Raw genomic sequence first — 57,671 nt, forward strand, 5'->3', positions numbered from 1 at the left:
TAGACGCCCCTGCGCGGCTCGACGAACCGGACCACCTCGTCGTCGGGGTGCTCCGCGTCCTTGAGGCCCATCGCGGCGACGGCCACGCCGGCGACCTTGAGCTTCGTGGCGGTCTTCGAGCCGTGGTAGGCGGCGTCCAGGTCCGAGCCGGTGATGTGCTCGGCGAGGACCGTCGCCTGCTCCCACAGCGGCGCGACCAGACCGTAGACCTGGCCACGGTGCTGCGCGCACTCGCCGACCACGTAGATGTCGGGATCGTCGACCGAGCGCATCTGGTCGTCGGTGACGATGCCGCGCTCGACGGTCAGCCCGCCGCGCAGCCCGATGTCGACGTTGGGCCGGATCCCGGCCGCCACCACGATCATGTCGACGTCGAGCCGTGACCCGTCGGCGAACTCCAGCCCGACCGCCCTGCCGAGGCCGGCACTCTCGCCCGTGCCCCCGCCGGCGTCACCACCGGTCTGATCGTCGGTTTCGTGGCCGGTCTCATCGTCGGCGAGCAGGATCTGCGCGGTGCGCGCTCCCGGATGCACGGTGATCCCGAGCTCCTCGACGCCGCGCCGCAGGATGCCACCGGCCTCGGCGCACAGCTGCTGGTTCATCAGCGTCGGCGCGGCGTCGATGACGTGCACCTCGAGCCCGTAGGTCTGCAGGCCGCGGGCGGCCTCCAGACCGAGCAGACCGCCGCCGATGACGGCCGCGGTCCGCCGCCCCTCGGCAAATCCGATCATGGCGCGGCAGTCGTCGATCGTGCGAAACGCGAAGACACCGCCAGGAAGCCGGCCATCGGGTCCGGCGAGACCCTTGATGGGCGGGATGAACGAGCGGCTGCCGGTGGCGATGATCAGTTTGTCATAGGGAGCGACGGCGCCGTCCTCGATGGTGACGACGCGGGCGTACCGGTCGAGCCCTGTGACCCGGGCGCCAGCACGCAGCCGGATGCCGTTTTCCGCGTACCACTCCGGCGTGTTGAGGAAGATCTCGTCCTCGGTGTCGGCGCCGGCCAGCACGTTGGACAGCAGGATCCGGTTGTAGTTGCCGTACGGCTCGTCGCCGAACACGGTGATGTCGAACAGGTCGCCGCCATGCCGGGCGAGGATCTCCTCGACGGCCCGCATGCCGGCCATGCCGTTGCCGACGACGACGAGGCGCTCGCGCCCGCCGGCGGGCGTTCGGCCGTGGGCCCGCTGCGCCGGAACGACGCCGGCAGAGGCGGGCACGGTCGAGGCGGCAGACGCGGCGGTGGACGTACCCGGGACGTTCTCGGTGATGGTCATAGTCGCGCTCGCTCAGAACTCGATCAGGCCGAGGTCGATGACCACGGTGCCCTCGACGCCCTCCGGGGCGGCGAGATGCAGCTCGACGCGGGTGTCGCCGAGCAGGTCCTCGACCACGCGCAGCGGGACGTGCACATCGGCGCGGGCGCCGATCGGGAAGTAGCGCATCGGCGCGCCATCCCGGACGAGCAGCACGTAGATCAGCTCGTCGGACGCGTTGCCGCCGCGGAAGTACACCGGCTGGGTGGTCGCTCCGGGCGGGACCGTGTAGGTCAGCGACGGGTCGAGGAATGCCGGCTTGGTCAGCCCATGCCCCTCGAACGAGAAGACGCCCTGCAAGAAGCGGGGAGTGCTGTGCATACGACGGTCCTTCCGGTGTGACGCGGGCGCGGTGTCCTCCGCGCTGTCGGAGCCAGTCCGGGCGGAGCCGGCGCCTGGGAACGTGCGGGCGGTGGCCGTCGCCGCCGGCCCGGCGAGGCCGGCTGAGGGGGTGCGATCGCCACCGCTGGTGCTGGTGTCGATGCCGGCGACGTTGGTGGTGGATGGCGACGTGGCGCGTGGGCGGGACCACTCGGTGGCGACCGGGACGGTTGCCTCCGTCGGCAGGGTGGCGCCCCCGTCGGGAAGGTGATCGATCCGGCGCAGCGCCACCGCGCACGCCTTGAACTCGGGCATCCGTGAGATTGGGTCGAGCGCTGGGTTGGTCAGCAGGTTGACGGTCGAGTACCCGCCCCAGTGGAAAGGCGCGAACAACGTGTCCTGGCGGATGGTGTCGGTCACGCGAGCCCGGAACACCGCCCGTCCGCGGCGGGAGCTCAGCTCCACCAGATCCCCAGCGGTGACCTCATGCTTGGCAGCCAGCACCGGGTGCAACTCGACAACCGGGTCGGGATCGTCGGCGACGAGCGTCCGGACCCGCCGGGTCTGCGTTCCTGACTGGTACTGGCGCATCGTGCGGCCGGTGGTCAGGTAGTAGGGGTAGTCGCGGTCCGGCGTCTCCGCCGCGCCCCGGTGGCGGACCGCGACGAACCGCGCCCGCCCGTCCGGTGTGGCGAAGCGCTCGGCGAACAGCCGCGGCGTGCCCGGGTGAACCTCGTTGCCCGCCTCGCCAACGACGCTTTCGCCGTCGCCCGCGTCACCGCCGCCGCGACCGCCGCCGCCCGCGCTGTCCTCGCCCGTGGCGGGTGCCGGGCAGGGCCAGAAGACGCCTTTCTCGGCCTCGATCCGCTCGTAGCTGATGCCGGAGTAGTCGGCGAGCCCGCCGGCACTCGCCCGCCGCAGTTCTTCGAACACCGCCCGCGGCTCGACGGGGAACGCCTCGGCGGAGCACCCGAGGCGGGTGGCGAGCTCGGAGATGACATCCAGGTCGGTACGCACCCCGGGCGGCGGGGCGAGCGCTCGCCTGCGGCGCAGCACCCGGCCTTCGAGGTTCGTCATCGTGCCCTCCTCCTCCGCCCACTGCGCGACCGGCAGCACGACGTCGGCGAGAGCCGCCGTCTCGGAAAGGAAGAAGTCGGAGACGACCAACAGGTCCAGGGCCGCGAGCCGGTCGGCGATCCGGTTCGCGTCCGGGCCGGACACGATCGGGTTGGAGCCGAGCACCCACATGGCCCGCACGCCGCCTTCGGTGCCGAGCGCGTCGAGCATCTCGAAGGCGGACACACCGGGTGGCGGCAGCTCGTCCGGCGATACACCCCAGATCGCGGCGATGTGCGCGCGGTCGGCCGGGTCGGCGAGCTTGCGGTACCCAGGAAGCTGGTCGGCCTTCTGCCCGTGCTCCCGGCCACCCTGGCCGTTGCCCTGGCCGGTGATCGTGCCGTAGCCGGAGAACGAGCGCCCGGGGAGGCCGAGCGCGAGCGCAAGGTTGATGAACGCCTGCGTGGTGTCGGTACCGGAGGCGTGCTGTTCGGCCCCGCGGGCGGTCAGCACCATGGCGCGTTCCGCCTCGGCGAGCAGTCGGACGGCCGCGCGCAGGTTCGCCTCGGGCACCCCGGTGATCCGCTCGACCCGGCCGGGCCAGTAGGCCGTGACCGCCCGGCGGACCGCGTCGAACCCGGTCGTGCGACTGGCGACGAAGCCGGTGTCCACCAGCCCGTCCCGGATCGCGATGTGCAGCAGACCGGCGGCGAGCGCGAGGTCGGTGCCCGGGGTGGGCTGCAGGTGCAGGTGCGCTCCGCGCGCGGTCGGGGTCGCGCGCGGGTCGATGACGACGTGCCGGGCGCCCTTCGCCCTGCCCGCGTCGAACCACTGCATGATCGGCGGCATCGTGTCGGCCGGGTTGCTTCCGACCAGCAGGATGACGTCGGCTTCGGCGATGTCGCTCACCGGGAACGGCAGCCCGCGGTCGATTCCGAACGCGCGGTTGCCGGCCGCGGCGGCCGACGACATGCAGAAGCGGCCGTTGTAGTCGATGGAACGGCTGCGCAGCGCGACCCGGACGAACTTGCCGAGCGCGTACACCTTCTCGTTGGTCAGTCCGCCGCCGCCGAACACGCCGACGCTGTCCAGACCATACCGGCGCTGGCAGTCACGCCAGCCGGTGACGATCCGCTCCAGCGCCTCGCCCCAGGTCGCCGGCCGAAGCTCGCCGCGGATGCCCCCGGCACGCCGCTCGCGCAGCAGCGGAGTGGTCAGCCTGTCGGTGTGGTCGAGGAGCCCGGCGGCCGTCCAGCCCTTGGAGCACAGGCCCCCGCGGTTCGTCGGGAAGTCGTCCTGTGGGGTGAGGTCGACCATGCCCGGTCGTGAGCCGCGCGACCATGGCGAAGCCTCGCGCGGATCACGGCTCTCCAGCCGATATGGCCGTGGTCGCAGCTCGATACCGCACTGCAGCGCGCAGTACGGGCAGTGTGACGGCGTGACGGCGCGGCTCGCCGTCGCGCCTGTGCCGCCTGTGTCGCCTGTGTCGCCTGTGTCGCCTGGGCCGGAGGTGGCAGCCAGGGCGGTGGCGTCAGCCGTGGCCTGGGTTTGGTCGGGGGACACAAGCTCATGCTGGGATCTTCGTGTTTCGCCAGGCGCCTCTCGACGCATTCAGTCGGTTACTAGGTACTCACCCCGAGAGACGCCACGCTGTGAGGTTTGGGCGTGGGCGACGCGCGGAGCGTCTCGTGTCGTTCGGGTCGCGAAGGCAGTCGGGCAGACAGCCGGGTACGGACGGGCTGGGCGGGCCGGGCCAACCGGGAGAAGCCGCCTCGTGGTCGGGGCTAGGGTGAGACCGTGACGACCGAGAGCCAGAGCGCTCCCGCCACCGACGCCTCCCCTGCCGCGGCCGGACAGGCCGACGCCATCGTGCCCGATGACAAGGACTGGACCTGGGTCCTGGCGCGCGCCTGCCCGGAATGTGGTTTTGACGGGGCGACCTTCCCGGCCACCGAGGTCTCCGGCCTGGTGCTGCGCGTCGCCTCGGCCTGGCTGGCCGTGCTCGCCGACAGGCCGGACGATGAGGTGCGCCGCCGGCCGTCGCCCGGCCGTTGGTCGACGCTGGAGTACGCCTGCCACGTGCGCGACGTCCTTCGCCTCTACGACGAGCGGCTCCAGTTGATGCTCACGCGGGACAACCCCCTGTACCCGAACTGGGACCAGGACGAGACCGCCGTGGCGGACCGCTACGGCGAGCAGGACCCGGGCCGGGTCGCCGGCGACCTCGCGGGCGCGGCCGCGAGGATCGCCGCCCGGTTCGCGACCGTCTCCGGTGCCCAGTGGCAGCGGACCGGTGAGCGGTCCGACGGCGCCCGCTTCACGATCAGCACCTTCGCCCGCTACTTTGCGCATGATCCAGTGCATCACCTGCACGACGTGAACGGGCTGCCCGTGGGCGGGGTCGTTCCAGTCGGAAGCTGAGACGTCACCCGCCTCGCGCTCCTGCTCGCGCAGGCGGGCACCCGTCTGTCGCGCATGTCGGCGCCCGGACGGCTCGTGGGGGTGGCCGGCACACGCGCCGGCCACCCCCACAGCACCTGTCAGGTCGCTGGTTGCGCCGTGCGGGCCGGCGCGGCCGAGCCGAGGTCCGTGGCGGACAGGCGGCGGTAGAGGGGGCAGGTCTCCCGCAGCTCCTCATGGGTGCCGGTCGCCAGCACCCGGCCCTCGTCGAGCACGATGATCCGGTCCGCGGCCCGCACGGTGGACATCCGGTGGGCGATGACCAGCAGCGCACGCTCGGTGGCGATGTCGCGCAGGACCTGCGCCAGGGCGCGCTCGTTGACGCTGTCCATCTGCGACGTCGGCTCGTCGAGCAGCAGCACCGCCGGCCGCGCGAGCAGCGCCCGCGCGATCGCCACCCGTTGGCGCTCCCCACCGGACAGCAGCACGCCATGGTCGCCGACGTCGGTCCATACGCCGTGCGACATCCGCGCGACGAGCTCGCTGAGGCGCGCCGTCTGGACGGCCTCGTCGATCTCGGCCTCGGTGGCGTCCGGGGCGGCGTAGGTGATGTTGTCGCGCAGCGAGCCCTGCAGCACCGGCGCGTTCTGCTCGACGAGGTTCACCCAGCCGCGCGCCGCCTCCCGCGACATCGCGCGCACGTCCACGCCCCGCAGCAGGATCTCGCCGCGGTCGGGGTCGTAGAACCGTTCCAGCAGCTCGAACGTCGTCGACTTGCCTGCGCCGGACGGCCCGACCAGCGCGACGTGCCCGCGCGGCGGGATCGCGAACGAGACGTCGCGCAGCACCGGCCGGTCCGGCGTGTAGCCGAACCACACGTCGCGGAACTCGACGGCCGGCGCATCGGGCCGGGCCACCACCCGCTCGGGGCCAGGCGTGCTCGCGGCCGTCTTCGGATCCGGTGCCCGCGTTGCCGCGTGGGTCCCGCCCGCGATGCCACCGCCGGCCGCGACAACGCGATCGGCTGACGTCTCGCCCGTGGCGGCGGCGCCGTTCCCCTCGTGCACGCTGGCTGGAGCCGCGGGGATGACGCGGACCAGTTGCCTGGTCGCCTGGTCGGTGTCGGTGTCGGTGTCGGTGTCGTCCGCCCCAGCCCGCTCGACCGACGGCCGGTCGTCCGCGTCCAGGCCAGGGGCGAGGTCGGCCTCGCGCGGAAGGTCGAAGACGGCGTCGACGCGGTCGAGCGCGCCCATCCCGCGCTGCATGATCCCGGTGGCCTCGATCAGCTGCGAGAGCGGCATGACCAGGTATGTCGCATAGAGCAGGAACGCGACCAGCGAGCCGAGCGACGTGACCCCGTGCGCGACGAGCACGCCGCCGACGAGCAGGACGACGAGCACCGAGCCCTGCACGGCCAGCTCCATCGCCGGCGCGATCACGGAGTTCAGCCGCGCCATCCGCACGCCGAGCCGGTAGGCGTCGCGCGTGTGCACGGCGATCCGCTCGTCCTCGCGTGTCTCGGCGCGGCTCGCCCGGACGGTACGGATCGCGGACAGCGAGCGTTCCAGGTCGGAGGTCATCCGCCCGACGCTCGCCTGGCCCTCCTCGGAGGTGGACCGGATCCGGCGGAGGGCCGACAGCACGCCGACGCTCGCGATCAGCACGGCGACGACGACCAGCAGGAAGAGGCGCACGTCGATGTAGATCATCAAGGCGATCGCGCCGAGGGCGCCGATGATGCTGGTCAGGAACGCGGCGAAGCTGTAGGCGACGGCCTCGCGGACGACCACCGTGTCGGTGTTCGCCCGGGAGATCAGATCACCCATCCGGCGCTCGTCGTAGACGCTGATCCGCAGCCGCAGCAGATGGCCGACCAGCCGGGTTCGCAGGCCGAAGATGATGCCCTGGCCGGTGCGCTCCAACAGGTAGTGGCCAAATGTCTCGACGAATGCCTGGCCGATGAACAGCCCCAGCAGGCTGACGAGCAGCCAGCCGGGGATCCCGCCGTGCTGGGCGCCGTCGATCACCCGCTTGACCAGGAGCGGCTGGACGACCCCGAACAGCGTGCCGAGGGCGGTGAGCGTGATGCCGGCCATCACCGGCCGGCTGTGCCCGTGCATCAGGCGCCACAGCCGCCCGAGTGGCCAGCCACCGGCGCGGTGCGTGAACGGCCCGCCGGCCGGCGGCGGCCCGCCTCCAGGCATCGGTCCGGGGCCCGGGCCGCGTCCAGGCGCCGGCCAGCGCCGCCCGGGTGGCGGACCCGGCGGCGGACCGGGCGGGGGACCGGGGCGCGGGCCGACCGGGCCACCGGGCGGGCCGGCCCACGGTGGTTCCTGGACGTCCGCCGGTAGGTCCGCGGACGCGCTGAACACGGTCGTCGCCGGCGGTGCCGGCGGTGCAAGCGGTGCCGGTGGTGCAAGCGGTTCGGGCGTGTCGCCTGGTCGCGGTCGTCCCCACCCCATGCCGGTCACCTCGCCGCCGCCGGGAGGCCGCCCGTGGGCGGCCCCGCCGGTCCAGCTGGTGTCGTCGGCCCCGCTGGTGTCGTCGTGGCAGGCCCCGCCGGTCCGGCCGGGGTAGCGGTCGACGGCCTGGCCGTGCCCGCCATGGGAACCGCGGCCGGCGAGGCGGGGCTATTGGCCACCGTCGTCACCCTGGCCGCTGACCGCGCCGGCCGGCGCGGCTCCACGGTCAGCAGCGGCCGGAAGGAGCCCGCCGGCGCGTCCTCGCCGACCATCAGCTCCTCCGCCTCGACCCAGGCATGCGCGGCGAACGGGGCGACGGTTCGCACCCCCACGCACCACGTCGGCCACATTCCCGACATCCGGCACAGCAGTGCCGTCGCCACCGACCGGGGGACGCAGCCGTGAGACCCGCGGCAGACCAGGCTGACCGCGGTCACGTCGTCCCTGGCCGTCTGAGCCCGTTGCCGGCTGGCCGCCTCGGCGCCGCGGCTGGCCGTGGCGAGTACGGCGCGGATCCTGGCCGGCGGCTGGGTCGCGAGCACCCGGGCGGCCGCCACCGCGAGATGCGCGCGCAACCGGCGGGGCAGCGGCGGCGCCGGTGGTCGTCGGCGCGGCGACATCGGCGTCGTCACTGTCATCGACCTCCCTCGTATCGGTCGTCGCGCTGGTCGATCGGTAGCTGGTCGTCTCGATGCTGGCCGACCCGCGGGCCGGCGTTTCGCCTGCTGTGCCGGCCGCGCGGCGCTTCGGCCGGACGCTGACGGAAGGGCAGGCGGACCCCGCGCGGTGTGCTGGCCCGCCGGCCGGGCCGCGGGGCTGTCCCCTGGCTGGTGGCCGGCTCGGCGCCTGGCACGGAGCCGGTCACCAGGCCCGCCGAGCGCAGCTGGTCGACGAGCAGGTCGACGTCGGCGCGCGCCGTCTCCGGCGCCACGTCGAACCGGTCGAGCAGGACACGCGCGGCGCGTGGCGGATCTCCGCCGTCCAGCAGCACGCGCAGGATGAGGGTGGCCGTCGGGTTCAACGTCCAGTACCGGCCAGAACGCTGGTCCAACAGCGCCGTTCCGTAGTCGGTGTCCGTCGAGACGACCGACCCACTCAACGTCAGCATCTCCACTTCAGCGCTCCTTCCCCCCATGGGCTGGTTCGAGGGCTCGGTATGCGTCCGCGGGTGCGGCCTGGTTTCGTGTCCTCACGGCTCGAATTCCTCGCCGTCTTCGTCTTCGTGCCAACTCTTTCATTCCCTCTAATCCGGGGGAGAGCTCGCGCGGTCCGGTAGAATCTTTCGCGTCATGGGGAGGGAAGGGTAATCAGGACCTGAAGACGGTTTCCCGGTTCCGGTGAAAGCGGCGCGAAAAAGACTGGCGGGCCGGCCCCGATGGCCGGCCCGCCAGCTGGTGGCAGGTTCCGTGGTGTCAGGCGTCGACCGCTTCGGCGGGGCCGGTCACCAGCCGCCTCCTCCGCCACCGATAATGATCACGCCCCCACCGCCGTGCCCGGTGGTACGGCCGCGGTGGGCGACCCGACATTGGTCCGTGTTGGGCCGATATGTTTGTGAGCCGCCTGGCGGTTCTCCGGAGCGGTGGGCCTCTGCCCTTTGGCCTGGAAGGAGCGCTCGCCCGGGCCGTTCGCCAGAACGCCGGTTACCTGAACTGGCGGCGACGGTCCGGCTCGGCGTGAGCGTCAGTGCTCGCCGCGTCCGCCGCGCCCTGGCCCCGACATCGGCGAGGGGTTTCGTTCCTCGCCTCTCCGGCAGCCCCGGGGCATTGGCGGCGCTCGCCGTGCCCTTCCTGTGCCCTTCCTCCAGAATCACTCGTGAGTTCCGCATCCAGATCGCCACGTCGGCGGCTCAAGACAGGTACTTCCCAGGATCGGTTCAGCCACGGTTCATTACTCACGGTGGCGACTCGCGGCGGTGCCGCCTGGCCGGTGGCAGGCCGGTGTGGGCCGACCGCGGACCGGCCAGCTCCGTGGCGGCCTGCCCGCCGGTGCCGCGCAGGATCCGCTGGTGCAGGGCGCGCAGGTCCTCGCCCGGCTCGATGCCAAGCCGCTCGGTGAGCGTTCGGTACACCGCCTGGTAGGCGTGCAACGCCTCCGCCCGCCGCCCGTCCTGGTCGAGCGCGATCAGAAGCTGAGCCCACAGCCGTTCCCTGGTCGGGTGCTCGATGGTGAGCGCGCGTAGCGCCGGCAGCACCAGGCTGTGCTGGCCGAGCCGCAGGCGAGCGTCGACGAGGTTCTCGCAGATGTTCCAGCGCAGTTCCTCGAGCCGGGTGGTCTCGGCGACGGCGACGTCGGCCGGCAGGTCGTCGTACGGCCGGCCACGCCAGAGCTCCAACGCCTGCTCGAGCAGCCGGACCGCCTCGGCCGGCCGCTCGTCGGCCAGGGCTTCGCCGCCGCCGCGGGCCCGGGTGTCGAACAGGTCGACGTCGAGCTCGCCGGGCGCCAGCCGGATGGCGTACTCGCCGTCCCGGCTGGCTATGCGGCTGGGTCTGTGGCCCGCGGTCGGCGGATCGTGACCCGGCGGCGTGCTCGCCATCGGTGGCAGCGGCGGCAGGGCATGACGCAGCTCGGAGACGTATGTCTTGATGTTGCCGAGCGCTGAGCGCGGCGGGTCGTCCTCCCAGAGCGCCACGCCGATCTGCTCGGTGCTCACCCAGCTGCCCGCGTGCAACAGGAGCAGGGACAACAGTCGCCGTTTCTTGCGCTGGCCGATGAACACGGACGTTCCGTCGGCCGCTGCGACCTCCAACGGCCCCAGGGTGCCGAACCGGGCCACGTCCAGACCCACCTCCGCGCTGGCGTCATCGCCGACGACGACGGTGGTTGCGGTCGCGGCAGTACGCATCGGCGCTGTCCCCCAACCCGCGTCGAAAGCGGCGCGAATGCAGTTGGTCACGCATTGTGGTCACGCTGCGCTGTCTACCCGCTCCTGCTCCCGCCAGACGGCCTCCTCGGCTCGAAACGACCATCCCCCGCGGAGGGTGGCCAAGTGGTCCCGGTAACAAAACGGATGACGCCAGACAGGTCTGGGCACACCGACTGCCAGGCGCCCGAGCTATCGGAGGCCGCATGCTGGTGGGAGCGGCGGCCCTCCAGACGTGGGCGCCGCGCGGGGCGGGTCCGCCGGAGGCGAGCCCGCGCCGCGACCGCCCCCGGCGGACCCGCCCCGAGCCGTCAGGCGCGGGGCGGGCGGCGGTGGGCGGCCGGAAGGCCATGGGTGGTGATAACGGTCGGTGGAGGCGAGATGTGCCACATGTTTGCGCTGACCAGTGGAGCGCAGCCGGTCGAGGCTACGTTCTGGTTGCTCGATGCGCCAGACAGCGAGCGGGCGCGGACTGCCCGGTCCCCTGACGGCGCGGGCATCGCGACGTTCGCGCCGGACGGCACGCCTCGCGTCATCAAACAACCGATCACTGTGCGCGCCGGCGCCGACTTCGCCCATCAGCCGCGAACGCTCGTCTCGTCGACTTTCGTCGCCCATGTGCGGCATGCCTCGACGGGACGCGCCAACCTGGCGAACACGCACCCTTTCCAGCACGAGAACCGGGTGTTCGCCCACAACGGGGTGATCGAGGGCCTGGACCGCCTGGACGCCCATCTCGGCGATGACCGCGCCCTGGTCCAGGGCGACACAGACTCGGAGCGCTACTTCGCGCTGATCAACCGGGAGATCGCGGCCCTGGGCGGCGACGTCGGATCGGGCATCGTGGCGGCCGCCCGGTGGATCGCCGCCAACCTGCCGCTCTACTCGATCAACATGGTGATGGCCACGGCGGACGAGCTGTGGGCGTTGCGTTACCCGGACACGAACCGGCTCTACGCGCTGAGCCGTGAGCCGGGCGGCCGCCACCACCGCCACCTCGACCACGCGAGCCCCTTCAGCGAGATCAGGGCCCGGTCGTTCGACCTCGCCGAGCGGCCGGCGGTCGCGGTGGAAAGCGAGCGGATGGATGAGGACCCGTCCTGGCGTCTGATGGCTTCCGGCGAGCTGCTCCACGTCGCCCCCGACCTGACGGTCACCTCCCGGGTGGTCCTGTCCGTCCCGCCGGCCCACCAGCTTTCCCTCGACGACCTGCGCCCCGAGGCCGCTTTCTCCCAGATCGTCAACGTCCCGTCGACGGAGGCCGAGCCGGCGGCGACGGTGACGGCGTAGGCAGCGCCTATCGCGATGCCGCCGCCGTCAAGGCCGAGGCGGCGCTGGCGGCGGCTCGCGTTCAGGAGATTCCTCCCGTCTCGTATCAATGTTCCCCGACCGAGGGCGCGTTGATACGGGTGCGGCAATCGTGCCGCGGAGGAGGACGCAATGACGATGTCCGACCGGCCAGGGCAGCACCCGACCGACGGCCGCGCCACCCGGACCCGCTGGAGAAGGCGCCTGACCGGGCTGACGCTTCTGGTCGCCGGCGCGACGGCCCTGATTCCGGCGCAGGGGGCGCTGGCCGGGGACGGATTCCAGCCGCCCCTGGCGCGGGCTGAGACCGCAATCAAGGCCGCCTATGCACAGGCGTTCACCGGCGGTCAGGACCCGGCGCACAGCCTTGCCGCGGTGGAGGACGGCCCGGCGTTGGCCGGCACCCTCGCGCAGGCGATGCAGAACTTCCCCGAGGCCACCCACACGGCGCAGGTCGCTGTCAGCGGCATCACCTTCAAGGGCCTGCTCAACGCGAAACTGCGTTTCCACATCACCTACCAGGGGGGTGCCGACTTCGGCGAGCAGGACGGCACCGCCGTGGTTGTCAACCGCCAGTGGAAGGTCAGCCGGGAAACATTCTGCACCGTGATGGGCTGGGCGGGTGCCGTCTGCCCGCCCAAGGCGGGACACCAGCCGCAGAATCCTGCCGCGGCCCAGCGCGCCATTCAGCAGGCGTATGCGCAGGCGTTCACCGGCGGTCAGGACCCGGCGCACAGCCTTGCCGCGGTGCAGGACGGCCCGGCGTTGGCTGACACCCTCGCGCAGGCGATGCAGAACTTCCCCGAGGCGACGGCTACCGCCGCGGTGACCACGAGCGACATCGTCTTCACCGACCCGCGGAATGCGTGGCTTCGCTTCCACATCACCTACCAGGGTGGTCTCGACTTCGGCGTGCAATCCGGCACCGCCGTGCTCGTCGATGGCCACTGGAAGGTCAGCCGACAGACCTTCTGCACCGTCATGGGCTGGGCCGGCGCCACCTGTCCAGCTCCCTGAGGCGCGCCCGCGGCTTCTGGGTGTAGTGCGCCGGCGGCGGCCCGACGAGCCGCCGCCGGCTTCCGGCGCGTGATCGGACGGGGCCTGGGACGGACCGGAGTGGTGGCTGGGATACTGGGTGCCGACCAACCGTCGCCAACGCGGCGACGGTTCGCGGGACAGCGACCGGCACCCGAGCATGCTCGACGTCCGGCCACGCGGGACCGCTGGTCGGGAGGGCTCGCCTAGTGGCCGATGGCGGCGGTCTTGAAAACCGCTATGGGGGCAACCTCATCGTGGGTTCGAATCCCACGCCCTCCGCTCTCTACCAGCGCTTTTGCGTTGACTGAAGATCCGTTCAGGGCCTTGAAGATCATTGTGGTCGGTATGTGGTCGGTGGACGAACCGCGCGGGGCACGGCGGCTGCCACTGCCGCCGCGGCTCGCTGGCCGGCCGGGCGCAGCAGGTGGGCGTACAGCGCCCCGGTGATCGCTGGCGAAGAGTGACCGAGCCTCTTGGAGACGAGCGCCAGGTCGATGCCCTCGGCGAGCTGGATCGACGCGCTCGCGTGCCGTAGGTCGTGAAGCCTGCGCCGGGAGAGCAGCCCTCGGCCCAGCTCGGTACCGGGCGTAACGTCGGCCGCCAGCGGCTCGGCGAGATCGAACCGGTGGCGGTTGCCGAACAGGCGGGTCGCCGCGGTCACCCGGACGGTGCCGACTGGCGCCCGGTCGACGTACAGGGTCCATTCGCCGATCGGGTCGCGATCGTGTGGGAGCGCGCCGACGACGATGGCCAGGGATTCGACGGGCGCCGCCAGCCGAACCGTGGCGAGTAGTCCTGCCCGCTTCGCGATCGTCTGCATGCGCTGCGACACGTATCCGGGCGCCAGGTGCCGGCCGTCTGGGCGGGTGAACATCAGACCCGACAGGTGCACCGGTTTGCCGTGCTGGTCTGGCAGCGTGCCGTTGTCCCATTCGGGGCCGGTCGCCTTGCGCTCGGTGTCCTGAGCCAGCCGGTGGGCCAAGAGGGATCCCAGCGTGATCGGATCCAGGTCCACCTTGCGCTTCCCGGAGCGCGTCTTGGGCGCCCACACGCCGCATTTGCCACCGTTCTGCGTGATCTGTTGGCTGATGGTCAGCACTGATGTGTCGGCGTCCAGGCCCGGCCACGTCGCGCCGCACGCCTCACCCCGGCGGACCCCATGCAGCGCGATCAGCTCCCACATGGCCGCGAGCCGATCGGTGGCCGCCTCGTCGAGGAACGCGCCCACCTCGTGCGCCTCCCACGGTTCGACCTCGGGCCGGCTGTACTCGGGCAGCTCGACACCGCGCACCGGGTTGAACTGGATCATCCGTCGGTCCACGGCGTCGTTCAGCGCGTTGCGCAGCGTGTCCCGGATGCGCTCGACGGTCGCCGGGCCGGTCGGCCGCGCCTTCACGGCTCCGGCCGCTTCGAGCTGCCGGAAGGCCCGGTCGATGTGGTCGGCCCGCAGCCCCGCCAACGGCACCTTGCCGAGCCAGGGCTTGAGATGCACGCGGATGTGCACCTCGTACGCCCGGCGCGCGCTCGGGCGCAGCCGCCGCTTCGACTCCAGCCACTCGTCCAAGTACTGGCCTACGGTGAGCGTCCCGGCATGCCGCTGCCCAGCCCGCACGTTCGACAGCTGTTCCTCGGCGTCTTTCTCGGCCGCCTCCTTGGTCGCGAAGCCAGAGCCGCGCAGTCCGGTCCTGCCGACCAGCGGTACCAGCTCGTCGGGCACATCTATGCGCCACGACCACATCCCGTGCGGCTTCTTGCCCTTCAGTCTCGGGCAGCGCCTACCGAGCTGCTTCCCGGTCTCGGGGTCGCGGCAGCCGCACCGCTTTTCAGTCTTGATCTGCATGTGAGAAACTCCCGCCATCTCGGTCAGGGGACGGTCTTGTCGGCAACAGGAGAGGGGCGGAAGTCTGTCGACTTCCTGAGTCGGCGTCTGAAGGCTGACAGCCAAGAAAAATGGCGATGGTCGCCGAAGAATGGAAAGCACGCTGGGAGTGGCCCGCCTGCCGCGTGTCTGGCATGCCTGGCATGCCTCGCCAACTGGGACGATACGCCCCAAACCCCACGCTCGGCAGCTGTGCGCGCCACGGCGTGTCCCGCATCGCCGCATCCCGGGAAGGGCTCTGCGGATCGCCTTTCTCGATTTTATTCACTGTTGCCAGATTTGTCAGTGATCGGTCGATGATGACGCTGAAGCGGTGCTTTCTCGTCAATAAAGCGTCGCGCTTGGTCTTTCGGCGATGCAATGGGTAGGTGCGGTTGTGACCGTTGGACGGGGATATCTCGCAAAGTGGCCGTCGAGGGCCGGTGGTCTGTAGATGCATGAGCATCCGGCCCGGCGACGGTGGCATATGGGTGAGTCGCTGGTTCCGGCGGTGTTCGTGTTCAGGGGCCGTCCCAGGCGGGAGCTGCCGGGTCGCTGAGGCTCGTTGCTGGTGACGGGCTGTCGGGTGAAGGCGCGGCCGGCCGGGAGACGTCCTCCATGCCGGGGCTGCCCGGGGCTGAGGTCGGTGGCGGCTGGCTGAGGCGGACGAACGTGGTCAGGACGTCGAGCGGGGCATGGATCGCGGCGAGGGCTGCGGCGGTTTCCAGGGGCGGGTTGCCGGGCGACAGCCAGGGGCGGCGGGCGAGGAGGGCGCCGAGGCGGTCGGGGCCGAGCGCGAGTGCCTGCTGGTATTCGATTTCGTGGACGGCGAGGTGGCCGTGGACCGGGTCGCGGACGAGACGGGTCGTTCCGATGAGTTGGGCGGTCGCGGTGGGTGTCGGCCCGGAGAGCAGGGTGAGCAGGGCCGGAACCTCGTCGGAGACGGTGGCTGGTTCGGCGGCGCGCGTTGGGTCGACCGGGCCGGGCGGGGTCGGGCGGACGTCGTAGAGCCGGGGTCCGTGAGGGCCGTCGAAGACGCGCGCGGTCTCAGTCGTGGTGGCGAGGACCTCGCCCGAGAGCAGGTCCAGGCCCGCATCGGCGCGGGCGGTCAGCAGCCTGTCGAGGGAAGGCCATGCGCTGGGTCGGAGCGGGAGGACCGCGTCGGCGGGTAGGAGGAGCGGGCGCGTCGGGGTGTCGTGGGGTTGGACCTCATACGTCGGCGAGCCAGTGCGGTAGTGCAGGGCGCGCAGCACGGTGCCGACGGTGAACCGGGGGTCGTCGACGGTCCGGACGACCGCACCGGTGGCGAGCGGTACGTCGGGCTGGTCGTCGGTCGAGATGTGGGTGCCGAGGATGTCGGTCAGGTGGAGCTCAGTGGTTTCCAGGGTCCAGGTGGGGTGGCGTTGCCAGGGGTGGCCTGGCTGGTTGGCGGCGTCGGGGCGCCACCGGTAGGTCGTGCCGCCGCCGTCGCGTGGGGCGGACGCGTAGAGGGCGCCGTCGGCGTCCTGTCCGTCGGGCAGGGTGACCCGAACGTGGGTGCCGGGCGGATAGATCTGGCCGGGGATGGCAGCGAACTGGTCGAACAGGTCCGCGTAGCGGTCGACGAACCAGGCCTGGCCCGCGGCCAGACGGATGGACGCGCGGCGCAGGCCCGCGGGCAGGCCGAGCAGACTCCGTAGTGCTTCGGAGGGGTCGGCGGTGAGGTCGAGCAGGCCTGGCACGTGGGCGCCGGCGAAGAGGATCCGTTCGCCGTCGTAGATACGCCAGTAGGCCAGGTCGTCGTCCACGCCATTGGGTGGTGGGTCGGAGAGCAGATCGACGCGGGCGGTGCCGTAGCTCCAGGTGGCGATGACGGTCTCGGCGGCGAGTAGCCGGCCGTAGGTGGTCAAGAGGTCGCCGGCCTGGACGGTGTTCGAGCGGGAGGGCCGGTAGATCGCTGACTCTGCCGGGTCGGCCGGGTCGGCCGTCAGTGCGGGCCGGTCCGCGCCGGGTGACGTCCGAGGCCCGGTGGCCGCTGATCGGGTGGACAGCGATGCCAGGGTCAGAAGCAGGCGGATGGGCAGCGGGATCGGCCAGCCGAGGGCCGCCTCCAACTGGCTCAGGGTGGTTGTGCGGGTCGAGTAGATGACCTGCGGGGCGTCGTGACCGACGACGGGCACGGCCAACTCGGCGATGTAGCCCGGGTTGGGGTCGTGAAGTGTGGATGCGGGGGTTAGCCGCCACCAGCCGGCGGGGACCTGGACGCGTACCTCCGGATTGGCGCGGCCGGCCGCCGCCAGCCAGCTGATGGGTATCCGCGGGCCCCGGCCGGTCCAGACCGTCTCCCCTGTGCGCAGGTTTGATGTTGCTGGGTGCTCTGACATGGCTTGACGGTCCGCCGGCCGGTCACCGTGACAGTCACCGCGAAGGACACCGCCGGCGCGTGCTGGAGGTCTCGGCGGGAGTCCGGTCTCCGCCGCCTGTGCCGAGAGTTGCTTCGCGGCCGAATCGCAGGACGACCTGCCTGCTCGCTGGACTGGGTGGTTGGGTGACGGCGGCGATGTTCGTCGTGAGGACGTAAACAGCGACGATGTCCCCGGCGGTGGGTGCGGCGATGAGCCGTGGGATGACGACGCAGGCGCGAGGATCGCGGTCCCGGCTGGCACGCGCGCTGGGCGCCCGGCTGGTGCTGGCGGCGAACGCGTGCCGCCGCCTCGACCGGGTGCGAAGGGGTGGACCATTCTTTGCCGAACAGTTCGCACCGCCGCAGGGTATTTCCGCAGCTCAGCGAGCTGATGAGGCCACGAAGAAATCATTCGCGTGACAGGGAATGACACACGCCATGCCCCGTGACCATCATGGTTGGCTTGTCGGCCGGCGAGGCGGCAGCACCGCCTATGACAGGAGTGATCATTGGACACACCCGGATCGCGATCATCGGGCCGTCGCTGTCATCGACGACCTCAGCCGGCCACCATCCCCAGAACGGGCGTCCTGATTCTCCTACCGAGCTCGCCGAGCAACAGGCAGTTGACGCGGCGTGGGCTCATCCGTCGGCTGTGGCTCGATAGCGGCGGACCCGTCACTGCGGCGATGATCGAGCCGCGGCTGAGACGACGGACCAGCGTCAGGCCGCAGGCGGATCTGGAGGGAATCCAGCGTGGCTAAGCCGAGTCGGCGGGTGGAGCAGGAGGAGCTACGGGCGCGGATGCGTGCGCTCGGCATGTCCGATGATGACATCGCCGTAGAGTTCGGCTGCCGTTACAAGCTGCGCCCCCGGGCCGCCCACCGTGTCGCGCACGGCTGGACCCAGCCCCAAGCGGCGGACCGTATCAACGCCCACGCCGCCCGCACCGGCCTCGACCCGAACGGCGTCGCTTCCATGACCGGCCCGCGGCTGTGCGAGCTGGAGAACTGGCCCGTCCCCGATCGCCGCCGGCCCACTCCCCAGATTCTCGCCCTGCTCGCCGAGGTCTACGGCACCAGTATTCACAATCTGCTCGACCTTGATGACCGGGAGCAAATGCCTCAAGCCGACCTGCTCCTCCTCGCCACCACCCGACGGGATGTTCCGGCGACGCCGCAGGCTGGACCGCCATCGCTGGCGCCACTGCCGACCACGCTGCCTTCCTGGCAGGTTGGCGCGGCCTCCAACAGCGGATATGGCCGCGGTGCGGCCGGAAGGCTGCGCCCCGACGAGCCTGCTGGGAGCATCGAGGAGGTGGGCGCTCTCGGCCGTCGCGGATTCACCCTCCTCGCCGGATCGGCGGTCGTGGCGGGCGTCCTGGGCGCTGGTCGCGGGCGCCATGTCGCCCCGGAACTCGTCCGCTATTTCGACAGTCAGCTGAAGGGCCACTACCTCGCGGACATGCTGCTCGGCTCCGGTGCGTTGATCGGGACGGTTACGTCGCAGTACGACGTCATCGCGCAGCTGGTGGACGAGGCGGACGGGTCGACCCGCCAGCGCATGACGAAGGTCGGTTCGTCGTTCGCCGCGTTCGCGGCCTGGCTGTGGCTGGATGCCGGCGACCCGGTGGCGGCGATGCGTTGTCACGGCGCGGCGCTGGAGCTGGCGCACCGCTGCGGCGAGCGCGACGCTGTCGCCTGCGCGCTGGTCGACCGGGCCATGGCCTTCACCGATCTGGGAAACGCGGCGGCTGTGGTCGACCTGTGCCAGGCCGCGCTGGTCGACGCCCGACGCCTCTCGCCTGAGGTTCAGGTGTTCGCTCTACAGCAGCAGGCGCATGGCGCATCGCTGCGCGGCGACCGTGACCAGGTTGATCTCCTGCTCGATCAGGCCGGCCGGCTCGTGGACCAGGTCGACATCGAGGAATGGGGCACGGCCTGCCGCCGCACGGATGGCTACGTCGAGGTACAGCGCGCCACCTGCTACGGACGGCTTGGCCTGGCCGACGATGCGGATCGTCTCTGGCGGCAGATCATCCCCGCCGCACCCACCTCGGCCCGCCGGGATATCGGGGTCTGGTCGGCGCGTCACGCGCTCGCCGCCGCACAACAAGGAGAGCCGGAACAGGCGGTCGAACTCGCGCGCCGGGCAACCGCGCTCGCGGTGGAGACCGGCTCCGCGCGGGCCCGGCGAGAACTGGCCGCGGTCGCGGCGGCGATGGCCCCCTGGCACGCTCACCCCGTCGGCCAGGATCTGGCGGAGGCGCTCGCGCCCGTCACTACTGAGAAGACTGGGAGACGTCATGGCTGAGGCACTGTCACGGGACCAGATCGAAGAGCACCTCAAGGCCCTGGAGGGATGGACGACTGACGGGCGGCGTATCGAACGGCTGTACTCGGTCGCGCATGTCCAGGGGGCGGCCTTCATCGTGCACATAGCCGCCATACAGAACGAGTTCGGTCACCATTCTGATGCGACTCTCGGATATAAGACCGTGCACGTGTCGATCAGCTCCAGCGACATCGGCGGCTATGTCGCCCTGCACGACGTAGAACTCGCCAGGCGTATCCACGACATCGCGTCCGCGCACGGAGCAGGATAGAGAACGGTTCCGAACGGGGCCCTTACTATTAGTAGCGCAGTACCAGCCGAATCTCGGGCTTGGTAATGACCTTTCCTCGCGTCTGACTGGGGATTGGCGCGCCGGTCGGGAAGGCGAGGATTTCGGGGTCGGCGGTGCGGTCCTGGTCCCAGGCGTCGATCTGGTCGACGATGCGGGTGGCGAGGTGGTGGCCGAGGGGTCCGTGGCCGATGGCGCCGAGCTGCCAGCGTCCTGGGGCGGAGGCGCGCTGGACGGCGAAGTAGGCCAGTGATCCGTTCTTGGTCACGGCTGGGCTGCGGGAGGCGATGGCGGGTGTGCACAGCCCGGCGGTGACGGCCTGTTGGTCGGCCTCGATGCGGACGGTGCCGTCGTCCACGGCGCTGAGGTGCAGCCAGACGCGGTCGAACGGTTCCTGGCCGTGCACGGTCACGTCGGACCAGACGGTGGACTTCTCCTGGTCGAGGACGTCATGCAGGGCGTCCGCGTCGATGGACTGGTCCAGATCGTGGTGCAGGGCGGCGAGGCCGTCGGGGTGGATGAGGGTCTTCTGTTCGCCGGGCTGGCCGAGCATGGGGACGAAGCCACAGAGGAAGACCCAGTCCGACTTCCAGTGGTCATCGTGTTTGGCCAGTGCGACGGCCCGGGTGGTGCCGCGCCAGCGCAGCGGGAGGACTAGGCGGCCGTCGGGGACGAGCTGGTCCCACCAGTTTTGTGGGATGTCCCAGGCGCCGACGGTGACGATGATCCGGTCGAACGGGCCGTGCTCGGGGGCACCGTCCGCGCCGTCTCGGGTGAGAACCCGGACGTGGGGAAATCCGGTGTCGTCGAGGTTGCGCCGCGCGGCTGCGGTGACGTCGGCGTTGATGTCGATGGTGGTGACCTGGCCGTCGGCTCCGGTGAGGGTGGCGAGAAGGGCGGCGTTGTAGCCCGTGCCGGCGCCGATCTCCAGGACGCGCTGGCCGGGCCGGACGTCGAGGGCGGTGAGCATGGCGGCCACGATGGTCGGACCGGAGGCGCAGCTGAGATGGGTGCCGTCGGCGAAGGTGTGGGTGATGACCGCCTTCTCGTCGTAGGCGTCGGTCAGCGGCGCGTCGGGAACGTAGCGGTGGCGTTCGACGCGTCGCAGCGCTGTTTCGACCTGTGGGGGCAGCTGTTGGCTGGAGAGGATGCGATCGACCATCCGGTCGCGCAGGGCCTGCGGTGACGCGGTGGTGGTGTCCATCGTTCTCCTTGGCGGTGTCGGGACGCGCGGTCGCGGTGGCGCTGGCGCCGGCCGGTCATGGCTGTTAGCCGATCAGTAAGCAGCGTTCCCAGCCTGGCAGTGCCGGGACGGCCGTGGCGTCCATGGCCGCGTTGGCGAGCGCAATGCCGGCGGCGCCGTCCAGGAGTCCTTCTCCGGCAGGTTGACCCTGGTCGTGAAGATGGCTGTGCATGCGGGTTTCGGCTGCGCTGACGGCGGCGGCGAGTTCGTCGGTGTCGGTGTCGGCCGCGGTCCGGCGAGCGGTCAGGAGCAGGCCGGCCCAGCCGTGGCAGAGTCCCGCGTCGGTGAGGTGCGCGAGTTGACGTTCGTCGGTGAGGCATCCGGCGAGGGCCCTCGCCGCGCCGCGCGCTCGTTGCTGGTCGCCTACGGCGAGTGCGGCGAGGTGCTGGGCTCGCGCGATTCCGGGAGTGCCGGAGCACCAGGAAGGTCGATGCGGCCCTGGGTGGGTGACGCTGCCGGCGCGTGCCTCGTCGTGGTCGATCACCTCGGGCCACCAGGCGGTCTTCCCCTGACTCGTCCGCCACTGGTCGAGCCACGCGACGACGGTGTGGAGCGCGTCGGCCTGTCTGGCCACGACGATGCCTTGCCGCATCGTGATGGCCAGGAGCGCCAGCGGTCCGGCGATGCCGTGGGCCATGCCGAAACCGGCATGGCCGGCGTTCCAACGGGAGGAAACGCGTCGGTCGGGGCTGCCAGTAGCCCACCACCCAGGCAGGCCACGGCCATCCACAGGGACGGGACTGGTCAGTCGCACCAGATAGGCGAGCACGTCGCGGAGAAGGTCGCCGTCGCGGCCGCGGTGCAGGAGGTAGGCACCGAGGCCGGTAAGACCGCTGATCAGGTCGTACTCGCGGGCCTGTGGCCGCTGTCCGTCGTCGATGCGCTGGTGGGCGGCGTCCAGTCGGTGTCGGATCATGGTCGCGATGGCCTTGTCGAGGGTGGTCAGCGCCGCGCGGTAGGCGGGGTGGTCGGCGGTGTGCAGCGCGTAGGCGACGGCCGGCGCGCCCTGGAACAGGCTGGCCGTGTCGGGGTGGGCGTTCACCGGCGCGTGGGTCATCGCCGAGGCGAGGTGATGGACGGGTTTCCACCCGGCGTCGCCGGCACGGGCTCGCGCGATGTGCTTCAACGCGATGCCTGGTGCTCCGTCGCCGAGCGACTGCGCCCACCATGCCAACTTGGCGTCGGCAGGAATCGGGAGGGCCGGGATGGCGGGAGGCGTCATGGTCATCTGCTTGCCGCCGTAGCGTGCGCGCGTCGGGTGAGCGCAATCTGGCGTGCCAGGCGTCGGCAGGCGGTTTCGTCGGTGCGGTCGACGGGCCTGGCGCGGTTGTGGTGCATGTGCAGGAGCGCGGAAAGGATCTGGTCGGTGTCGGCCTCGTGCGGCAGGGCGAGTCGATAGCGCGTCAGCGCTTCCTGACGGGCCTGCCACGCCTGGATGACGGCGGCGGGCAATAAGGCGTCGCCTGGCACGGTCCCTCGGGCTGCCCAGTGGGTGACCTGCTCGAGGATCGTCCGGTCCGCGGACGGCGCGGTCCCGGTAGCGAGGCGTTCCAGTAGCCAGTCGTTCGCGCGCATGGGCTCGGGGTGGAATCCGTCGGCGATGGCCACCATGCCGATGGCGGCGAGCGCCATCGGATGGACAGCGAGCGGCGTCGGGGCTTGGAGTGCGAGTGCCACCGCGTGCGAGTCGGCCGCGAACACGGCTTCGGCCGCGTCCATCGCGGCACCGTTGCTGTAGCGGCCGACCTCGGGATAGTAGGTCGCCAGAGTCAGCCGGGACGCCGCGCCCGCGTCGCAGAGCTGCTGCCCCCACAGACCAACCGCGGATGTCACCGCGGCGTACTCCTCGGTACCGACGGCGCGAATTCGCAGCCGTAGGTGGTCGGTCTCGCGGACGCTGCGGTAACGGGCGAACCAGTACGGCCGGTCGCCGTCGAACAGGGCGAGCAGCCGGGGCAGGTGCGTGCGGATGATGTCGTCGAGGCGTTCGGGATGGGTGAAGATCTGCGCGTAGAGCCAGGAGCCTTGCGGTGATGCCGGGCGGTGCGCGGTGTTCGTGTTGGTCACGAGTGGCAGGGCGCCGGTGACGAGGTTCGGCGCTGCCGGTACCGCGCGGGCGAACGGCATGACGATCTCGTGGACGTGGCCGCCGATCCATCGCAGGTTCTCGGCGGCGTCGGTCTCGGTCAGCGTCGCGTGGCCGTGTTTGTCCAGGTGCTCGCGCAGGATCGCCAGATGCGCGTCCACGGTGAGATCCAGGCGCAGCGACCGGTGGTCGTCATGAAGCTCCACCGCGTCTGGGCAGCCCCACCGCTGCCGCCACTGGGCGAAGGCCTGCTCCCAATAGTGGGCGTTGGCGTGTAGGGCGGTGTGGTCGGCGGCGCTGATCCGCCACGTCGCGGGTGCGAGGATCGCGCGCCGGTAGCGCACCCTGGGCGTGTACGGCAGTCGGGCGGCGGCCGGTCCCCAGTCGAACTCGGTGAAGCGGGCGAGGAAACCACGGGTCAGCGTCGCGAGGAACCGGGCCAGCGGCGGTGCCTGCTTGCGCAGGGCGAGCGCGTGGAATACCTGCGGTTCGACGAGCTGGCGTCGCGACATGCTGACCAGGTGCAGCCCATCAGCCACCGCGACAATACCGAGATCATCAATGCGGATCACGGTCGCGTCGTCGGCCCGGTGCTCACCGACCGGCAATACCTGCGGCAGCCAGCGGGGAACCCGCGCGACGTTCTCCGAATGCGGGAACAGGGGCGGGAACGACAACTGGACCGGCAGCGCACCGTCGACGGCCGGGGGAGCGGCGGCGAAAACCGTGTCCAGGCCCGCGCGGCTGACGGCCGCGCCGAACCGGCAGGTCAGCGTGCCGAACGCCCACGCGGGGTGGACGCTGAACGTGTAGTCCCCCGCCTCCAGCGCCGGGATGCTCGTGGTGTGCACCTGGGCGCCCAGCTCGACGTGTGGCGGAATCCAGCGTGGGTCCACCGGCCGGTCCGCTGTGATCGCGGCGATGAGTTCGTCGGTGAGCACGAGTTCGCGCTGTCCGGCGATGGCCGCCTCCCAGGCCAGGCGCAGCAGTTCCTCGTCGCGGCGGCTTACCGTGTCCTCGGGCTCGGCCAGCACGCTGCCCGGGAAACCAGCCGGCCAGCCGATACCCGTGTCGGGATGCACCGCATCCAGAACGGGGACCAGGGCTCCGGTGCCGTAGCGGTCCCAGAACTCGCGACACCAGTCGTTCCACCCCTGGTCCGGACGTGGCTGGCGGGTGAGTCGCAGTAAGGCACCGACCGCGCGGGCCATCTCATCAGCGAGGCCGACGGAGACGTCGATGTCGCAGTCGAGATGGAGATCACCGGCCAGCGGGGTCCGACCGGCAGGCGACAGGCGACGCATGCGTTCCACTGCCTCATCCCGCAGCCGTACCCGCGCCTCCGGCTCGGCGTCGTCGGCGTTGTGCCTGAGGATCACGCGGTGGGCGGCATGGAGCTCGCTCAGCATGGTGCCCGCTGCCTCGACGCCGCCGGCGACGGCGCGCTCGACGATCGTGACCACATGCGTCAGTGGGTCGGCCGTCGTCATGGGCGCACGAAGATTCGTGATCAGAACGCCCTGAGCGACGAGTTCACCGAGCGCTTGGCGGACAGCCACGGCCGGGGCCGTCGGGAATTCCATAGCGACCTGGTCAAGCAGAGCGTGAAACGGTAGTGGCTTGGCCGCCAGGCCCCGGACGAGCCGCATAACCGAGGTGTTGCGTACCGTCACCCGTCCTGGGCCGCGGGGCATCTCGATCCGGTCACCGCGTTCGACCAGCAGGTCACAGACCACGACATCCAGGTGCGCGAGCAGGTCGGGCAGCGCCTCCAACCGGCCGACGACGTCGTCCAACCAAAGGGTGTCGGCGCGCAGAGCCAGTCGGTGATCGGCACCCCAATGCACCCGCACGTCCTCGCCGACACGGGCCCCGGCGACACCGGCGAACAGGCCGAACGGGGTGGGACGCCCCATCGAACGCAACAGGTAGCGGACGACCGCCGACGTCACCCGCCGGACCTGCTTGCTGCCCGCATTCTCGCCGTCGAGTACGGCCTCGACCCGGGCGGCGAACGAACCGCTCGCATGGCGGATCGCGTCGGCGAACCCGGGCAGGACCCACATGGTGCGCAGCCACGACCGGCACGAGTCCGGGTCGGACAACGTCGGCCAATCATCCAACTGCTGGGACAGCGGAAGGACCGCCGCACGCAGCATCGCTCCACCAGCATGGCGATACAGCCGCACATCCGCGTCGATCATCACACCTCCGTTGAACACCGCGGCGCCGGCCCGCCGCGCACGGGCAACCGGCGGGCCGACGCCGTAGTCCTCGCCTGGTCAGCTGCTGATGCAGGCCGACCCGCAGGTAGAACCACAGGTGTCACTGGTGTCGCACGCCCGGATCGTGTAACCGGCCGCCGCCTCCACCGTCACCTGCACATCCAGCTGGAACTCGTCCAGGATGCTTTCTGGCGCCGAATCGGTCCGCTCGAGAACCGCGCCGACGGATCCATGGGGTGTCATCGTCATTAACCTCTTCAAGACGGACGGACAGGGCAGCACCCAGAGGGCGTGCCGTTAGGATCCTCCGGCCCCATCCGTGAGTCATTCCCTCCAACCAGAACCTTCGGTTCGCGCTCCCAGTGACGCTTGACCTGCGAAAACAACATCCGCGGCAGGATTACGCTCGGCGTGCAGCTCAGGATCGGCGCCGAATCGTCCGCGAGCCGGATCGTCGCGCCCCCATCACGGCGCGCACGACCGCCGACACCTCAGAATCCACGGGAGCATTCGTCAGCCGGCCGCACATGCCAGTGGCACGCGACCCGCACCGCGTGGGCACGGCACGACGGACCGCCTCGGCGTAGGTACCAGAACCGTCCCTCCCGACGCGCGGCCTGAACGCTGGTCGAGGAACGTAGGCGGGATTGCGCACTGCCGGCGCCCTTTTGGGGTTCCGGCTACACCGGATCTTGAATGGCCGGCGGTTTCGTAGGAAAGAGCTATCTTCTATCCGTTGTCGAATTCGCCGTCATGCACGCCAGCGAGGAACGCCTTCCACTCGCCCTGTGTGAACAGGAGGATCGGGCCGTCAGGGCTCTTCGAGTCGCGGACGGCGCGGGTGCCGTCGGGGAGGGTGGCGACTTCGACGCAGTTGGTCTGGGTGCCGCTGTGGCTGGACTTGTGCCAGGTGGCGTTGGTGAGGTCCATGGCGGTCGCGGGTTCACCCCTGCTCGTGGTCGTCGGCCGCTGTGGTCAGGAAGTCCGCGGAGGCGGCTGCGTCGAGTGCCTGCGCCGCCAGGGTATCGGCGGCGCTGAGGAAGGGCTTTACGTCGGCGGGATCGTCGACGAACAGGCTGGACCTCAGGTGTTCGAGATGGATCAGGGTCGGGGCCTTGTCGAACTGGAGGATGACGTAGGAGCCGTCGATACCGGGGTGGGCGCCGAGCGCGGACGGCAGGACCTGAACGGTGATGTTCGGCCGGGTGCCCGTCGCGGCGAGGTGGCGTAGCTGGGCGGCCATGACCGCCGGGCCGCCGATAGGCCGGCGGATGGCGGCCTCGTCGAGCAGGACGTGCAGGTGGGGCGGGTCGGCCCGGGTGAGGACGGCTTGGCGGCCGAGGCGGGTGGCGACGCGGGCGTCGATCTCGTGGGCGGGGACGTCGCCGCCGGTCATGACGGCGCGGGCGTAGTCCGGGGTCTGGAGCAGGCCGGGGATGAGAAGCATCGCGACGTCGGTGATGCGGCTGGCCTGGGCTTCGAAGCCGATGAGGGCGGTGAGCTGGTTGGGGATGCCGGCGGGTCCGGTCTCCCACCAGCCGGGCCGGTCGATCTCGCGGGCGAGGGCGAGTAGGCGGTCGCGGTCGTCGCCGGTGACCTGGTAGACGACGAGCAGGGTGGCGACGTCCTCGGGGCTGATCGAGCGCAGCCCGTTCTCCAGGCGACTCAGGGTGGATGGCGACCAGGCGAGCCGGTCGGCGACGGCGCGGGCGGACAGGCCGGTGGTCGCGCGTAGGTCGCGGAGCTCGGCGCCGAGGCCGCGGGCGCGGGCGGACGGGGGTCGCCGTGGCATGGCCCGTCTCCTTTCCCGCCGGTGGTGACGGCACCGGAGGCTACCGAAGTGTGGCCGGCGCCGGGTCTCCACCTTGCTCAACGTTGCAGCAACGTTCATAGTTGCAGCAACGCTGCCCGGTCTGCCCGGTAGGAGGCGATCTGATGCAGGTGATGATCGATGTCGATGGCGGGCCCGGTGGGCCGACCACGGTGGACCTGGAACCGTTCCCGTTGCCGGCGAGGCCGGGGGTGATGTGTGACCGGCCGCCGCGGGTAGGCCCCGTGTTCGTACCGTCGCATCCGTTCCCGGCGGAGTCGGCGGCTCGGGCCCTGGCCGAGATGGGCGGCGAGCGGGTGCTCGTGGCGTGTCCGCCGCTGGTCTCGCCCGGGTTGACGAGGCTGGCGCTGGCAGTGGGCCGGCTGCTCGCCGACGCGTGGGAGGCGGGCTGGCCGGGCCCGGTGCCAGCGCCGGTCGTAGTTTGCCCGGTTCGGCCGCGGTGCGCGTGGCAGACCGGCGAGATCGTGCTGCCGCACCTGGTGTCGGTGGTGACGCCGCAGGCGGCGCAGCTACGAGTCGTGTGGGAGCTGAAGAACCGGCCACGGGCCGAATGCTGGCTGTCCAGCGTCGTTCCGGCTGATGCGCTGCCGGCGGCGGTGGCCGCGTGACGAGAGACCCGGCCCGCCTGGCCTTCCGCGATCCGACTCCTGCCGGGCCTGAGGCCCAGATGCATCCTGATGCCAGCGCGGCTGGTGGCCGGGGCGAGGAGGACTGGGCGGCGGTCGCCGAAGCGCTCAACGCGCGGCTGGCGGTCTGCCGGATGAGTCAGCATCGGCTGGCCGAGGTGGCCGGGATTTCTGTGGCGACGATTCGCCGGCTCCAGCGCGGTGCTGGTGGTCGTCGGGCCCGTGACGACACCTTGGCCGTGCTGTCCGGGGCGCCGGGATGGCCCGGCGACCACCTGATCCGGGTCCTGCTCGGCGAACAGCCTCCCGACGCCACCGGTACACGGCCGCGCGTGGTCGGCGCCAGGAAGCGGCGACCGCGCCAGGTTGGAGACCGCGGCGAGGGCGGCTTCGTGGAAGGCAACGTGGGCAGTGCCGGGGCTGGGCCGCGGCTGGCTGGCTGTGACGACGACCGGCCGGCGCTGGCCTGCGTTGCCGAAGACCTCGGCGTGGTCGTCGAGCTGCTCGCCGGCGTGCTCGACCAGCTGGCCGATCTTGCAGCGGCCGGCGTGGATACGGACCTGCGGTGAGGGAGAGCGCGATGTCCGACGTCGGGAACGAGGGATGCGTGTACGGGGTGGTGAGCTTCGCCGACCCTGACCACACCCGGGCGCTGGCCGTGTATCTGCCGTTCGAGTCGCCGACCGCTGCCCGCGCCTACGCCCGTCACCACGGCCTGGCGCACAGCCTGGTCAGCCCGTTGGCCTTCGACACCACCGCTGACAGAACCGACGGCAACGCCGCGCAGGACGACGCGGCCGCGGCCGGTGCTGGGCCAGTGGCGACGCGCGCCGGCTGACGCACTGTCCTGGGTCGATGGCTCACCGCTTGCCGGCCGGCGCGATGGTGACGTGCGTGGGTCTCGACCCACGGTGTCTCCCGGGATGTCCTGCGCGATGCGCGCGTTCGCGCCAGCGCATCGGAGTGTCGTTGGCGGTGTCTCTTGCGGTGTCGTTCGCGGTGACAGTGGGCGGCAGTGCCAAAGCCTTCGGGTGTCCGTGCCGCCCAGGTCGGGTTCGCGGGTGCCACCCTGGGGCGAGCGGGAGACGACAGCCGCGGCCCGATCCCGGCCCGCTCCGCCGACCCAGGCCACGGCCGGCAACAGACGTCAACAGCCGACCAGCGCGCAGGGCGCGAACGGCGCGGACACGCGCCACGCAGGCGGCGCGAACGGCGCGAGCGCGACGGCATGCGCGCCGATCCGCGCCGCGCCGGCCACGCTGGATGGCGCGATCGCGCCATCCAGCGTCGCGCGCCGGTCGCATCAGATGGCGAAGATGCGCGCGGCGCGCCAGCCGGACTAGGTGACGGCGCGACGTCGTTCACCGCCGCTGCCCGGGCTGTCAACGCAGACGTGGGACCCGCGGGGCGGTGGCCAGGTGGTCTCCGGGAAGCGTGTCGGCCCGGCCGGTGATGGTGCGCATGATTGCCGAGCGGCAGCGTGACGTCGAGACGCTCAACGCCAACGCCTGTGCCCTGCCCCGATACTGATGCTGAGGCCGGCGGGCCGCTCGACCGACTTGCCGACCGGCTCGCCCGCACCCGGACCGAACGCCTCGCCACTGACCCCGACCCCGACGCCGACGCCGTCCACCAGCTCCGCCTACGCACAGCCCCGCCGAACTCGACGCTCGGCGCCTCGCCACCGCCCCGGCACATCGGCCCATCGCCGCGAGCGCGAACCGCGCCGGCGCGACCGCACCGGACCGCGAACCGGACGCACCGCGCCACGCGCCATCAGTGCCCGTCGACGCGCCGCCCGCGCCGCTGCTCGCGCCGTCGTTCGCATCACCCACCAGGACGGCCGCGCCAGACGGGACACGGTTCGCGCTGACCCGCGCCGGTCTCCCACCCCAGGTGGCGCTGCGGCGCGCCAAAGTCGCCGCCGAAACCGCGCTCCGCCCCGCCGCGCTCACAGCCCCATCAGCTGCACTGCTGACCCGCGCCGGCCCGCGACCCACGACTGGACCCCAGCAAACCGGCTGGGAGGACGCGGTCGCAGCGTTGACGATCTACCGCGCCCGCCACCTCGCCCACGACCCGGCGCCGCCAGCTCCGTCGACCAGATCCACACCGTCCTTACCCGCCAGCTCACACCGACGCCTGAGCGGGCGCTGCGGTCCTCGCGCGCTGCGTTGCCGACCTGTGCATCCAGGTCGGACTCGACTCGGCGATCTACGACCTCCCCACACCACGCACCGCCCAGGACAAATGGAACCAGACCACATGCCTTCTCAGTACCCCAAAGGCCAGCTGCACATCGCGCGCTAAGCCCTCTCCCACGACGCCAGGACGCCGTTCGACGGCTGTTTCTGCAGCCACCCATCCATGATTATTTTCGGTTTGGTGATTGTCGTGAAGTTTTATTGCGAGGTACCTACCGTCAACCTTGAACCGGCTTGCGGCAGACCTGCCCGCACCGTCTCCGGCGCCGGCCCGTACCGAAGGCCGGTGCACTTCCCAGGCAGGAGCAACTACAACCCCCCGGGGTCACCGCGACCCTCCGTGCACCTATGGGGGTGGCGGCTACGCCGCCACCCCCGAGGACGCCCATGCCGCCACGTGCCGCAGCGTGCGCAAAATTCGTGCTCGATTCACGATTGTTCGCGCAGCTTCCGCGCCGCTAAGATTCCAGTCGTCGGTCCGTTCCTCGTGGCCTCCAGAGACGCCGCACCTTCTGGCACTGCATCATTTGGCCAGGGCGTCCGAATTTAGTCGTAGGCGTCACCGAGATCGACGAAGTCTGGATCAAGCCAGTACCAGCGTCCGCCACTCGACTCAAGCAGTCTCTCAAGCAGCTCCGTAAAGCTGGACGCTATGATCGGGCACGAGCCAACTAGGCCGTGGACCTCGTGGAAACTATCATAGCATCGACCGTTGCGCCTTGCGGACAAATCTATGCTCAGGTACTCACGATCAGGTGTCACTCCGATGGTGTACCAGGACGACGATATGTCGCCTGGGTAGTCTTCACCCAAGATAGCGATGTTCGCCGACCGCAGATCATTTGGCCCAACGATAGAGAGGGCGTAGTCGTGATTCGCGTAGAGATCGACACCCCCACAGATTTCGTAGAAGGCGGCGAGGTCCTCGGGGATTCTCAGGTCAGCCGGCGGGGTAGCCGGGCCAGCGGGAGGGTATACGCGGCAGCCGACAGCCCGAGAGGCTCTTCCAACCAATGGGGCTATGGCCACATTGTTCTCCCTATCAGCCTAGACCGTAGATGTACCGGTTGAATCCGCCATAATATGCATCTCGCGCAGCTTGCGGCACACCAGCGGCGTCGAACATTCTCTCCGAGAGTGAGTATATCTCCCGAGGACCAATCGATGCCCAATCGACCTTTACCCCAACACGCGCACCGTAGTTCTCCTCCAGCCAGTCGCGGAACACTACCTTTGTCGCACCGTGATTGGCACTACTGAGCGCGATTGTGGGGTTGTCAGATGCGCGACTTACGTAACCAGGAACGTTATTTTTCGCCCACGCATCCATAATTCCATGATGGTTCTCTAGTGGTGCATTACTTGGACGGTAGCGCACAATATCATATTCGCCAACTCCACAGTTGTGGACGAGGACGGCTGCGCCGCCGACTTCCACATAGTAGGTGTGGATCTTGTCGATGGTGAGGTTGTAGGCGGTGGTGGTTTGGTGGCGTAGGTGGGTGGTGGTGATGGTGGCGGTGGTGCCGTCGGGTTGGCGGAGGGTGTGGCCGGGGGTGAGGTGGTCGGCGGTGGTCCAGGTGTGGGTGGTGGTGTCGTAGAGGGGGTGGCCGTTGGTGGCGGTGAGGGTGGCGGGGCCGTGGTCGGTGTGGATCGTGATGTCGACGAGTTGTTTGTCGCCGTGGCCGACGATGACCGCGGTGACGGTGTGGGGTTCGGTTTTGCCGGTGTCGGGGTCGGTGGTGAGGACCTTGTCGCCGACGTGGACCTGATCGATGGGTTTGGTGGTGCCGTCGGCGAGGAGGACAGGGGTAGTGGGGGTGAAGCTGTTGCCGCCGGGTTTCCCGGTCGCGCAGTTTTCGAGGGCGCGGCCGATACCGCGGAGGGCGGTTGCTGCTTCGGGTTCGGCTTCGGCTGTTCGGGCGAGGGTGATGCCGGACTGGATACCGCGTTCGGCGCGCCAGCCGATGATGGCGGCGTCGGCGAGCTCACCGCCGACCGGGACGAACGCGAGCCCGATCATGGCGGCGTTCAGTGCGACGTCGACTGGGTGGTTCCGGGTGTAGTTCCAGGCGCCGGTGGCAGCACTGGTGACGGTGTGACCGATCGCGCTGCCAGCGCCCTTCAATTTGCACCAAGCGTCGCAGTTCTTTTCGACCGGTTGAGGCCGGTCAGGGGCGCCGGTGGTGGCGAGGGGGTCTTGGCCTGGGCTAGACGCGACGCCGTAGGCGATGAGGATGGTGCTGTCGCCGTACCCGTAGACCGGGTCCGCGGCGCGGGCTGGGGTGTAGGCAGCGGCCGGAGCGGCGGCGGGATTGGTCCCAGGAGCCGGAGCGGCGATGGGCAGCGCGCCCACCGGCAGGGCGTTGACGGGCAGGACCACGAACGAACTCGCCGCTGCGGCGTCCGCCGGTAGCGTCGACGGTTTCGGAGTCGCGGCGATCCACTGGGCGAGATCGATCGTGATCGCTGGCGCTGCGGGCGCCGCCGGTGAGGCGACGGGTGCGGCGGCCGGTCGGTTCGTGGTCGCCGCGCCGGCTGCGGCGGACCCAGTGCTGGTTGTTGTCGCCGGACGGCCTGACGTAGTGGTGGCTGGCTTGCTCGGTGCGCTTTGGGTCCGATTTCCTCCCCCGGCAGGCCTAGGAACGATCACCACGAATACTGTGGGCGGCGAGGGAGGCCGGGGGGTAAGGACGAGGGTCCCCCATGGCACATCGTTGCTCGAGCGAAGATCGTTGGTGGCGCTGGCTGGCGGCGGCGATTTGTCAGGAATCCAGGTCTTGCATTGGCCAGTCGCCTGGTGGAGAAAACTGCCGGTGTTGCAGTAGCCATAGTCCCAGTGCCCGTTGTCGCTCGCGTATCCGGTGGTGTCGTTGTTGGTGAGCGGATTCCCACCGGCGTAGGTGTAGCGGTTGTCGGCGGCTGTTCCGGTCCAGCCGAGGGAGTAGGTGTCGCGGGTGAGGAAGGTGGCGGTTGCCGGGTTGTACCAGCGGGCTTGGGCTTTGACGAGACCGGTGTCGGGGTCGGTCCAGCTGGATTGGTAGCCGGTCTGGATGTTGGTGTTGCCCGGGGTGAGGGGTTGGCCGAAGGGGTCGTAGTTCTTGGTGTCGGTGAGGGTGCCGTCGGTGGTGAAGGCGGCGACGGTGTCGCCGTGGAGGTTCTGGATGGTGGCTGAGGCGCCGTCGTCGGTGCCGGCGCCGATGACGGCGCCGGAGGGGTCGCGGGCGTAGGCGGAGTTGCCGTCGATGCCGGGTTCGAGGTCGAGGCCGTCGTAGAGGAACTGGCGGCTGGTGTTGCGGGTCGCGATCCGGTCCAGGCCGTCGTAGCTGTACGACGTCGTCGTCGGGCCGGCGGTGTGACTGGTCAGCCGGTCGAAGGCGTCGAAGGCGGTGGTGGTGGTCGCTGAGCCGGCGGTCCGGGTCGAGAGGGTCCCGCGGGCGGTGTAGGTGTAGCTGGCGGTGCCGTCGGAGGTGAGCCGGTTGCGGGCGTCGAACGTCGCGGTCGTCCCACCGGTCGAGGTGCGGTTGCCGGCCTCGTCCCAGCCGTAGGTGGTGGTGGCGCTGGACTGGTTGGTCCAGGAGGTGAGCCGGTCGGCCCAGTCGTAGCCGTAGGTCTGGGTGCCGGCGCCGGCGACGCCGGTGCCGGTGCCGGTGCCGGTGCCGGTGCCGGTGATGGTGGTGGAGGTGAGGTTGTCGTTGTTGTCGTAGGCGTAGGTCTGGTCGCGCAGGGTGCCGGAGGGGCCGGCCAGGGTGTCGTCGGTGAGGCGGCCGAGTTGGTCGTAGTCGAAGGTCTGGGTGGCGCCGGTGCCGCCGTGGTAGTCGATGGAGGTGAGTTGGCCGGCGTCGTCGTAGTCGTAGCCCCGGGTGTCACCGGTGATGGCTGCGCCGACGGCGACGAGGCGGCTGCGGGCGTCGTAGTAGTAGTCCGACCAGCTGCCGGGGTCTGCGCGCTGGAGTGTGCGGCCTTCTTCGTCGTAGACGAAGGAGGAGGTGCCGCCGTCGCCCCAGGCGCCGGTGAGCAGGCCGCGGTCGTTGTAGCCGAACATTTGGGAGCCGCCGCCGGGTTCGTCGACCTCGGCGAGGTTGCCGACCAGGTCGTAGCTCATCGCGCGGGACGCGGCGGTGGCGCCGCCGCCGGACCCGGTCTCGGCGGTGACCCGGCCGAGTTCGTCGTAGCTGACGGCCCGGATCACACCGCCCGGCTCCAGCTGCGCTGTGGGCAGGCCGCCGGCGTCGTAGGAGACCTGCCAGGTGCGGTCGGCCAGGTTCGGGTAGGCGGTGGTGGAGGGTTCGATCGTCTTCTCGGGCAGGCCGAGGCTGTTGAACGTGTAGGTCGTCGTGTTGTTGAGGCCGTCGGTGAGCCGGGTCCGGTTCCCGGCGGCGTCGTAGCCGGCGCTGGAGGTGATCGAGGTGCCGGAGGAGACGGGGACGGTGATCGTGCGCAGCTGGCCCAGGGCGTCGTAGGTGAAGGTTGAGGCGTGCCCGTTCGGGTCCGTCTGTGACGTGACGTTGCCGGCGGGGTCGTAGCCGACCGACGTGGAGCGCAGCAGGGTGTCGGTGTCGGAGTACTGCTCGGTGGTGGTCTGCCGGCCGGCGCGGTCGTAGGTGTAGTGCGCGGAGCGGCCCAGCGGGTCGGTCACGGACGTGATCCGGCCGGACTGGTCGTAGGTGTAGCTGGTGACCTTGTCGGCTTCGTCGTGCTGTTCGGTGAGATCGCCGGCGCCGTTGTAGACGGCGGTCGCCGAGGCGCCGGTGGCGAAGTTCGACGGGCGCAGGGTGCGGGTGACGTCGCCGGCGTCGTCATGGTCGATGTACGTGGTGAACGCCTGCAGTGGGGAGCGTTCGGTTGGCGAGGATGCCCAGAGACGGTCGAGGTCGTCGTAGGCGTAGATCGTCCACGCGCCGTTCTGGTCGACGGTGTCGAGCAGGTTGCCGGCGTCGTCGTAGACATAGCGGCTCACGCCCGCCTCGGGCTGGCCGGTGACCTGCGGGTCGGTGACGGCCACGATCCGGTCGAGCTTGTCGTAGACGGTGGTGACCGTCTGCCCGCGGGTGTCGGTGTGGGTGAGTGGGTTGCCGTTGTCGTCGTAGGTCCACGACTCGGTCGGCGTGATGGCCGATCCGCCGGGTGGGGTGTAGGACGGGTGGGTGATCTGGGTGACCTGGCCGAGCGCGTCATACGACGTGGTCGTGACCTGGTTGCGGGCGTCGCGGCTCTGCGTCAGCTCGCCGAAGGTGTTGTAGCCGACCTCCGCCGAGGGCCGGTCCGTCGCCGCGGCGGCGCCGTTCTGCTCGACCTGGACCGGCGGCGCGACCCTCTGCGTGAGCCGGCCGGCGGCGTCGGTGACCTGGTCGGTGACGTAGGCGGAGTTGAAGGGGGAGCCGTCGGTGTAGCCGCGGGGGTCGACGGTGCTGGTGACGAAGCCGCGGGCGTCGCGGGTGAGTGCGGCGGTGAACCGGTCGGTGCCGTCCCCGAGCACGGTTGTGGACGCCAGTCGGGAGGCGTCGTCGTAGCCGTACTCGACGCGGTCGGTCGCGAAGGTGCCGTCGGCGCCGTGGGTGGAGGCCAGCAGGTTGCCGACCGCGTCGTAGTCGTACGTGGTCCAGCGGTTGAGTCCTTCGGGGTCGACGCTGGTCCAGGCGTTGCGGCCGGCCTCGTCGTAGCCGGCGGTGACCGCGCGCAGCCCGCCGCCTGCCGTGGTGGAGGTCTCGTTGCCGGCGGCGTCGTAGCCGTGGTCTTCCAGGACGATGTTCCGGGTCTCGGTGTTGGACAGCTCGCCGACGGTGAAGTCCGGGACGTGGTAGCCCTCGAAGATCACCTGGTGGGGTCGGTCGTCGAGCCAGTAGGTGTAGCTGGTCGTACGGCCGAGGGAGTCGGTGACCGAGGCGAGCCGGCCGGCCGGGTCGTAGGCGCGGGACTCCACCAGCAGGTCACGCGCCTCGGAGCCGGCGACCGGGTCGTCGACGAAGTCCTTGACCGTGGTCGTCGCGAGCTGGTTGTGCTCGGTGTAGCCGAACTCGACGACGGTGCCGTTCGGGTCGGTCGAGGTGGCGACGTTGCCGTTCTCGTCGTAGCTGACCTCGCTGGTCGCCTCGATCGGCGTACCGGCCGCCTCGGTCACCGAGGTCTGTCGGTCATCGTCGTCATAGTCGTAGGTCGTGGTGCGGACGGTGTCACCGCCGGTCGCATCCGAGACGACGGTCTCGGTCAGGTTCCCGTTCTCGTCGTAGGTGTTGGTCGTGACCGGGGTGTGTGTCACCGAGGTGATCAGGTTCGCCGCGGCGGGTTCGGTGATGGTCGCGAGCTGTGACAGCTTCGAGTAGGTGAAGCTGGTCGTCAGGCCGGACGGGAAGCTGTCGGAGGTCTCCTTCGACGTCAGCCGCCGGCCGAGTTCGTCGTAGGTGTAGTCGTGGACCAGGCCGGCCGGGTCCTGGTCGTGGCGCAGGTCGCCCTTCGAGCTGTAGCCGTAGGCGGTGACCTTGCCGCGGGCGTCGGTATAGGAGACGGGCAGACCGCGGGGGATCGTGCCGCCGTCGATGGCGTTCTCGGTGCCGTCGGAGTAGGCCCAGGTCTCGGTCCGCCCGGACGGGAAGTCGCCGGTGGCCGGCGTGGTCTGGCTGACCAGGTCGCCGTAGGGGTTGTACTCGTACGTCGTGGCGTAGGTGTCGTCCGTCGGCGACGAGGACCGGGCATCCCGGAAGATGGTGATCTTGTTGTCGCGGGGGTCGCCCGGCGGGCCGTCGTAGTACTCGTAGTACTCGGTGTTCGTCCACAGCGTGCCGTAGACGTTGGCCCGGGCGGTGGTACGGGCAATCACGTTGCCGCGGTCGTCGGTCGCGGTCTGGACGACGTTGCCGTTCTCGTCGGTGACCTGGGACAGGAACCCACGATCGTTGTAGACGAACCGCCGGTCACCGAACCCGTCACGGTGCGAGATCAGCTGGCCGCCGTGGTACTCCCAGTCCTCGTCATGGCCGCGAGGATCGGTGACCCGGATGATCGGGTTCGGCGACGTCGCGAGCACGGCGTACTCGGTCCGGTTACCCTCACCGTCCTCACGCCAGGCGACCGTGCCATCGCCGTTGTAGCCGATCTTCGCGTCGACGTTGCCGGCGGGCAGGGTCGTCTGCGTCAGCTGGCCCGACCCGTTGTAGCCGTACGTCGTCGGGTTGGTCGACTGCGGCCCGGTGACGGTCGTGAGCTTGTCGCCTGAATACCCGTAGGTCCAGCTCAGCGGGCCGGAGTAGGCCGCCACCGTCGGGGTGGCGACCGTGGTGACGTGGGTGCCGGTCCAGGTCAGCGTCAGCGTCCGCCCGGTCGTGTTGTTCACGACCGACGTCAGCTTCGCCGACGTGTCGTAGTTCAGCGTGAGCGACCGGCCGGCGACGTCGACGACCTGCGCGAGCCGGCCATCGGAACGGAACGTGTAACCGGTACCCGTCTTGTCCGTGAGGACGGTGGCGGCGGTCGCGGAGAAGTCGTCGATCCGGCCAGCGCCGGTGGCCTCGGCGAACGGGCCGACCCGGCTGCCGTGTAGCACCGCGGTATCGGTCACGGACAGGATCTGGCTGCCGTTACGCGCCACAACGATCGACGCCCCGGCCGTCGTGATCGTCAGCGTGTCGCCGGCGGTGCAGCACGTGCCGCCCGCCGACGTCGCGACGACGGTCTCCGTGCCGCCGACCCGCCTGACCAGCTGCCAGGCGCCGGCGCCGGGCTGGGCGACCAGGCGCCAGTAGTTCTCGGCGTCGGCGTAGCGGAACGCCAGGCCCACACCGGCCTGCGCGACCGGCTCCTTGAACGTGAACGTCCCGTCGGCGGCGGCGGGCACCGTCACCAGGTTCCGGTCGCCGGACGCTGTCGCCAGGTAGGCGGCGTTACTCGAGGTGCCCCAGGTGCCGGCGCCGGTGCCCTGTCCGGACTGCCAGTTCTCGCCGTTGTCGGTCCAGCCCAGACCGGTCGACGAGTTCGCGTTGGTGAACGTGTCGCGGTGCTGGTCGTCGACCATCACGACCGACCCGATCCGCCCCGAACCGGTCGTCGACGCGTACAGCCCGGCCTGCGTCACCGTCGAGAACTGACCGTCCGTCACGCTGCCGACGACCCGGTCGTTGCGGTAGACGGTCAGCACCGACCCGGCCATCCCGATCGCGTAGGTGTCATCCGCAGAACAGCAGGCACCCGTATACGTGGCGACCGTGGTCTCGGTGCCACCGACCCGTTTCGCCAGCACCAACGCGCCCGACGACGGCTTGACGTACAGGGACCAGTAGTTGTTGTTGTCCTGGGCACGGAACGCGATACCAACCCGGTCCTGCGCGGTCGGGACGGTGAACCGGATCGTGCCGTCCGAGGCGGCGTTCATCACCGCCAGGCTGCGCGACCCGCTCCCCGCGCTCACCAGCTTCGCGGCGTTGTCCTCGATACCCCACGAACCCGACAGGACCGTCCACGTCTCACCCGTGTCGGTGTCACCCAGCGAGCTGTTCGAATCCGGCCCCGTGAACGACGCGACCCGCGGCGACGGCGCCCGCACGACCGAGTAGTAGCCGTCCTGGGACACATAACTGCCATCCCAGTTCCGGCCGAACCTTCCCTCCCGGCCGTCCGGATAGCGCACGACCAGGTTGCCCTCACCCGTGTCGTCGGCCTTGACGTTCATGTCCCACTGCGACGACCAGCCCTGCCCGAACAGGCCCACATATGGGTTACGGCTGTTGTACGTGCGGGTCAGCGTCAACGCCGGACCCACGGCGGGGACCGACACGTCCGTCGTCGACGCCGTGTAGTTCCCGATCAGCGGCGTCACCGACGCCACCGACGGCACATACGGGTCGGTCCCGAAATGCTGACTCGTCACCGGCGCGGCCACATCCGTCACCAGCGCTATCGGCGGCGTCCACCCCGAGGCCGCCGAACCATCACTCACCCGGCCACGCCAGTAGTACGCCTCACCCCACTCCAGCGCGTACGCCGGCACCTTCCACGTCGAACTCGACGTCAACCCGCCCGAATCCCAGCAGTTCCCGGACTGCGCATCCGGCTCGTCACAGATCTGGAACTCGTACGACAGCCCACCGGTCGACCCGGTCAGGCTCAGCTCCGGCCGCAGCGTCGGGACATGCTCCCCATCCAGCGGCGAGGAGTCCACGATCCCCGGCGCGGCGACCGCGGACGACTCGGCCTGGAACCCGAACGCACTGATCCCGTGACTGGAGAACCACGCCGTCCCCCAGTCCTCCATGTCGAAGTAGATGACGTAGTCACCGGCCGGCAGCGGGTCGACCGCCGCCGCCAGGTCGATCGACTCGCCACGGGCCACCGACGTCGGCAGCTCCGTCACCGCACCCTGGTGCACCAGCTCCGTCGTGCCCGACGCGTCGTACACGTGGTAGGACAGCTTGTAGTTGCCATAGGCCGGCCACGTCGACTGCCCGGTGTTCGTCACCCGGATCGGAATCTCACCTGGACTGTTCGCGGTCACGTTCGTCGACCACTGCGGCGAACCGGACGGCCACTCGTAGTCCGCGCCATACGGCGACCAGGTCACGGCCATGTGCGGGCGCAGGTCCGTCGGCGGATCCGCCGGGTTACACAGACAGCTCGCCGAGTAGAACTCCTTGTACGCCGCGCTGTTCGTCGACGACGTCTCCACCTCAAGGCCGGTGTTCTGCTTGCTCCCGTCCGCCCAGTCCCCCACCAGCTCGGTCAGCCGCGGGTCACTGAAATGCCCCCAGTTCGGACCGCACGCCGTGTCGTAGCTGTACGCGAACCAGCTCTGCGCGACCTCCGGGCCCACCGCCGCCCCCGGCCACGTCATCGACGTGCCATCCCAGCTCTGCGTCACCTCCCGCAACGACACCGGGTTCGGAACACACGACTGCGCCGACAACCAGTTGTACAGATAGACATCGACACCCAGCACATTGGCATCCGTCAACTCCGGCTGCCCGTCAAAATGAATGTAGCTGCGGTTGACGTCCGTCAGATACATGCCGTTCTTCAGCGTCCACTCCGAGCTGAACGGCGTCGACGGGTGCAACGACGACACATAGGTGTCATCCCCCGCCGGGTCCAACCACGTCACCGGCGGATCCACCTGCACCGGAAACACCCGCTCCGGCGCCGACAACCACGCCTTGTCCAACTCGACCCGCAGCGAGACCTGGCCCTTGTCCGGCCCGTCGACCAGGCTGTAGGTCACCCCCGTCGACATCGCCGGACCACCAGCCGCACCCGACGTGCCCGCGTCCTGCATCCACCCGTGCGGGATCAACGCCCGCGGCTTGCCGTCCTTGTCGGCCAGCACCACCTGGCCGTACCTGTCCATGCTCGCCGTCAGCCCACTGAGCGCCAGCGGAAACGTCCACGTCGTCGGCGCGTCCGCGCCGTGCAGGACCATCACCTCCACCAGCCCCGACGCCGTGGAATGCAGCTGCAGGTCCGACGACGTGCGCACCCCCGGGAACGAGGCCGTGAACCCCTTCACCGAGGCACGCGACGCGGCCGCCCCCTCCAGCGCGAACCCAGCCGACACCCCACCGCCGAGATCGACCCGCGCCAGCTGCGCGTCGTTCGCCGACCCGGCGATATCCACCGGCAGCTGCGTGGCCCGGCTGTGGAAACGGCCCCTGTCGCCGGCGACCAACGCGGTGTCGATGTCGACCAGGTCGCCCTTGGCGTCCCGGAAACGTTCACGGCCCATCGACACGTCGGCCGTGTGCGTGCCGTCTGGGTTCCTGAACTCCGTCGCGTTCTCGGTACGGCCACCGGGCACCTCGACCCGGCCCTGCTGCACCTTCCCCGGATCCCGCGCCCCAGGAGCGAGCGTCGCCGGCATCGACATGCCAGCCCGCAGCGGCTTGGCCGCCTCGCCACCCGCGGACGGTGTCCCCGCGGCAGGTCTGTCCGCAGTGAGCGTCACCTTCGAATAGTCGATCTTGCGCGGCGCCGTCTCGGGCGTCACCGGCACCGCCCCGGGCACCTCGCCGACCCGGCCGCGCACCGCCGCCGCGCTCGGTGACGACCCCGCCCCCGCCTGCGTGACGCTCGTCGGCGCCTCATGGCCCCGATTCGCGGCGCTACCCGAGGTCGACTCCGGCAGCTTCACGTTCCCGTCACGAAACGGGTTCTGCTCGGAGATCGGCACCATCCCCGGCTGCGTCACCCGGTCGATCACAACCAGCGCGACCGCTGTCATGACCAACACCGGCACCAGCAGCAGCGCCACCCGGCGCACCCACAGATGCCGCCGCCACATACGGCGGCCAAACGACGTAGGGCGACGCGGGGAAAGGTGCCGGCCGGTCATCACAGCTCCGAACAAGTACGCAGGAAAAGGCACGAGCCATGCGGAACACAGCCCCCGGACACGCAGCGAGCCCGACGGCCTTACCCACCCGGCCTGTTCACCGCGTCCCCGCTGAAGGACCGCGAGGTAGGCGCGGCAGACCCGCCGAAATGCGCACCACGAAGTACGGGCGCGCGAGGGCCTGGCCGCACCGGCCACCGGAGAACCGGGTGCGACAACGCCTGCCATTGGCAGGCGGTGAAAGCCGGCGACAGCGCCGGTGACCTGCCCAGACGCCGCGCCAGCGGGTGGCTGGCGGCATGCGGGCAGCACAGATCAGCTAGGAGACGGCGGGAACAGCGGCAGGAATCCGGCACAGCGCCGTGCACGGCGAGAACAGCCTCCGGCACCCGGGATGAATCCAGGGAGACCAGCGGGAGAACAAGGGTCACACCCACGCGACCGAAGCCGCGCTGGCGGTGCGCCGGGAAGCATCGCACGCTTCACAGCTCACTCACAAGCGGTTCCCACGCATCCCAGCAGAGGATCAACGCCGACGGCCAGGAACCCCGCCCCCCAAGAGGAACCACGTGCGCGGCTACCACCCACGGAGATAGTCCGTCAACGACAGGAAGAACTAGTCCGACCGCTGATCGCTTCCAGGGTTCGTTACCGAGAGCGAGCATCGCCACCGAGAGCTACATAGGCCGGCTGCACACGGACAGAGCCACTGCGCCCACAGCTCAGTGCGGGATTTCTCGCCAACCACTGGTCAGACCGCCCCACGGTCTGCCATAGTGGCTCACCGCCCCCATACCCGTCGCGCCACGACCACCACAACCTCACACGCCACTCGACCGGCGGCCACCAGGCGATCCGGGAGACAAGCTTTTCTCGAATCCGGCCTGCCTTCTCCACGAAACCAGAAGTTTACCGGCCGCGCATTCCCGTGCCCTGGCCCGCCACACCCCATACCGACTCTGACAATGCGACCGGCACCCCCGTCCGCCGGGCACTCCACCCTGCCCGCGCACGTCGACGATGGATTCCCAGCCGGTCCGCGAGACGAAGCGGAAGGAGCCGACGGGTGAGCCGCCGCGACCGCCTTTCCTCCAGAACAGGCACGCCAGCCATCCCGGCACCACCCGTTCCCGCAAATCCGGCGCCCCGCGCGCGACGCGAACCCACCACCCAGGACCTCACCCCGGCATCGCCAACCACGCCGGACAGCACCGCCGCCCAGGTGCCATCCGCCCGCGAGCCATCGGGCGGTCCCGGCGACCCCGACACCGCAACGCCCGCCACCCGCGCCACAGGCCCAGCCGGCATCGCAAATCCAGGCGCCGCCTCCACGGCCAGCGTCGACGACACCCCCGCCGACGACACCGCGGGCACCAACTCGCCGACGCCGACTGCCGACGACCCGCCAACCCGACGGCCTGGCGGCCGACACCGCCATCGCAGGTCACGCGCACGCACCATCGGCCTGCTGCACGCCGTCGGCCTGCCCGCCCTCGGGATCCCCGCCCTCCTCATCGCGCTGCTGTCCGGCGCAGACACCCCCCTCGGCCTCGGCAACCACGACGCCTCAGCCACCCCACCCACCGCGAACAGCGGCTACGTCCTGCCGCTGCTGGGCTCCGGCGCCCTACCCGCGAGCCTCACGACCCCGGGCGGCGACGGCACCACCAGCCAGGTCCCCACGGACAACCTCGCCACCGCCGCCGCGTCCCCCGGCATCACCGCCGGCCTCGTCCGCCTCACCGCCACCGAGCGCCAGATCCCCGCCCGCGTCCTCACCGCCTACCAACAAGCCGCCACCACCCTCACCACCGAACAACCCGGCTGCCACCTGCGCTGGCAACTCCTCGCCGGCATCGGCAAGATCGAAACCAACCACGCCACCGGCCACACCACCACCACCGACGGCACCATCACCCCCGCCATCCTCGGCCCCCGCCTCAACGGCACCAACGGCTTCGCCCGCATCCCCGACACCGACAAAGGCACCCTCGACCACGACACCACCTACGACCGCGCCATCGGCCCGATGCAGTTCCTCCCCACCACCTGGACCACCACCAGCCGCGACGGCAACCACGACACCACCAAAAACCCGAACAACATCGACGACGCCACCCTCACCACCGCCGCCTACCTCTGCGCCTACCACCGCGACCTGACCAACCCCACCCACCTCTACGCCGCGATCTACGCCTACAACCCCTCCGACACCTACGTCCGCGCCGTCCTCGCCTGGACCACCGGCTACACCAACACCACCCCCACCCCGATCACCAACCCCACACCAGGCACCGCCCCCACGCCGACCCCGACCACACCCGCCACCACCACCGACCCGACACCGACACCCTTCCCGATCATCAACCTGACACCACGGCCAACCACTCCATCTGCCCGACCGACCGCGACGACCCCAACCTGCGCGGCGATCACCCTGACAACCAGCACCCTCGCCGCGACAACCAACACCACCACCCTCGACATCACCGCCCGCTACACCACCACCAACAGCACCGGCACGGGGCCGACGGCCGTCATCCACGCCGAAGCCCGCGACACCACCGGCCACACCCTCACCACCACCGACACCACCATCCCCACCACATCACCAACCAGCCCCACCCTGCTCACCCGCCTACCCCTCGACCACCTCACCGCCCCCGGCCAGACCACCACCATCACCGTCGCGCTGACCAACACGCCGACCGGCTGTCCCACCCAGACCCTGGTCACCCTGACCATCGCGGGCATCACCCGCCCCAGCACCCCTGCCCCACCGACGCCCACCCTCAGCAGCCCAGCACCACCCCCAGCAACCAGCCCAAGCCCCGAAACTCCAGCCTGGACGCCGGCAACGCCATGATCATCACTGTGCTGCGCGCAAAGGCTGAACGTAGGCTGCCGGATTGAGCGTGTGACGTCGTCCACGACCGGCGGGCACCCGGCTCAATCCTTGATTCCGCATCCTGGGCGTGCGGCCGGTTGGTAGCGCTGGACCACCCACGCCTCGACGTGGCGGAGTCGTCTAGAGGAACGCGAATGGGTTTTCGGGTTCCTCGGCCGGTGCGTTGTTCAGAAACGCGGCGAGCCATGCGGCCAGGCTCCCTTCCCGGGCGATGTCGCCCGGCCACGGGACCTGCTGCATCCACTGCTCCATCGCCGCCGTGGTGGCCGTGGTGAGCAGGTCGAGCAGGCTCTGGGGAGGCGGCGCCGCGGTCGCGCACAGCCAGCCCAACGCGCCAGCGAACCGAAGATCGATCGGGTTGTCCTCGCCCGTCCACAGCTGCTCAGCCCACGCCACGGCCCCTGCCGCCGCAGACCGTTCGACCGCGAGCTGGGCCAGCGCAAGCACCACGCTGATCCGCACCGGCTCGTCGTCCTCCACCGCCAGCCGCGCTCGCAGCGCCCGCGACACCACCGGTGGCGCCGTCAGTGCCGTGGCCAGTGCATACGCCGCGTTTGATCGCACGGCCACGTCGGCGTCGTCGAGCAGCGGGATCAGCAGTGGAACGTCCGCGGTGATCGCCGCACGCGCCGCCTCCAACGTCCACTCGACAGGCAGCCCCGCCTCGACGAAGCCCTTCTCCTCGGGCGGATAGACCACGTGGAGCAGGTCCTGGCGCAGGTCGCGCCCGAAGTGGTTGCGATGGCCGGCCTCGGCCGCCAGCAGGAGCAGGTCTGCACGCCGGTGCGTGGTCGGGTTGGCGGCGACATGGATCAGGAACGGCACCGTCAAAGCCGCCGAGGCGGAACTGTTGCCCTGATGGCGGACCTTGTTCCACAGGTCGCTGAGGCTGCGCGACACGACAGCAGGATCGGACGCGGACAGCGCGTGCAGCAGGTCAGGCACATCATCAGCACGCCCGTACGCATGGCAATACTGGCGCCACGGCACGGCATCGACCACCAACCCGCCCCGGGCCCGCAACTCCGGCAGCACACGGCGAACGTCGTGGTCCCGCCAGTACGTCTCCAATTCCTCCCATGTCATCCGGGAGAGCTCATCCTCGTCCACGGCGTCACCGACCGCGCCTTCGTCAGCCACGCCCCGATCATGCCGACGGGTTACGACAGAAACTCGCGCGGCAGTCACATGGACGCCTACGCCCTGAGCTTCAGGACCCCCCAATCTCGATCTTGACCCCGTTGCTCACCCGCGCGGGACCACCGCAGATCTCCTGGCCGGACACCGCCCGCCTACCGTCACGCCAACCAACCACCAGACCGGGCCCGATAACCCGTGGAACAGGCACCCGCCCGGCCCCATGATTGCCGCGATGACCCATGACGTCGAAGACGACCCGCAGGACTGGCACTACGCACCGTCCGGCACCCTGCATGGTGCCCTGCAACGAGGCCACGGCATCGCGGTCATCAAGCTGCGCCGCGACCGCGAGCAGGCAGGGCTGGTCTACGAATGCACCAGCCGCGACACCCGCTGGGACTGGCAGGTCGACGACCGATACACCTACCTCGCCCGGCTACTGCGCGACCTGCACCTCGACCCGGCTCCCCTGGTCACGCAACTGCACGCCTGCGGCCCCTGGCGCCCCTGGCCACACCGAGACCCAGCCGACGACCACAACCAGTTCAACCTCGCGGTCGGAATCCTGGAGGCGCTCGCCCGCGCAGGCAACGACCAGGCCCGGGAAGCGCTGCGTGGATACGTCCACGACGGGGCCCGCTGGATCGACGCCCTGCAGACCATCACCGACGAGTGGCCCGTCGAATGGTGGGACGACCTCTGGGAGACCGCCGCCGCCCGCATCCACCCCGACGACACGACGCAGCTGTTCCCCAACAGCCAGCCGTGGCAACGCTGGCACGGCCGCGACCCCCACCTCGACGCCGTCCTCAACGCCGCCCGCCCCGCCCGTCCTCCAGGCCCAGACCACCAGACCAGCCTGGCCGGGGCATCCGACGCCGAGCTGATCGCCGTTCTACGGACGCCCGACACCGACCGCGGCACCCTCGCATTCGCGCTGCGCCAGATCCGACGCCGCGCCTATCCCATACCGGAACTGCTCGACGTCGTCGAACAGCTCGCGCCCACCCGACCCCCGGGCCTGCGCAGCGCCCTGCTCTCGCTCGGCCCCCTCATCGCCCCACCCGCCAGAACCTGGGCCACCGACCCCGACCACCCCCTCTTCCCCGACGCCGCGTACCTCCTCGCCCACCACGGCGACGAACAGGACATCCCCCTGCTGCTCACCGCAGTCGACCACCTCACACACACCGGCCAGTGGTGCGGCTACGACCAGCTCACCGAAGGCCTCGCCCGCATCCTCGCCCCACTACCACCAACCACCCACACCAACAGCCGCGCACACCTGATACGCCGACTGCGCTCGCTGACCTTCGCCTCACCACACACCTACGAACGCGCCAGCCACCTACGCAGCCTGCTACTCCTCGACCCAGACAGCACCATGAACGCCCTGCCGATCTTCCTGCTCGACTGCGAACCCGACGTAAGACAGCTCGCCGCCCAGCACACCTCACTCATCACTGACGACGCCCACCACTGGCTAACCGAACTACGCGACGACCCCATCGAGAACAACGACATCCAACACACCGCCACACAACGCATAAAACCAACCTGACCAGCACCGAGACGCCAACCAAACGCCATCCACACGCAGGCAGGAAACGCGCGCGGCGATTTCGACCGTTCAAATGTGACAGACTGTGACCGCCATGGGGGCAGCCGCGGCGGTCGACCGGTGCCAAACCGGTGACGAACAGCGGCACAGCCAACGGCACGAGCCGTCACCAACCAGCACGATCAACGACCACGCCAGTCAGGCCTCGCGCCCGAATGCCAAACGCCGCAGCACAAAACGACCATGAACGGCAGCCTATGTCAGCCGACGACAATAGCTCAGCGGGTCAGGGAAGAAGACTCATAACCCTCCGGTCATGGGTTCGATCTTCACCCGCTACAGCCCCGACGCCGCTGGGTCGCGTCGGCGCGAGCCCATGGCCGCGGTGGCGCTCGCCCATTCAAACCGCCAGGCACATGACGGTGGAAGTATGGCGTCCAGCGGATCAATCCGGCGCCTCAAGGTAGTAGGCGGCGTGATCACCAGTGCCGCCGCGCCGCGTGATCGAACAGCGAATCCGCAGGTCAAGCCCTCGAACCGAGTCTTGGCACGGTATGGGCGCGGTCGTAGCCCGGTGGGGTCACCCGCATCGCCGCCTATGACGTCCGTTGACGGCCGTCGTCGCTGTTGCCTGTGCGGTACGGGTGGTTCAGAGCAGGGACCAGAGCTGGATGACTGAGTCGCCTCCGGCGGTGGCGAGAATGCGGCCGTCGGGGGAGAACGCCACCGCCCACACCGAGTCGCGGTGCGCCGGCAACGGCTGGCCGAGTGGGCGGGGAGTCGCCGCGTTGGAAACGTCCCACAGGCGGACGAGGTGGTCGTTGCCGCCTTCAGCGAGGGTCGTGCCTGCGGGGGAGAACGCCAGCGCCGACACCCGGTTGGTCGTGTGGCCGGGCAGCGGGTCGCCGAGGGGCTGGGGGGCGGTCGGGTCGGTCAGGTCCCACCGTCGCAGTGTGCGGTCGTCGCCTCCGCTGGCCAGGACGTGCCCCCGTGGGGAGAAGGCCACCGCCCAGACGGCGTCGTCGTGCGCGAGGGGCTTGGAGGCGAAGGGCCGCGGATTGTTACGGTCGCCGAGGTCCCACAGCCGTACGGTGTGGTCGTCGCTGGCGCTGGCCAGGACCTTACCCTCGGGAGAGAACGCCAGCGCGTGCACGACGTTCTCGTGTCCGGTCATCGGCTGGCCGAGCGGACGGGGCGTCTTGGGCCGGGTGACGTCCCATAGTCGTATGGAGGTGTCGTTCCCGGCGGTGGCCAGGATCGAGCCATCTGGGGAGAACACCGCCGCCGACAGAGGGTTGGCCGGGTCGACGATGCGCTGGTCCGGGTCTCCGAGCAGCTGCGGCACGGCCGGGTCCGAGACATCCCACAGCAGGGCCGCTCCGTCCTGCCCGCCGGTGGCCAGGAGCCGCCGGTGCGCGGCGAACGCGACCGAGGTCACCGCGCCGCTGTGTTCGGCCAGCGGCCGGCCCAGCGCGGCGGCGGATGCGGGGCTGCGCATGTCCCACAGCCGCACTGTCTTGTCAGCTCCGCCGCTGGCGAGCGTCACGCCGTCCGGGGAGAACGCGACCGAGGATACCCGCCCCGAGTGCCCAGGCAACGGCTTGCCCAGCGTGCGGGCGCCGTGCACCGGCTCCCTCCAGACTGCGACGGCCGGCGCGTCGCCCGGCTCGGAGTCACTTCGCCTGGCCAGGGCGATGCCGCCGCCGGTCGCTCCCGCCGCGATGGGCAGCGCAAGGAGGAGAACGCGGCGCCGGGTCAGCCGGCCCGCCCGGCCCCGTTGGGCCGTCGACCCGTCCTCTGCCGGCCAGTCCGTATCCGTCGGCGCTGCCGTGGCGTCTGTCGTCCGCCCCGCCTGCCGGCCTGCCGCTTCCGGTTCGCGCAGCCCGTCGGCATGCCCCGGTGCAGCAGGTTCCGCCGGCGGAGCTGGTTGCGCTGGGGCCCGTTCCCTCGGCACCTCTGGGCCGGGCGGGGCCACCACCGTCAGCACCGCCTTCTGCTGGGGCGTTGCCTGCTCGGGCGTCGTCGCGACAGCCTCGCCGCCGTCGGCAGTTCCCGGATCCGCGGGGTCGGCATCAAAGGAAGGGTTGTGCGGGAACCAGCGCCGCGCCTCGGCGAGCAGCGCCGCTCGGCCCGTAGGTAGCGCTCCGTTCTCCACCAGCGCGGACACGGCGAACCAGAATGCCATGGCGTCCTGGACGGCCCACGTCGGGTGCCGGCTCGCGGGCAGGCCCGCGGCCGTGAGAACCGGCGTCGCTGTCGCCGCGTTCGGGAACGCCTCCGCGAACGCGCGAACCTGTTCCGCCGACAGGCCGCGCACCGGCAGTCACCTCCACCCCATGATTGTCACCATTTGACAAGTACCGGCGACCAAGAGAGACATCGTCTCACTGGCAGCCCATCGTCGACGACACCCACCTCAGGAGCCAGGAACCCTGCCCGGACCGACCGAACGGGCACATCAGCACCTACACCTTTGACGCCCTCAACCAGCCGCGTACGATCACCGCCCATGTCTGGTCCGGGGTGTCGATCAGACGAGCGCCGGCTACGGCGCGTCCGGTCACCGCACGCGGCTGACCGACGGCTTAAGCGCCGGTCGATACTCCTCTAACCCGGCGTCGTCCTGCAGCAGGCTGCCTGGGACTTGGTCAGTACCGAGCACCGACTTCTCACCGTACGTAGTCAGCTACACCCGTAGACCCGCGGCCGAGACAATCAGACCTGCGGCTCAACCAGCCACCCAGAACAAGATCATTGTGGTCGGTATGTGGTCGCGGAAGCCCTGGCACGGGCCGAATCAAGACAGCACCGAGCGGCACGACGGCCCGCGAAAACCTCTGCGCTCATTGAATTTTCCGGCCCAAGGCGGATCTTGGCGACAGGGTGCGGCATCCGGTTTGGGTGGCTTGAAAACCGCTATGGGGGCAACCTCATCGTGGGTTCGAATCCCACGCCCTCCGCTCCTGACCTGCATGTTTGCGTTCCGGTGGGGCCGGCCCGGCGCCTCGAAGATCATTGTGGGCGTCAGGTGGGCGTGGCTGTGCGTTCGCGTCGAACGCGGGACGGCGATCGCGGCGGCGAGGGCGGCGCGCCGGCCGGCGGGGCGCAGCAGGTGGGCGTAGAGCGCTCCGGTGATGGCGGGCGAGGAGTGGCCGAGGCGCTTGGAGACGAGCGCCAAGTCGATGCCCTCCTGGAGCTGGATCGATGCTGAGGCGTGGCGAAGATCGTGCAGGCGTCGGGGCGAGAGCAGGCCGCGGCCGAGTTCGGCCTCGGCGGGGACGTCGGCAGCGAGCGGTGCGGCCAGGTCGAGGCGCGACCGGTTGCCGCGTAGCCGGGTCACGGCGGTCACGGTCACCGTGCCGGCGGGTTCACGGTTGACATAGAGCGTCCACTCGCCGATCGGGTCACGGTCGCGCTGGAGCGCTCCGACGACGAGGTGATCAGCCATGGTCGGCGCGGTGAACCGGACCGCGGCAAGCAGGCCCGCCCGATGCGCGATCGTCTGCATGCGCTGGGAGACGTACCTCGGAGCCAGATGCCGACCGTCCGGTCGAGTGAACATCAGCCTCGACAGCTTGACCGGCTTGCCGTGCTGGTCGGGCAATGTTCCGTTGTCCCACGACTCGCTGAGCTTCTCCCGCTCGGCGTCCTGGGCCAACCGGTGTGCCAGCAGCGAGCCCAACGTCGTCGGGTCAAGGTCGACTTTTCGCTTGCCTGACCTGGTCTTCGGCGGCCACACGCCGCACTTGGCGCCAGACTCGGTGATCTGCTGAGTGATGGTCAAGACCGAGTGCTCGGCGTCGAGACCGGGCCAGGCGGCGCCGCAGGCCTCGCCACGACGCACACCGTGTAGCGCGATCAGCTCCCACATCGCGGCGAGCCGGTCCGTGGACGCCTCGTCCAGGAACGCGCCTACCTCGTGCGCCTCCCAGGGCTCTACCTCGGCCCGGTTGTATTCGGGCAGCTCGACGCCAGCCACCGGGTTGAACGGGATCAGTCGTCGGTCCACGGCGTCGTTCAGGGCGTTGCGCAGGGTGCCCCGGATGCGTTCGATCGTCGCTGGGCCGGTCGGACGCGGTTTGCTGGCGCCGGCCGCCTCGATCCAGCGGAAGGCCTTGTCGACGTGGTCCGCACGCAGGCCCGACAACGGCACCTTGCCGAGCCACGGCTTCAGATGCACCCGGATGTGGATCTCGTACCCGCTGCGGGCGGTGGGGCGAAGCCTGCGCTTCGACTCCAACCACTGATCGAGGTACTCGCCCACGGTCAGCGTGCCGACGTGCTGCTGGCCGGCGCGGACCCTCGCGAGTTGGTCTCCGGCATCCTTCTCGGCGGCGTCCTTCGTGGCGAAGCCCGAGCCTCGCAACTGCGTCCTGCCGACGAGGGGGACGAGTTCCTCGGGCACTTCGAGCCGCCAGGACCACTTGCCGTGCGGCTTCCTGCTCCTGAGCTTCGGGCACTGCTTGCCGAACTGCTTCCCGGTCTCGGGATCGCGGCAGCCGCAACGCTTTTCGGTCTGGATCTCCATGAGAACGCTCCCGCTGTCTTCCTGAGTGGGGACAGTCGCTGGCAGAGAACGGGGATATGGGCGGTCGACCGGCTCAGAGACGCTGGAACCGCGGGTCGCGTACATGTGAGCGACGCGTTCGTCGCCGCAGAGGCAGTCAGAGGAATCGTATGCGCTCCCTGGACCTCTTTGTTGTTGCCAGCAAGATCGCCCCTGGCTTCTTCGTCTCGCCGCGCGATCTTGGATGTTCACGTTCGTGCGCCCTCGCCGATGCCTTTTCTCGGCCTTCGGCCCAAGCCGGGCCTTGTTCGACTGATCCCGGGTCATGACCCGCACCGGCGACGACCTCCCGTCATCTCCGTGCGGGCGCTACTCAAGCTACCGAGCCCAAGGCGGCGGGTGATGCGGACGCCTGACCAGCCAACTCGATGGGGGTCCGGGCACCGGTAGCGGGTGTCCCTGGGGCATGGAGTGTGCGCATGACCGGGCATAGTCGGCGCCGATGACATCGCGCGGGGCATCGCCACCGACATCGCACATGTCATCGCGACTAATATCTCGGCCGACGGCGTATTCGCAAGCGCTGAATGAAAATTCTCAACGCCGAGCGATGCCCGAATAACCGGCGCGGGTCTGCGCGATGTCTTCGGGGATGTCCTGCGATGATCTTGTTTGACACCATACTCGCGCATCGAGAACACGCCCGGTGCCCGGAGGCGCCGCGTTGGACTGCGGACCTGTCCGGTCGAGGGCGGTGGAGGGCGCGCGCGATGGACGGGTGCGGCAGTGCAGGCCGATCGGCCGGACATGCCGCGTGGTTTGTCGGACCCGGGCGGTACGGTCCCGGTCGTCTGGGTGGTGATCGCCACGCGGACCGTGACTGATCCGAGGGAGTGTGTATGAGCGGGGGACTCGTCGAGCGGCTGGTCGCTGCTGTTGGTGACGAGCGTGACGTGGCGGGTATCGCGATCACCGGCACCTATCGGGCCGCGGGTGATGGGAAGGTGTCGCCGCCGACCTTTCCGGGCGGCCCTTACATCTTCGAGCCGCGGCACGTCGACGGTGCGGTGTCGGAGGTCGTCGTGCTGGACCAGGTGCCCTCTGAGGCCAACCGGATCGAGGAGGCGCTGCTGGCGGCGCGGGACGGAGGCCGGATCGAGCTGCCGCTGTTCGAGCTGACGGCCAAGACCAGCCGTGGGGAGATCCGGCTGACCTCGTTGGAGTTTCCGCACCGGTACGCGGACGCCTACCTGCGCGATTCGCTGGTCAACGGGGTGCGGTTCGACAAGTCGCCCGTCGGACAGCGGCTGCGAGGGGTGTCCGCGATCGACGTGCGCCCGCTGTACCAGCTGGACCCAGGCTCGCTGATCTTCGGCGCCTGGGACTCCCACCGCACGGGGCGATGGCCGAAGTTTGCGCGCCTCTACTCGTCGTCGATCGTTGGGCTCGACCCCAAGGAGGGGATTCGGCGGGCCACGCGCAGCGATCCGCTGAACCTTGTCGGCGCGATCGACGATACGGCCAAGGCCGAGGGCGACTGGGCCTTCGTGGTCCCCGGTGGCGATGGCAAAAAGAAGTCGGGCCAGAAGCCCAGCGAAATCGGTCACGGCAACATCGTTGACAAGGTCGACAAGCTGCCGCCGGGCGGCGTGACGATCAGCGAGGCGCGGCGGTCCGCGTGGATCTCGTTCGCCGGGCTGGAGCGTCTGCGGTTCGGGGACGCGTCGCGGGAGGCGACGCAGCTTGCCCGCGCGGCGCTCGCGGCGCTCGCCCTCGCCGGTGACCGGCTTGCGTTCGGCCGTCCGTCGATCTGGCTGCGCTCCGGCTGCGATCTGGTTCGGACGGACGAGTCGATCGGGTTTGACCGCGGTGGCGAGCTGGAACCGGTGGCCGTGACCGCCGCCGAGGCGATCGCCGCGTTTCGCGAGCTGCGTGATCGGGCCGCGTCTGCCGGGATCGTCATGGAGAAGGACGCCGTCTCGATCACTCCGATACCGGGGTTGGCGAACGCGATCGAATACGCCGTGGCCAAGGGCGCCGGCAGCGACGGCGACGCGAGCTGACATGGCCCTGTCGATCCTGGTACGGCTGCGAGATGGGCGGTACGAGGCCGCCGGGCTGCGTCCTTCCGAGGCAGAGTGGCCACCGCATCCGGCCCGGCTGTTCTGCGCGCTCGTCGCCTCGGTGACGAGCGACGGCGAGTCCGGTACGGCTGACGGCGACGCGGACGCCGAGTGGGCCGCGCTGCGATGGCTGGAGCGCGCGGGGATGCCCGAGATCTGGGCGTCTTCGCGCGCGCGGCGGCAGACACGGCGTGGCTACGTTCCGACGAACAGCACCGAGGCCAAGGGCGGTAGCCAGACCTGGCCAGGAAGGACAAACGGGCTGCGTGTGCGCGCGGCGGCGCTGCCGGAGAACCCGGACTTCGCGGTGGTCTGGCCGGACGCCGAGCCAGACGCCGACACCCTCAGCGCGTTGGTGCGCCTGGCGCGTCGGACGCCCTACGTCGGTCGGGCCACTTCCCCCGCGACGCTGACGGTGGGCACCAAGCCGGGAAGCCCCCGCGCGACGTGGACACGTTTCGCTCCGGGCGACTCCCGTCGGTCGCAGGTCGATGTGCGGGTTCCGGTTCCCGGCTATGCCGACCGGCTGCGGGCCGCGTATGCCGACGGGCAGCGGTCCTGGGAGGTGTCAGCCGCGACGCTTAGCTATGCACCCTTGGACAGCACCCCCGCCGAAGCGGGAGACGGTGAACTCGAGGGGGAGCCGGGCGGCGCGCTCGATGGTGGTCCCGTTGGATGGGAACTCCTGGTGTTCGGCCAAGTACCGGGCACGTCCCGGCTTCCCGTCGGCTGGCTTCTGACGGTGACCAGCCGTCTGCGTGAGGCCGTCCTGAGTCGGATCGCGACCGACGTTCCGCCCGAGATCTCCGGGCACGGCGCGAAGGGCCGCAACCATGTGGCCTTCCTCGGGTTGCTCGACGTCGGGCATCCCAACGCGAGCGGTCAGCTTCTCGGCGTCGGGCTGGCCGTTCCGCCTGATCTGCCGGACGCGGCTTACGCCCGGCTGTGGGATGCGGTGATCGAGGACCCGTTGGAGACGCTGACCGTCCAGCGCGCCAGCGAGCTACGCCTTGACCACGATCCGTTCCGCTCGACGCCGTGGGGCCTGAGCACCGAGCGGTGGACCGCGGCGCGGCGGGGAGGCTCCCGCGACTGGGTGACCGCGACACCGCTCATGGTTGACCGGTTCCTGAGCCGGCGGGGCGATGACACGCAGTTTCTCGAAGAGGTGGCACGGTCGCTGGTGATCGCGGGGTTCCCTGCGCCACGCGCCGTGGAGATTTCGCCGGCACCGATGCTCGCAGGCGCGCTCCACCGCGTGCCCCGGGCGGCGCTGCCCGACAACCGGCCGATCCGCCCGATGACCCACGTCCGCATCAGGTTCGCCGAACCGGTCGTAGGGCCGGTTCTCGCCGGCTCGATGCGCTATCTCGGCCTTGGCCTGTTCGTCCCCGAGCTACAGCGGGAGCGGACCGCATGACCGAGATCATCCGAGCCGGGCTTTGCGCCGCTGACTTCGCGGCGTTCGTCGCCGAGGTGCACGGCCGCGAGCCGTTTCCCTGGCAGCAGGCGTTGGTGGACCGGGTGCTGCGGGAGGGCGCCTGGCCCGAGATCCTCGACATCCCGACCGGGCTCGGGAAGACCAGCGTGATCGACGCCGCCGTGTTCGTCGCGGCGGCCGCGCCAGAGATCGGCCGGCGGCGCCTGTTCTTCGTGGTGGACCGACGGCTGGTCGTCGACGAGGCCTACCTGCACGCCCAGGCGCTCGTGGCCGGACTCCGGCCCGGCGCTCCGGCGGGGCCGGTAAGCCTGGCTGTCTCCAAGAGCCTGTCGGTCATCACACGCGCGCCCGACGGCGAGCCGGTGGACCCGCTGACCATCACGCGGATGCGCGGCGGGGTGACCTGGTCCTGGCGCTGGCTCGACCGCCCGGACAGCTACGGCGTCATCGTCGGCACCGTCGACCAGGTCGGTAGCAGGCTGCTCTTCCGCGGCTATGGGGTCGGTGAACGGCTCCGCCCCATCGACGCGGCGCTCGTAGGCTCCGACAGCCTCATCGTCGTCGATGAAGCACACCTCGCGGACGCGTTCGTCACCACGGCCAGGTCCATCACCAGGTGCGAGTCCGACAGCGAAACGGGCCTGACCAGCCGGCCACCGGTCGTCGTCACCATGTCCGCGACGGTGCCGGCGGAAGGCAGCTCGTCGGCGCCTCACCGGATCAGCCAGGCAGACGAGGACCATCCGGTTGCCGGAAAGCGGCTGAACGCCGGCAGACGGCTGCATCTGCTCCGCCCCGCGGTAACCAGTAAGAACGCCCACACTGAGATCCCCAAAGTCCTTGCTGCCTGGGCGCGGGCGCTGGCTAGCCGGCCCGAGTCCGCCACCGTCGGCGTGGTCTGCAACACCGTCGGCCGCGCCCGTGCCGTCCTGCGCGCGCTCCAAGCGGACGTCACCCCCGACGACGGCCTCGATCTGATTCTGCTGACCGGACGGATCCGGCCCATCGACCGTGACCGGCTGCTGCGGGACTGGTACGGCCGGCTCAAGGTTGGCCGTGAACGGGCCGCCGGGCGCCGGCTGATTCTCGTCGCGACCCAGACGGTCGAGGTCGGCGCCAACATCGACCTGGACGCGCTCGTGACCGAATCCGCCGCGATGCCGGCGCTCGTGCAGCGCCTCGGCCGGGTCAACCGCGTCGCGGACCTCCCTACCTCCATGGCGATCGTCGTCCACGACCCCACCGTCGGTGAGAACGATCCGGTCTACGGCCCGGCCCGCGAGGCCACCTGGCAATGTCTGAGCTCTCTGGCGGCAGAGACGCTCAGCCCACGAGCTGGCGCGCGCCCGGATCTGGGCGCGCTGGGCCAGGGGCTACCGGCCTCGCCCGCAGCGCTGCGCAGGCTCCTCGACGGCCTGAGCGAGACCGAGCGAGCCGGCCTCCAACCGCGGCCCGGGTACGTCCCTGCCCTCGACGACGAACTACTCGACGCCTGGAGCCACACCTCACCGATCTGGAACACGGACACCCCGGTCGCGCCCTTCCTGCACGGCCTCGCGAAGGGGCAACCCGAGGTGTCCCTGCTATGGAGAGCAGGGCTTCCCGACGACCAGGCCGACATCGCCGCGGTCCTAGCAGCCGTCCCGCCGACGCAGGACGAAATGCTCGACGTGCCGCTCGCGGCCGCGCGCCGCTGGCTCGCCGGGCGGCGGCCCGAGGCCGCCACGGTTTCCGACATCGAGGGCGACACCGTCGAGGACGGCGACGACGAGCGTGACCCGGCGCCCGCCGAGGCGACTGCCCGCGCCGGCCGGCTCGCGGTGCGCTGGCGCGACGGGACGGCGAAGGCGATCCCCACCGCCGCGCTCCGGTCCGCACCGCTCCAGCCAGGAGACGTGCTCGTGCTCTCCGAAGACTGGGGCGGCTGTGACGAGTTCGGCTGGGACCCCGAAGGCGTCGAACCCGTCGACGACGTCGCGGACCTGGCCAGCCGCCGCAGGCGCCCACTCGTCAGACTGCGCCCGGAACTGATCGAGCTGGCACGACGGCGGGAACCAGAGCTGATCTCCACGGCCCGCTCCGACGAGGGGCCGGCGCGCATCGGACTTGCCGAGCTCGTGGCGACGGCCGAGGCGGACGGCGCCGACGGCACGCCAGCCCCCGGAACCTACCGGCCCCAGCTCAGCGGGATCCTCCAAGCCGCCGAGGCACGACGGGCCGCGTCGGGGCGGCCCGATGGCCCGCTGGAGGGCAACCTGCGGCTACTCGCCCGAGACCACACCGCGTCGGTCGTCGTCCCCGTAGGGGCCGGTGCGTCCGCCTCGCAGTCGGATCGCGACCACCGCGACGGCAGTGGTGGCTGGCCGGTGGGATCGGAACGGCTGGTCGTGCTCGCCTGCCGCGGCGGTGGGCAACTCGGCGACGATGGCCCGTTCGGATCGTCGGTTGTCGCAGGCGAGCCCTATACGCGCGCCGGCGATACCCTTGCGAGGCGGCGGCGGGTGATCAGCCTGCGTGCCCACCAGCAGGCAGCGGCCGAGCGCGCTCGCGAGTTCGCTGTCAACCTCGGACTGCCGGCGCCCCTGGTCACCGCCGTCCAGATTGCCGCCAAACTCCACGATGAGGGAAAGCGTGACCCCCGGTTCCAGGCGATGCTGCGGGACCGCCCGCTGCACGCGCACCGCCGCCGACCGCCCGAGGAGCCACTTGCGAAGTCGGGGATGGACCCGGCGAACCGGGAGGCGTTCCGCCGCGCGCGGCTACGGTCTGAATACCCGCACGACATGCGCCACGAGGCGCTCTCCGCCCGGATCGCCGCGCTGACAGTAGCCACCGCCAGC

At 70.4% G+C, this 57,671-nt stretch carries 32 protein-coding genes and 1 tRNA gene (2 of these 33 cut by a window edge); 14 read left to right on the forward strand and 19 right to left on the reverse strand.

The window, feature by feature from the left end:
* Positions 1 to 1,277 carry the 5' end (the start) of a nitrite reductase large subunit NirB gene (gene nirB / locus BCD48_RS39925; protein ID WP_083419927.1) on the reverse strand. The gene continues 1,381 nt to the left of window position 1, outside the view, so only the first 1,277 of its 2,658 coding nucleotides appear in the window; its start codon is at positions 1,275 to 1,277; its stop codon lies beyond the left edge, outside the window.
* A gap of 12 nt (positions 1,278 to 1,289) precedes the next feature.
* Positions 1,290 to 4,304, reverse strand: a complete 3,015-nt coding sequence (locus BCD48_RS39930) for a molybdopterin-dependent oxidoreductase (RefSeq protein WP_241842351.1) — start codon at positions 4,302 to 4,304, stop codon at positions 1,290 to 1,292.
* Positions 4,305 to 4,490: 186 nt separating this feature from the next.
* On the opposite strand from BCD48_RS39930, the gene BCD48_RS39935 reads away from it, so the two are divergent.
* Positions 4,491 to 5,114: a DinB family protein gene (locus BCD48_RS39935; protein ID WP_198543587.1), complete on the forward strand. Its 624-nt coding sequence runs from the start codon at positions 4,491 to 4,493 to the stop codon at positions 5,112 to 5,114.
* Between the two features lie 119 nt (positions 5,115 to 5,233).
* Here BCD48_RS39935 and BCD48_RS47955 read toward each other — a convergent pair whose 3' ends face one another.
* From BCD48_RS47955 to BCD48_RS39955, 4 genes are all read right to left on the reverse strand, one after another.
* On the reverse strand, positions 5,234 to 7,213 hold the full coding sequence (locus BCD48_RS47955; RefSeq protein ID WP_241842352.1) for an ABC transporter ATP-binding protein: 1,980 nt from the start codon (positions 7,211 to 7,213) through the stop codon (positions 5,234 to 5,236).
* A 347-nt stretch (positions 7,214 to 7,560) separates the two neighbouring features.
* Positions 7,561 to 8,193 (reverse strand): lasso peptide biosynthesis B2 protein, encoded by a 633-nt coding sequence (locus BCD48_RS47965; protein WP_083419931.1) that lies wholly within the window; start codon positions 8,191 to 8,193, stop codon positions 7,561 to 7,563.
* Positions 8,190 to 8,663, reverse strand: coding sequence for a lasso peptide biosynthesis PqqD family chaperone (locus BCD48_RS39950; RefSeq protein ID WP_083419937.1), 474 nt, complete (start codon positions 8,661 to 8,663; stop codon positions 8,190 to 8,192). The genes BCD48_RS47965 and BCD48_RS39950 overlap by 4 nt, the downstream gene beginning before the upstream one ends.
* A 783-nt stretch (positions 8,664 to 9,446) precedes the next feature.
* A complete protein-coding gene (locus BCD48_RS39955) occupies positions 9,447 to 10,397 on the reverse strand; it encodes an AfsR/SARP family transcriptional regulator (RefSeq protein WP_083419938.1) in 951 nt (316 codons plus the stop codon).
* A gap of 399 nt (positions 10,398 to 10,796) precedes the next feature.
* Here BCD48_RS39955 and BCD48_RS39960 point away from each other — a divergent pair, with 399 nt between their 5' ends.
* The 3 genes from BCD48_RS39960 to BCD48_RS39970 all read left to right on the forward strand — a co-directional run bounded on the left by BCD48_RS39960 (position 10,797) and on the right by BCD48_RS39970 (position 13,040).
* Positions 10,797 to 11,705 (forward strand): class II glutamine amidotransferase, encoded by a 909-nt coding sequence (locus BCD48_RS39960; RefSeq protein ID WP_071053597.1) that lies wholly within the window; start codon positions 10,797 to 10,799, stop codon positions 11,703 to 11,705.
* Between the two features lie 150 nt (positions 11,706 to 11,855).
* Complete coding sequence (locus tag BCD48_RS39965; protein WP_071053598.1) at positions 11,856 to 12,740, forward strand: MTB12 C-terminal domain-containing protein; 885 nt, start codon at positions 11,856 to 11,858, stop codon at positions 12,738 to 12,740.
* 213 nt (positions 12,741 to 12,953) lie between these two features.
* Positions 12,954 to 13,040, forward strand: a tRNA-Ser gene (locus BCD48_RS39970).
* A gap of 52 nt (positions 13,041 to 13,092) precedes the next feature.
* Here the strand turns inward: BCD48_RS39970 and BCD48_RS39975 are convergent.
* Both BCD48_RS39975 and BCD48_RS39980 read right to left on the reverse strand, forming a co-directional pair.
* On the reverse strand, positions 13,093 to 14,601 hold the full coding sequence (locus tag BCD48_RS39975) for a site-specific integrase (RefSeq protein ID WP_071053599.1): 1,509 nt from the start codon (positions 14,599 to 14,601) through the stop codon (positions 13,093 to 13,095).
* A gap of 539 nt (positions 14,602 to 15,140) precedes the next feature.
* On the reverse strand, positions 15,141 to 16,982 hold the full coding sequence (locus BCD48_RS39980; protein ID WP_071053600.1) for a hypothetical protein: 1,842 nt from the start codon (positions 16,980 to 16,982) through the stop codon (positions 15,141 to 15,143).
* Positions 16,983 to 17,806: 824 nt separating this feature from the next.
* Between BCD48_RS39980 and BCD48_RS39985 the strand changes: the two genes are divergently transcribed.
* A complete protein-coding gene (locus BCD48_RS39985) occupies positions 17,807 to 19,315 on the forward strand; it encodes an NsdA family TPR-like regulatory protein (protein ID WP_491677203.1) in 1,509 nt (502 codons plus the stop codon).
* On the forward strand, positions 19,308 to 19,607 hold the full coding sequence (locus BCD48_RS39990) for a 4a-hydroxytetrahydrobiopterin dehydratase (protein WP_071053602.1): 300 nt from the start codon (positions 19,308 to 19,310) through the stop codon (positions 19,605 to 19,607). Before BCD48_RS39985 ends, BCD48_RS39990 begins: the two co-directional genes overlap by 8 nt.
* Before the next feature lie 28 nt (positions 19,608 to 19,635).
* Here BCD48_RS39990 and fxlM read toward each other — a convergent pair whose 3' ends face one another.
* From fxlM to BCD48_RS40020, 6 genes are all read right to left on the reverse strand, one after another.
* Complete coding sequence (gene fxlM, locus BCD48_RS39995; protein ID WP_071053603.1) at positions 19,636 to 20,829, reverse strand: methyltransferase, FxLD system; 1,194 nt, start codon at positions 20,827 to 20,829, stop codon at positions 19,636 to 19,638.
* 64 nt (positions 20,830 to 20,893) lie between these two features.
* Positions 20,894 to 22,090: a lanthionine synthetase C family protein gene (locus BCD48_RS40000; protein ID WP_071053604.1), complete on the reverse strand. Its 1,197-nt coding sequence runs from the start codon at positions 22,088 to 22,090 to the stop codon at positions 20,894 to 20,896.
* A 2-nt stretch (positions 22,091 to 22,092) separates the two neighbouring features.
* A complete protein-coding gene (locus BCD48_RS40005; protein WP_071053605.1) occupies positions 22,093 to 25,158 on the reverse strand; it encodes a lantibiotic dehydratase in 3,066 nt (1,021 codons plus the stop codon).
* Between the two features lie 78 nt (positions 25,159 to 25,236).
* Positions 25,237 to 25,422 carry an FxLD family lanthipeptide gene (locus tag BCD48_RS40010; RefSeq protein WP_116271820.1) on the reverse strand — a complete coding sequence of 62 codons (186 nt, stop codon included), beginning with the start codon at positions 25,420 to 25,422 and terminating at the stop codon, positions 25,237 to 25,239.
* 486 nt (positions 25,423 to 25,908) lie between these two features.
* Complete coding sequence (locus tag BCD48_RS40015; RefSeq protein ID WP_071053607.1) at positions 25,909 to 26,109, reverse strand: DUF397 domain-containing protein; 201 nt, start codon at positions 26,107 to 26,109, stop codon at positions 25,909 to 25,911.
* A 13-nt stretch (positions 26,110 to 26,122) separates the two neighbouring features.
* Entirely contained in the window at positions 26,123 to 26,971 is an 849-nt protein-coding gene (locus BCD48_RS40020; RefSeq protein WP_071053608.1) for a helix-turn-helix domain-containing protein, read from the reverse strand.
* A gap of 143 nt (positions 26,972 to 27,114) precedes the next feature.
* On the opposite strand from BCD48_RS40020, the gene BCD48_RS40025 reads away from it, so the two are divergent.
* Genes BCD48_RS40025 through BCD48_RS40035 form a run of 3 tightly spaced genes read left to right on the forward strand, consistent with a single transcriptional unit; the run spans position 27,115 to position 28,474 of the window.
* Positions 27,115 to 27,618, forward strand: coding sequence for a hypothetical protein (locus BCD48_RS40025; protein ID WP_071053609.1), 504 nt, complete (start codon positions 27,115 to 27,117; stop codon positions 27,616 to 27,618).
* On the forward strand, positions 27,615 to 28,205 hold the full coding sequence (locus BCD48_RS50205; RefSeq protein WP_131804205.1) for a hypothetical protein: 591 nt from the start codon (positions 27,615 to 27,617) through the stop codon (positions 28,203 to 28,205). The genes BCD48_RS40025 and BCD48_RS50205 overlap by 4 nt, the downstream gene beginning before the upstream one ends.
* An 11-nt stretch (positions 28,206 to 28,216) precedes the next feature.
* Positions 28,217 to 28,474, forward strand: coding sequence for a hypothetical protein (locus BCD48_RS40035; RefSeq protein ID WP_071053611.1), 258 nt, complete (start codon positions 28,217 to 28,219; stop codon positions 28,472 to 28,474).
* 1,912 nt (positions 28,475 to 30,386) lie between these two features.
* On the opposite strand, the gene BCD48_RS50930 is transcribed toward BCD48_RS40035, so the two are convergent.
* Positions 30,387 to 30,869 carry an SMI1/KNR4 family protein gene (locus BCD48_RS50930; protein ID WP_083419933.1) on the reverse strand — a complete coding sequence of 161 codons (483 nt, stop codon included), beginning with the start codon at positions 30,867 to 30,869 and terminating at the stop codon, positions 30,387 to 30,389.
* Between the two features lie 13 nt (positions 30,870 to 30,882).
* Positions 30,883 to 41,070 carry a DNRLRE domain-containing protein gene (locus BCD48_RS55205; RefSeq protein WP_131804206.1) on the reverse strand — a complete coding sequence of 3,396 codons (10,188 nt, stop codon included), beginning with the start codon at positions 41,068 to 41,070 and terminating at the stop codon, positions 30,883 to 30,885.
* Positions 41,071 to 42,217: 1,147 nt separating this feature from the next.
* Here BCD48_RS55205 and BCD48_RS40050 point away from each other — a divergent pair.
* Positions 42,218 to 44,017, forward strand: a complete 1,800-nt coding sequence (locus BCD48_RS40050; RefSeq protein WP_131804207.1) for a lytic transglycosylase domain-containing protein — start codon at positions 42,218 to 42,220, stop codon at positions 44,015 to 44,017.
* 162 nt (positions 44,018 to 44,179) lie between these two features.
* Here BCD48_RS40050 and BCD48_RS40055 read toward each other — a convergent pair whose 3' ends face one another.
* The gene (locus tag BCD48_RS40055; protein WP_131804208.1) at positions 44,180 to 45,169 is read right to left on the reverse strand and encodes a HEAT repeat domain-containing protein; all 990 of its coding nucleotides are present in this window, start codon (positions 45,167 to 45,169) and stop codon (positions 44,180 to 44,182) included.
* Positions 45,170 to 45,431: 262 nt separating this feature from the next.
* Here BCD48_RS40055 and BCD48_RS40060 point away from each other — a divergent pair, with 262 nt between their 5' ends.
* Complete coding sequence (locus tag BCD48_RS40060; RefSeq protein WP_071053630.1) at positions 45,432 to 46,760, forward strand: hypothetical protein; 1,329 nt, start codon at positions 45,432 to 45,434, stop codon at positions 46,758 to 46,760.
* A 649-nt stretch (positions 46,761 to 47,409) separates the two neighbouring features.
* Here BCD48_RS40060 and BCD48_RS40065 read toward each other — a convergent pair.
* A complete protein-coding gene (locus BCD48_RS40065) occupies positions 47,410 to 49,077 on the reverse strand; it encodes an effector-associated domain EAD1-containing protein (protein WP_071053616.1) in 1,668 nt (555 codons plus the stop codon).
* Between the two features lie 480 nt (positions 49,078 to 49,557).
* Positions 49,558 to 51,288, reverse strand: a complete 1,731-nt coding sequence (locus BCD48_RS40070; RefSeq protein ID WP_083419935.1) for a tyrosine-type recombinase/integrase — start codon at positions 51,286 to 51,288, stop codon at positions 49,558 to 49,560.
* A gap of 878 nt (positions 51,289 to 52,166) precedes the next feature.
* On the opposite strand from BCD48_RS40070, the gene cas7g reads away from it, so the two are divergent.
* The 3 genes in view from cas7g to cas3g are tightly spaced (at most 1 nt apart) and all read left to right on the forward strand, a layout consistent with a single transcriptional unit that may run on beyond the window.
* Positions 52,167 to 53,330, forward strand: coding sequence for a type I-G CRISPR-associated RAMP protein Csb1/Cas7g (cas7g, locus tag BCD48_RS40075; protein ID WP_071053617.1), 1,164 nt, complete (start codon positions 52,167 to 52,169; stop codon positions 53,328 to 53,330).
* Position 53,331: 1 nt separating this feature from the next.
* Positions 53,332 to 54,810 carry a type I-G CRISPR-associated protein Csb2 gene (gene csb2, locus BCD48_RS40080; RefSeq protein WP_071053618.1) on the forward strand — a complete coding sequence of 493 codons (1,479 nt, stop codon included), beginning with the start codon at positions 53,332 to 53,334 and terminating at the stop codon, positions 54,808 to 54,810.
* Positions 54,807 to 57,671, forward strand: partial view of a type I-G CRISPR-associated helicase/endonuclease Cas3g gene (gene cas3g / locus BCD48_RS40085; RefSeq protein WP_083419936.1) — the 5' portion only. It continues 297 nt past the right edge of the window; only the first 2,865 of its 3,162 coding nucleotides appear in the window; its start codon is at positions 54,807 to 54,809; its stop codon lies beyond the right edge, outside the window. The genes csb2 and cas3g overlap by 4 nt, the downstream gene beginning before the upstream one ends.

Source organism: Pseudofrankia coriaricola (assembly GCF_001854805.1).
GTDB lineage: Bacteria > Actinomycetota > Actinomycetes > Frankiales > Frankiaceae > Pseudofrankia.

Bases quoted from the DNA above. Each gene is read 5' to 3' on its own strand.
- BCD48_RS40070 (WP_083419935.1), bottom strand. From the start codon at position 51,288: ATGGAGATCCAGACCGAAAAGCGTTGCGGCTGCCGCGATCCCGAGACC.
- BCD48_RS39990 (WP_071053602.1), top strand. From the start codon at position 19,308: ATGGCTGAGGCACTGTCACGGGACCAGATCGAAGAGCACCTCAAGGCC.
- BCD48_RS39980 (WP_071053600.1), bottom strand. From the start codon at position 16,982: ATGTCAGAGCACCCAGCAACATCAAACCTGCGCACAGGGGAGACGGTC.
- BCD48_RS39930 (WP_241842351.1), bottom strand. From the start codon at position 4,304: ATGCGTCGAGAGGCGCCTGGCGAAACACGAAGATCCCAGCATGAGCTT.
- cas7g (WP_071053617.1), top strand. From the start codon at position 52,167: ATGAGCGGGGGACTCGTCGAGCGGCTGGTCGCTGCTGTTGGTGACGAG.
- BCD48_RS39955 (WP_083419938.1), bottom strand. From the start codon at position 10,397: ATGCGTACTGCCGCGACCGCAACCACCGTCGTCGTCGGCGATGACGCC.
- BCD48_RS47965 (WP_083419931.1), bottom strand. From the start codon at position 8,193: ATGACAGTGACGACGCCGATGTCGCCGCGCCGACGACCACCGGCGCCG.
- BCD48_RS40005 (WP_071053605.1), bottom strand. From the start codon at position 25,158: ATGATCGACGCGGATGTGCGGCTGTATCGCCATGCTGGTGGAGCGATG.
- BCD48_RS39950 (WP_083419937.1), bottom strand. From the start codon at position 8,663: ATGCTGACGTTGAGTGGGTCGGTCGTCTCGACGGACACCGACTACGGA.
- BCD48_RS39965 (WP_071053598.1), top strand. From the start codon at position 11,856: ATGACGATGTCCGACCGGCCAGGGCAGCACCCGACCGACGGCCGCGCC.
- BCD48_RS40060 (WP_071053630.1), top strand. From the start codon at position 45,432: ATGACCCATGACGTCGAAGACGACCCGCAGGACTGGCACTACGCACCG.
- BCD48_RS40035 (WP_071053611.1), top strand. From the start codon at position 28,217: ATGTCCGACGTCGGGAACGAGGGATGCGTGTACGGGGTGGTGAGCTTC.
- BCD48_RS40015 (WP_071053607.1), bottom strand. From the start codon at position 26,109: ATGGACCTCACCAACGCCACCTGGCACAAGTCCAGCCACAGCGGCACC.
- BCD48_RS40000 (WP_071053604.1), bottom strand. From the start codon at position 22,090: ATGACGCCTCCCGCCATCCCGGCCCTCCCGATTCCTGCCGACGCCAAG.
- BCD48_RS39975 (WP_071053599.1), bottom strand. From the start codon at position 14,601: ATGCAGATCAAGACTGAAAAGCGGTGCGGCTGCCGCGACCCCGAGACC.
- BCD48_RS40010 (WP_116271820.1), bottom strand. From the start codon at position 25,422: ATGACACCCCATGGATCCGTCGGCGCGGTTCTCGAGCGGACCGATTCG.
- BCD48_RS47955 (WP_241842352.1), bottom strand. From the start codon at position 7,213: ATGCACGGGCACAGCCGGCCGGTGATGGCCGGCATCACGCTCACCGCC.
- BCD48_RS40025 (WP_071053609.1), top strand. From the start codon at position 27,115: ATGCAGGTGATGATCGATGTCGATGGCGGGCCCGGTGGGCCGACCACG.
- BCD48_RS40020 (WP_071053608.1), bottom strand. From the start codon at position 26,971: ATGCCACGGCGACCCCCGTCCGCCCGCGCCCGCGGCCTCGGCGCCGAG.
- BCD48_RS39960 (WP_071053597.1), top strand. From the start codon at position 10,797: ATGTGCCACATGTTTGCGCTGACCAGTGGAGCGCAGCCGGTCGAGGCT.
- BCD48_RS39985 (WP_491677203.1), top strand. From the start codon at position 17,807: ATGCGTGCGCTCGGCATGTCCGATGATGACATCGCCGTAGAGTTCGGC.
- csb2 (WP_071053618.1), top strand. From the start codon at position 53,332: ATGGCCCTGTCGATCCTGGTACGGCTGCGAGATGGGCGGTACGAGGCC.
- fxlM (WP_071053603.1), bottom strand. From the start codon at position 20,829: ATGGACACCACCACCGCGTCACCGCAGGCCCTGCGCGACCGGATGGTC.